Annotated in this window: 63 protein-coding genes, 5 tRNA genes and 2 pseudogenes (2 of these 70 only partly in view); 9 read left to right on the top strand and 61 right to left on the bottom strand. The window is 63.9% G+C overall.

From position 1 onward, the window contains the following. Positions 1-1,116 carry the 3' portion of an amidase gene (locus XCSCFBP4642_RS0107385; protein WP_029219234.1) on the top strand. Its footprint begins 498 nt before the window's first position, so 1,116 of the gene's 1,614 nt are visible here — the last part of the coding sequence; its start codon lies off the left edge, out of view; its stop codon occupies positions 1,114-1,116. Between the two features lie 120 nt (positions 1,117-1,236). Here the strand turns inward: XCSCFBP4642_RS0107385 and XCSCFBP4642_RS0107380 are convergent, their stop codons facing one another. The 57 genes and pseudogenes from XCSCFBP4642_RS0107380 to XCSCFBP4642_RS0107110 form a co-directional block, all read right to left on the bottom strand. Further along, entirely contained in the window at positions 1,237-2,364 is a 1,128-nt protein-coding gene (locus XCSCFBP4642_RS0107380) for a mechanosensitive ion channel family protein (RefSeq protein WP_029219233.1), read from the bottom strand. Between the two features lie 83 nt (positions 2,365-2,447). Continuing rightward, entirely contained in the window at positions 2,448-3,839 is a 1,392-nt protein-coding gene (locus tag XCSCFBP4642_RS0107375; RefSeq protein ID WP_029219232.1) for a class II 3-deoxy-7-phosphoheptulonate synthase, read from the bottom strand. Positions 3,840-3,887: 48 nt separating this feature from the next. Beyond that, positions 3,888-4,406 carry a disulfide bond formation protein B gene (locus tag XCSCFBP4642_RS0107370; RefSeq protein WP_029219231.1) on the bottom strand — a complete coding sequence of 173 codons (519 nt, stop codon included), beginning with the start codon at positions 4,404-4,406 and terminating at the stop codon, positions 3,888-3,890. A gap of 324 nt (positions 4,407-4,730) precedes the next feature. Beyond that, complete coding sequence (gene rplQ, locus XCSCFBP4642_RS0107365; protein WP_003486665.1) at positions 4,731-5,114, bottom strand: 50S ribosomal protein L17; 384 nt, start codon at positions 5,112-5,114, stop codon at positions 4,731-4,733. A 179-nt stretch (positions 5,115-5,293) separates the two neighbouring features. Then, complete coding sequence (locus tag XCSCFBP4642_RS0107360; protein ID WP_002811635.1) at positions 5,294-6,292, bottom strand: DNA-directed RNA polymerase subunit alpha; 999 nt, start codon at positions 6,290-6,292, stop codon at positions 5,294-5,296. Positions 6,293-6,345: 53 nt separating this feature from the next. Next, on the bottom strand, positions 6,346-6,972 hold the full coding sequence (gene rpsD, locus XCSCFBP4642_RS0107355) for a 30S ribosomal protein S4 (protein ID WP_002811641.1): 627 nt from the start codon (positions 6,970-6,972) through the stop codon (positions 6,346-6,348). Between the two features lie 15 nt (positions 6,973-6,987). After that, positions 6,988-7,380: a 30S ribosomal protein S11 gene (gene rpsK / locus XCSCFBP4642_RS0107350; protein WP_003486671.1), complete on the bottom strand. Its 393-nt coding sequence runs from the start codon at positions 7,378-7,380 to the stop codon at positions 6,988-6,990. A gap of 10 nt (positions 7,381-7,390) precedes the next feature. Further along, positions 7,391-7,747, bottom strand: a complete 357-nt coding sequence (rpsM, locus tag XCSCFBP4642_RS0107345; protein WP_029219230.1) for a 30S ribosomal protein S13 — start codon at positions 7,745-7,747, stop codon at positions 7,391-7,393. Between the two features lie 332 nt (positions 7,748-8,079). After that, complete coding sequence (gene secY / locus XCSCFBP4642_RS0107340) at positions 8,080-9,444, bottom strand: preprotein translocase subunit SecY (RefSeq protein WP_029219229.1); 1,365 nt, start codon at positions 9,442-9,444, stop codon at positions 8,080-8,082. 7 nt (positions 9,445-9,451) lie between these two features. Beyond that, complete coding sequence (gene rplO / locus XCSCFBP4642_RS0107335; RefSeq protein WP_003486676.1) at positions 9,452-9,895, bottom strand: 50S ribosomal protein L15; 444 nt, start codon at positions 9,893-9,895, stop codon at positions 9,452-9,454. Positions 9,896-9,899: 4 nt separating this feature from the next. Continuing rightward, positions 9,900-10,091, bottom strand: a complete 192-nt coding sequence (gene rpmD, locus XCSCFBP4642_RS0107330; RefSeq protein ID WP_024711764.1) for a 50S ribosomal protein L30 — start codon at positions 10,089-10,091, stop codon at positions 9,900-9,902. Then, a complete protein-coding gene (gene rpsE / locus XCSCFBP4642_RS0107325; RefSeq protein ID WP_003486682.1) occupies positions 10,084-10,626 on the bottom strand; it encodes a 30S ribosomal protein S5 in 543 nt (180 codons plus the stop codon). The genes rpmD and rpsE overlap by 8 nt, the downstream gene beginning before the upstream one ends. A gap of 159 nt (positions 10,627-10,785) precedes the next feature. Then, on the bottom strand, positions 10,786-11,145 hold the full coding sequence (gene rplR, locus XCSCFBP4642_RS0107320) for a 50S ribosomal protein L18 (RefSeq protein WP_005993383.1): 360 nt from the start codon (positions 11,143-11,145) through the stop codon (positions 10,786-10,788). 91 nt (positions 11,146-11,236) lie between these two features. Then, positions 11,237-11,764 carry a 50S ribosomal protein L6 gene (gene rplF / locus XCSCFBP4642_RS0107315; protein ID WP_029219226.1) on the bottom strand — a complete coding sequence of 176 codons (528 nt, stop codon included), beginning with the start codon at positions 11,762-11,764 and terminating at the stop codon, positions 11,237-11,239. Between the two features lie 15 nt (positions 11,765-11,779). Beyond that, on the bottom strand, positions 11,780-12,178 hold the full coding sequence (gene rpsH, locus XCSCFBP4642_RS0107310; RefSeq protein WP_010371096.1) for a 30S ribosomal protein S8: 399 nt from the start codon (positions 12,176-12,178) through the stop codon (positions 11,780-11,782). 205 nt (positions 12,179-12,383) lie between these two features. Beyond that, positions 12,384-12,689: a 30S ribosomal protein S14 gene (gene rpsN, locus XCSCFBP4642_RS0107305; RefSeq protein ID WP_005917137.1), complete on the bottom strand. Its 306-nt coding sequence runs from the start codon at positions 12,687-12,689 to the stop codon at positions 12,384-12,386. 18 nt (positions 12,690-12,707) lie between these two features. Further along, the gene (gene rplE, locus XCSCFBP4642_RS0107300) at positions 12,708-13,250 is read right to left on the bottom strand and encodes a 50S ribosomal protein L5 (protein ID WP_010371090.1); all 543 of its coding nucleotides are present in this window, start codon (positions 13,248-13,250) and stop codon (positions 12,708-12,710) included. A gap of 11 nt (positions 13,251-13,261) precedes the next feature. Then, entirely contained in the window at positions 13,262-13,579 is a 318-nt protein-coding gene (gene rplX / locus XCSCFBP4642_RS0107295; protein WP_003486696.1) for a 50S ribosomal protein L24, read from the bottom strand. 15 nt (positions 13,580-13,594) lie between these two features. Further along, positions 13,595-13,963, bottom strand: coding sequence for a 50S ribosomal protein L14 (gene rplN, locus XCSCFBP4642_RS0107290; protein ID WP_003486699.1), 369 nt, complete (start codon positions 13,961-13,963; stop codon positions 13,595-13,597). Positions 13,964-13,977: 14 nt separating this feature from the next. Beyond that, a complete protein-coding gene (gene rpsQ / locus XCSCFBP4642_RS0107285) occupies positions 13,978-14,247 on the bottom strand; it encodes a 30S ribosomal protein S17 (protein WP_003486701.1) in 270 nt (89 codons plus the stop codon). Between the two features lie 11 nt (positions 14,248-14,258). Continuing rightward, positions 14,259-14,444, bottom strand: a complete 186-nt coding sequence (rpmC, locus tag XCSCFBP4642_RS0107280) for a 50S ribosomal protein L29 (protein ID WP_003486703.1) — start codon at positions 14,442-14,444, stop codon at positions 14,259-14,261. Further along, positions 14,444-14,857 carry a 50S ribosomal protein L16 gene (gene rplP, locus XCSCFBP4642_RS0107275; RefSeq protein WP_003486706.1) on the bottom strand — a complete coding sequence of 138 codons (414 nt, stop codon included), beginning with the start codon at positions 14,855-14,857 and terminating at the stop codon, positions 14,444-14,446. The genes rpmC and rplP overlap by 1 nt, the downstream gene beginning before the upstream one ends. 5 nt (positions 14,858-14,862) lie before the next feature. Next, positions 14,863-15,597, bottom strand: a complete 735-nt coding sequence (rpsC, locus tag XCSCFBP4642_RS0107270; RefSeq protein ID WP_033898118.1) for a 30S ribosomal protein S3 — start codon at positions 15,595-15,597, stop codon at positions 14,863-14,865. Between the two features lie 17 nt (positions 15,598-15,614). After that, positions 15,615-15,950, bottom strand: coding sequence for a 50S ribosomal protein L22 (rplV, locus tag XCSCFBP4642_RS0107265; protein WP_003486710.1), 336 nt, complete (start codon positions 15,948-15,950; stop codon positions 15,615-15,617). A 12-nt stretch (positions 15,951-15,962) separates the two neighbouring features. Beyond that, positions 15,963-16,232, bottom strand: coding sequence for a 30S ribosomal protein S19 (gene rpsS, locus XCSCFBP4642_RS0107260; protein ID WP_005993369.1), 270 nt, complete (start codon positions 16,230-16,232; stop codon positions 15,963-15,965). 6 nt (positions 16,233-16,238) lie between these two features. After that, entirely contained in the window at positions 16,239-17,066 is an 828-nt protein-coding gene (gene rplB, locus XCSCFBP4642_RS0107255; protein WP_029219224.1) for a 50S ribosomal protein L2, read from the bottom strand. A 10-nt stretch (positions 17,067-17,076) separates the two neighbouring features. After that, positions 17,077-17,376: a 50S ribosomal protein L23 gene (gene rplW, locus XCSCFBP4642_RS0107250; protein WP_002811694.1), complete on the bottom strand. Its 300-nt coding sequence runs from the start codon at positions 17,374-17,376 to the stop codon at positions 17,077-17,079. Further along, positions 17,373-17,978, bottom strand: a complete 606-nt coding sequence (rplD, locus tag XCSCFBP4642_RS0107245) for a 50S ribosomal protein L4 (protein WP_010371054.1) — start codon at positions 17,976-17,978, stop codon at positions 17,373-17,375. The genes rplW and rplD overlap by 4 nt, the downstream gene beginning before the upstream one ends. Positions 17,979-17,990: 12 nt before the next feature. Further along, complete coding sequence (gene rplC / locus XCSCFBP4642_RS0107240; protein WP_005993363.1) at positions 17,991-18,641, bottom strand: 50S ribosomal protein L3; 651 nt, start codon at positions 18,639-18,641, stop codon at positions 17,991-17,993. An 11-nt stretch (positions 18,642-18,652) separates the two neighbouring features. Next, positions 18,653-18,964, bottom strand: coding sequence for a 30S ribosomal protein S10 (rpsJ, locus tag XCSCFBP4642_RS0107235; RefSeq protein WP_029219222.1), 312 nt, complete (start codon positions 18,962-18,964; stop codon positions 18,653-18,655). Between the two features lie 455 nt (positions 18,965-19,419). Then, positions 19,420-19,500: an EF-Tu C-terminal domain-related protein gene (locus XCSCFBP4642_RS26605; RefSeq protein ID WP_115004024.1), complete on the bottom strand. Its 81-nt coding sequence runs from the start codon at positions 19,498-19,500 to the stop codon at positions 19,420-19,422. Between the two features lie 14 nt (positions 19,501-19,514). Next, positions 19,515-19,625: pseudogene (locus XCSCFBP4642_RS26600) on the bottom strand (GTP-binding protein); the annotation flags it as partial. A 47-nt stretch (positions 19,626-19,672) separates the two neighbouring features. Next, positions 19,673-21,790 (bottom strand): elongation factor G, encoded by a 2,118-nt coding sequence (gene fusA / locus XCSCFBP4642_RS0107225; RefSeq protein ID WP_029219221.1) that lies wholly within the window; start codon positions 21,788-21,790, stop codon positions 19,673-19,675. A 137-nt stretch (positions 21,791-21,927) separates the two neighbouring features. Continuing rightward, positions 21,928-22,395: a 30S ribosomal protein S7 gene (gene rpsG / locus XCSCFBP4642_RS0107220; RefSeq protein WP_005993356.1), complete on the bottom strand. Its 468-nt coding sequence runs from the start codon at positions 22,393-22,395 to the stop codon at positions 21,928-21,930. A gap of 12 nt (positions 22,396-22,407) precedes the next feature. Then, positions 22,408-22,782, bottom strand: a complete 375-nt coding sequence (gene rpsL, locus XCSCFBP4642_RS0107215; RefSeq protein ID WP_003469157.1) for a 30S ribosomal protein S12 — start codon at positions 22,780-22,782, stop codon at positions 22,408-22,410. Between the two features lie 220 nt (positions 22,783-23,002). Further along, positions 23,003-27,220: a DNA-directed RNA polymerase subunit beta' gene (rpoC, locus tag XCSCFBP4642_RS0107210; RefSeq protein WP_029219220.1), complete on the bottom strand. Its 4,218-nt coding sequence runs from the start codon at positions 27,218-27,220 to the stop codon at positions 23,003-23,005. Positions 27,221-27,366: 146 nt separating this feature from the next. Further along, positions 27,367-31,518, bottom strand: a complete 4,152-nt coding sequence (rpoB, locus tag XCSCFBP4642_RS0107205; protein WP_029219219.1) for a DNA-directed RNA polymerase subunit beta — start codon at positions 31,516-31,518, stop codon at positions 27,367-27,369. A 351-nt stretch (positions 31,519-31,869) separates the two neighbouring features. After that, the gene (gene rplL, locus XCSCFBP4642_RS0107200) at positions 31,870-32,235 is read right to left on the bottom strand and encodes a 50S ribosomal protein L7/L12 (RefSeq protein ID WP_029219218.1); all 366 of its coding nucleotides are present in this window, start codon (positions 32,233-32,235) and stop codon (positions 31,870-31,872) included. 54 nt (positions 32,236-32,289) lie between these two features. Further along, entirely contained in the window at positions 32,290-32,823 is a 534-nt protein-coding gene (gene rplJ, locus XCSCFBP4642_RS0107195) for a 50S ribosomal protein L10 (RefSeq protein ID WP_029219217.1), read from the bottom strand. Positions 32,824-33,365: 542 nt separating this feature from the next. Continuing rightward, the gene (gene rplA / locus XCSCFBP4642_RS0107190; RefSeq protein WP_024712228.1) at positions 33,366-34,064 is read right to left on the bottom strand and encodes a 50S ribosomal protein L1; all 699 of its coding nucleotides are present in this window, start codon (positions 34,062-34,064) and stop codon (positions 33,366-33,368) included. 3 nt (positions 34,065-34,067) lie between these two features. Beyond that, positions 34,068-34,496 carry a 50S ribosomal protein L11 gene (gene rplK, locus XCSCFBP4642_RS0107185; protein ID WP_029219216.1) on the bottom strand — a complete coding sequence of 143 codons (429 nt, stop codon included), beginning with the start codon at positions 34,494-34,496 and terminating at the stop codon, positions 34,068-34,070. Between the two features lie 196 nt (positions 34,497-34,692). After that, positions 34,693-35,250: a transcription termination/antitermination protein NusG gene (nusG, locus tag XCSCFBP4642_RS0107180; RefSeq protein WP_029219215.1), complete on the bottom strand. Its 558-nt coding sequence runs from the start codon at positions 35,248-35,250 to the stop codon at positions 34,693-34,695. A gap of 13 nt (positions 35,251-35,263) precedes the next feature. Next, on the bottom strand, positions 35,264-35,674 hold the full coding sequence (gene secE, locus XCSCFBP4642_RS0107175; RefSeq protein WP_029219214.1) for a preprotein translocase subunit SecE: 411 nt from the start codon (positions 35,672-35,674) through the stop codon (positions 35,264-35,266). 49 nt (positions 35,675-35,723) lie between these two features. After that, positions 35,724-35,799: transfer RNA gene (locus XCSCFBP4642_RS0107170), tRNA-Trp, on the bottom strand. A gap of 104 nt (positions 35,800-35,903) precedes the next feature. Further along, positions 35,904-35,984, bottom strand: a complete 81-nt coding sequence (locus tag XCSCFBP4642_RS26595; RefSeq protein WP_115004024.1) for an EF-Tu C-terminal domain-related protein — start codon at positions 35,982-35,984, stop codon at positions 35,904-35,906. 14 nt (positions 35,985-35,998) lie between these two features. Then, a pseudogene (locus tag XCSCFBP4642_RS26590) lies at positions 35,999-36,109 on the bottom strand (GTP-binding protein); the annotation flags it as partial. Between the two features lie 46 nt (positions 36,110-36,155). Continuing rightward, a tRNA-Thr gene (locus XCSCFBP4642_RS0107160) sits at positions 36,156-36,231 on the bottom strand. 33 nt (positions 36,232-36,264) lie between these two features. After that, a tRNA-Gly gene (locus tag XCSCFBP4642_RS0107155) sits at positions 36,265-36,338 on the bottom strand. 29 nt (positions 36,339-36,367) lie between these two features. Continuing rightward, positions 36,368-36,453: transfer RNA gene (locus tag XCSCFBP4642_RS0107150), tRNA-Tyr, on the bottom strand. Between the two features lie 152 nt (positions 36,454-36,605). Continuing rightward, entirely contained in the window at positions 36,606-37,697 is a 1,092-nt protein-coding gene (ychF, locus tag XCSCFBP4642_RS0107145; protein WP_029219213.1) for a redox-regulated ATPase YchF, read from the bottom strand. A gap of 74 nt (positions 37,698-37,771) precedes the next feature. Beyond that, positions 37,772-38,356, bottom strand: coding sequence for an aminoacyl-tRNA hydrolase (gene pth, locus XCSCFBP4642_RS0107140; RefSeq protein WP_029219212.1), 585 nt, complete (start codon positions 38,354-38,356; stop codon positions 37,772-37,774). 51 nt (positions 38,357-38,407) lie between these two features. Next, positions 38,408-39,043 carry a 50S ribosomal protein L25/general stress protein Ctc gene (locus tag XCSCFBP4642_RS0107135; protein ID WP_029219211.1) on the bottom strand — a complete coding sequence of 212 codons (636 nt, stop codon included), beginning with the start codon at positions 39,041-39,043 and terminating at the stop codon, positions 38,408-38,410. Between the two features lie 111 nt (positions 39,044-39,154). Further along, a complete protein-coding gene (locus tag XCSCFBP4642_RS0107130) occupies positions 39,155-40,114 on the bottom strand; it encodes a ribose-phosphate diphosphokinase (protein ID WP_029219210.1) in 960 nt (319 codons plus the stop codon). A 158-nt stretch (positions 40,115-40,272) separates the two neighbouring features. After that, positions 40,273-40,349 (bottom strand) — tRNA-Gln (locus tag XCSCFBP4642_RS0107125). 3 nt (positions 40,350-40,352) lie between these two features. Continuing rightward, positions 40,353-41,237, bottom strand: a complete 885-nt coding sequence (gene ispE, locus XCSCFBP4642_RS0107120) for a 4-(cytidine 5'-diphospho)-2-C-methyl-D-erythritol kinase (protein ID WP_029219209.1) — start codon at positions 41,235-41,237, stop codon at positions 40,353-40,355. Beyond that, positions 41,219-41,854, bottom strand: coding sequence for a lipoprotein insertase outer membrane protein LolB (lolB, locus tag XCSCFBP4642_RS0107115; RefSeq protein WP_425480183.1), 636 nt, complete (start codon positions 41,852-41,854; stop codon positions 41,219-41,221). The genes ispE and lolB overlap by 19 nt, the downstream gene beginning before the upstream one ends. 14 nt (positions 41,855-41,868) lie before the next feature. Beyond that, positions 41,869-43,554, bottom strand: coding sequence for a tetratricopeptide repeat protein (locus XCSCFBP4642_RS0107110; protein ID WP_029219207.1), 1,686 nt, complete (start codon positions 43,552-43,554; stop codon positions 41,869-41,871). A 64-nt stretch (positions 43,555-43,618) separates the two neighbouring features. Between XCSCFBP4642_RS0107110 and hemA the strand changes: the two genes are divergently transcribed. The 5 genes from hemA (at position 43,619) to ppk2 (ending at position 49,491) form a co-directional block, all read left to right on the top strand. After that, positions 43,619-44,917, top strand: a complete 1,299-nt coding sequence (gene hemA, locus XCSCFBP4642_RS0107105; RefSeq protein WP_029219206.1) for a glutamyl-tRNA reductase — start codon at positions 43,619-43,621, stop codon at positions 44,915-44,917. Continuing rightward, positions 44,895-45,980, top strand: coding sequence for a peptide chain release factor 1 (prfA, locus tag XCSCFBP4642_RS0107100; protein ID WP_029219205.1), 1,086 nt, complete (start codon positions 44,895-44,897; stop codon positions 45,978-45,980). Before hemA ends, prfA begins: the two co-directional genes overlap by 23 nt. Then, positions 45,977-47,683: an O-linked N-acetylglucosamine transferase, SPINDLY family protein gene (locus tag XCSCFBP4642_RS0107095; RefSeq protein WP_029219204.1), complete on the top strand. Its 1,707-nt coding sequence runs from the start codon at positions 45,977-45,979 to the stop codon at positions 47,681-47,683. The genes prfA and XCSCFBP4642_RS0107095 overlap by 4 nt, the downstream gene beginning before the upstream one ends. Before the next feature lie 476 nt (positions 47,684-48,159). Further along, entirely contained in the window at positions 48,160-48,678 is a 519-nt protein-coding gene (gene moaB, locus XCSCFBP4642_RS0107090; RefSeq protein WP_029219203.1) for a molybdenum cofactor biosynthesis protein B, read from the top strand. Positions 48,679-48,708: 30 nt separating this feature from the next. Then, positions 48,709-49,491 carry a polyphosphate kinase 2 gene (ppk2, locus tag XCSCFBP4642_RS0107085; protein ID WP_029219202.1) on the top strand — a complete coding sequence of 261 codons (783 nt, stop codon included), beginning with the start codon at positions 48,709-48,711 and terminating at the stop codon, positions 49,489-49,491. Here ppk2 and XCSCFBP4642_RS0107080 read toward each other — a convergent pair. The 4 genes from XCSCFBP4642_RS0107080 to XCSCFBP4642_RS0107065 form a co-directional block, all read right to left on the bottom strand. After that, positions 49,473-50,702, bottom strand: a complete 1,230-nt coding sequence (locus XCSCFBP4642_RS0107080; RefSeq protein ID WP_029219201.1) for a hypothetical protein — start codon at positions 50,700-50,702, stop codon at positions 49,473-49,475. The genes ppk2 and XCSCFBP4642_RS0107080 overlap by 19 nt on opposite strands. 84 nt (positions 50,703-50,786) lie before the next feature. After that, positions 50,787-51,053 (bottom strand): acylphosphatase, encoded by a 267-nt coding sequence (locus XCSCFBP4642_RS0107075; RefSeq protein ID WP_029219200.1) that lies wholly within the window; start codon positions 51,051-51,053, stop codon positions 50,787-50,789. Next, entirely contained in the window at positions 51,053-51,664 is a 612-nt protein-coding gene (locus XCSCFBP4642_RS0107070; protein WP_029219199.1) for a TlpA family protein disulfide reductase, read from the bottom strand. The genes XCSCFBP4642_RS0107075 and XCSCFBP4642_RS0107070 overlap by 1 nt, the downstream gene beginning before the upstream one ends. Next, positions 51,661-52,938, bottom strand: coding sequence for a YihY family inner membrane protein (locus tag XCSCFBP4642_RS0107065; protein ID WP_029219198.1), 1,278 nt, complete (start codon positions 52,936-52,938; stop codon positions 51,661-51,663). The genes XCSCFBP4642_RS0107070 and XCSCFBP4642_RS0107065 overlap by 4 nt, the downstream gene beginning before the upstream one ends. Before the next feature lie 51 nt (positions 52,939-52,989). On the opposite strand from XCSCFBP4642_RS0107065, the gene wrbA reads away from it, so the two are divergent. The 3 genes from wrbA to XCSCFBP4642_RS0107050 form a co-directional block, all read left to right on the top strand. Next, a complete protein-coding gene (wrbA, locus tag XCSCFBP4642_RS0107060) occupies positions 52,990-53,646 on the top strand; it encodes an NAD(P)H:quinone oxidoreductase (RefSeq protein ID WP_029219197.1) in 657 nt (218 codons plus the stop codon). Further along, complete coding sequence (locus XCSCFBP4642_RS0107055; RefSeq protein WP_029219196.1) at positions 53,643-53,987, top strand: DUF2069 domain-containing protein; 345 nt, start codon at positions 53,643-53,645, stop codon at positions 53,985-53,987. Before wrbA ends, XCSCFBP4642_RS0107055 begins: the two co-directional genes overlap by 4 nt. A gap of 186 nt (positions 53,988-54,173) precedes the next feature. Beyond that, a protein-coding gene (locus XCSCFBP4642_RS0107050) for an asparaginase domain-containing protein (protein ID WP_029219195.1) crosses the window boundary here: on the top strand, positions 54,174-54,261 show its beginning. The gene runs 398 nt beyond the window's last position; the window shows 88 of its 486 coding nt (coding positions 1-88); the start codon lies at positions 54,174-54,176; its stop codon lies beyond the right edge, outside the window.

Raw genomic sequence — 54,261 nt, 5'->3', positions numbered from 1 at the left:
CAGTCCAGCTCCGGCTGGAGCGCCCGCGGCGGACTGACCCGCAACCCCTACGCGCTCGACCGCAACCCGTGCGGCTCCAGCGCCGGCACCGGTGCGGCAATCGCCGCCAGCCTGGCCACCGTGGGCATTGGCACCGAGACCGACGGCAGCATCACCTGCCCGGCATCGGTCAACGGCCTGGTCGGGCTCAAGCCGACGGTGGGCCTGGTCAGCCGCGACGGCGTCATCCCGATTTCGGCCAGCCAGGACAGCGCCGGCCCGATGACGCGCAGCGTGGCCGACGCGGCCGCGGTGTTGCAGGCAATCGCCGCGCCCGATGCGCAGGATCCGGCCACGCGCAATGCGCCGTCGTCCCCTCCAGACTATCTCGCCCACCTCAAACCCGATGGCCTGCGCGGCGCGCGCCTGGGCCTGCTGCGCAACCCACTGCGCGAGGATCACGCGATCGCCGCCGTCTTGGATCGCGCCGTGCAGACCTTGCGCGCGGCAGGTGCCACGGTGGTAGAGACTGCCCTGGTCACCGATGGCAAGTGGGATGCTGCTGAGCAGATGGTCTTACTGGTCGAATTCAAGGCCGGCTTGAATGCCTACCTGCGCAGCCACGCCGCGCCGGTCAAGGACCTGGACGCGCTGATTGCCTTCAATCGCGCCGATGCGCAGCGCGAAATGCCTTACTTCGGCCAGGAGTTGTTCGAACAGGCGCAGGCTGCGCCGGGCCTGGAGGACCCGGGCTATCTGAGCGCGCGTGCCAGCGCCAGACGGCTCGCCGGCGAGCAAGGCATCGACGCAGCCCTGAAAGCCGACCGCCTGGACGCGCTGATCGTGCCGACCACCGGCGCGGCCTGGGTCACCACGCTCGGCAAGGGCGACACCTTTCCCGGTGCCGGCTACGGCGCCGCGGCGGTGGCCGGATATCCGAGCCTGAGCGTGCCGATGGGGCAGACCCAAGGCTTGCCGCTCGGACTGCTGTTCATGGGCACCGCCTGGAGCGAACCGCGCCTGATCGAACTGGCTTACGCCTACGAGCAGCGCAGCCACGCGCGGTTCGCGCCCGGCTACGCGCCGAGCGCACCGCCGGCGACACCGGGCGCATCGCAAGCAAAGCCAGTCGACTGACCGCAAGGCAATGCGGGGCGGTACAGGCATCGACGTCATGAGACAGCATCACCCGAGCGATGCGCGAACCGGCTGGCCGCCAGCGCACACAAAAACGGCCAGGCACGTCTGCAGACGAGGCTAGATGGATGCTGCAGGCTCGCCGTCTTCGGCACCCGGCGAACGCACGTTGTCCGGCGAGATCGGTTCTGCTGCGCGCAAGGCCGGCTTTTCCTGCGCCACGATCTCGGCGCGAATCCTGGGCAATGCATAGGGATGCTCGCGGGTCAGGAAATCGATCATGCGTTCGCGCACCAGGCAGCGCAGGTCGAAGGCATCGCCGGAATTGCGCGCACTCACCAACAGGCGCACCTGGATGGTGTTGTCGCTGGTATCGGTGATCTGGGTAACGCACACCCGCCCATCCCACAGCGGCTCGCTCTGGCAGATGCGCTCCAGTTCCGCGCGCACTGCGGCGATCGGCGTGCGGTAATCCAGCCACAGGAATGCGGTACCGAGCAGATCCGCGCTAGCACGCGTCCAGTTCTGGAACGGGTTTTCGATGAACCAGGTGAGCGGCACCACCATGCGTCGCTCATCCCAGATCCGCACCACCACATACGCGCTGCCGATCTCCTCGATGCGGCCCCATTCGCCTTCCACGATCACCACATCGTCCAGCCGGATCGGCTGGGTCAGCGCAATCTGCAGGCCGGCGATCAGATTACCGAACACCGGCTTGGCCGCGATGCCCGCCACCAGACCGATGATGCCGGCCGAGGCCAGCAGCGTCTTGCCGATATGGCGCACCTGCTCGAAGCCGAGCAGCACCACCGAGATGCCAAGCAAAATTACTGCGCCCATCACCACGCGGCTCAGCACCCGGGTCTGGGTCTGGATGCGGCGCGCGGTGAGATTGTCCGACACCTCGATCGGGTTGCTGCGCAGGATCGCCGCTTCGCCGGCCGCCACTGCACGTACCAGCAGCCAGGTCACGCAACCGACGATGCCGACATGCAACAGGTGCTGCACTACCGCCAGCGCCTTGCCGGTCAGCGGCGTGGCCTCGGTGGCAACACCTAGGAACAGCAGCGGCAGGATGAAGGCCGCGGGCAAGGTGATCACGCGAATGATGCGCGCGCGGCGGTAATCGCGTCCCTGCATGCGGCGAAACAGCCACAGCATCAGCGACCAGGTGACGACGCCGGCCAGCAGCGCGGCGCCCAGGGGAATTGCGTATTCGCGAATGACGTTCCAATCGGCAGTCAAACCGTTCCTCCTGTGGGGGGAAAGAGGGATGGCTGCCAGAGCATGCCGCAGGCGGCATGAGCATCACGTCATGCGCACGCCGCTCATGCGCCCAGCGGCTGCGACGCCACCTGTTGTTGCTTGCGCACGATCGCCATCGCAATTTCCAACGACTGTTCGTAGTTCAGGCGCGGATCCACGCTGGAGCGATACGCCCGCTCCAGATCGCGCTCGGTGAGCTCGCGTGCGCCGCCGGTGCATTCGGTGACATCTTCGCCGGTGAGCTCCAGATGTACGCCGCCCAGCCGCGTGCCGGCTGCTGCATGCAGGTCGAACGACAACTCCACTTCGTTACGGATGTTGTCGAAACGCCGCGTTTTATAGCCATTCCCGGTGCTTTCGGTGTTGCCGTGCATCGCATCGCACACCCACAGCACCCGCCGCCCGTCGCGCTTGACCGCATCCAGCAGTGGCGGCAACTTCTCGGCGATCTGCGCCGCGCCCATGCGATGGATGAAGCTCAGGCGCCCGGGTTCGTCGTCGGGATTGAGCACGTCGATCAGACGCAGCAGCTGATCCGGCTGCACCGACGGCCCGACCTTGATCGCGATCGGGTTGCGTACCCCGCGAAGGTATTCCACATGCGCGCCATCCAGCGCTGCGGTGCGCATGCCGATCCACGGGTAGTGCGTGCTGAGGTTGAACCACCCCCACTGCCGCGGCACCTGCCGCGTCAGGCCTTCTTCGTACGGCAGCAGCAAGGCTTCGTGCGAGGTGTAGAAATCGATGCGGTTGAGGTTGTACACCTCTGCCCCGGACAGGGTTTCCATGAAGCGCACGGCATCGCCGATCGAAGCGACCATCTTCTGGTAGTCGGCCGCCAGCGGCGAATAGCCTACCCAGTCCAGGTTCCAGTATTCGGGGTGATGCAGGTCGGCGAAGCCGCCATCGATCAAGGCGCGTACGAAGTTCATCGTCATCGCCGATCGCGAGTGCGCGGTGATCATGCGGCGCGGATCGGGCACGCGCGCGGCCTCGGTGAAGGCTGGCGCATTGATCACATCGCCGCGGTAGCTCGGCAAGGTCACGCCATCGCGGGTTTCGGTATCGGCCGAGCGCGGCTTGGCGTACTGCCCGGCAAAGCGACCCACCCGCACCACCGGCAAATGCAGCCCGTGCACCAGCACCAGGCTCATTTGCAGCAGTACCTTCAACCGGTTGGAAATGGTGCCCGATTCGCAATGGCTGAAATTCTCCGCGCAATCGCCACCCTGCAGCAGGAAGCGCTTGCCCTCCTGGGCTTCGGCCAACTGGCGCTTGAGTGCAAAGATTTCCCACGAGGTCACCAGCGGCGGCAGCTGCCGCAACTCGCCCAGCGTGTGTTCCAGCGCAACGGCGTCCGGGTAGACCGGCATCTGCAACGCCGGACGCTGCCGCCAGCTCTGCGGCGACCACTGGTCTGCCTGGTTGACGGACGAATGAGGGGAAGCGGACATCGTGAACTCCAGAAATCTCGGGCGCCGGCCAGCGCCGGAACGAAACGATCAGAACAGTTTGCGCGGACCACGCTGCTTGAAGCCGGCGTACAGCGCCCACAGCGCCAGGCCCACGAACCACAGCATGCTCCACATCGGCATGCTCAGGCCCAGAAAGCGCCAATCGATATTGCCGCAGTCGCCGGTGCCGGTCAGCACAGTGCGGAACACTTCGAACGGCCCCATCGTCTCGCTCAGGAAGCTCAACGGCGGCCCGCACGAGGACATCATGTCCTTGGGCCGGATCTGCACCCAGACATGCCGCGCCGCGATGCCCATGCCGACGCCGGCAGCGATGAAGCTCAGCACGCCATAGAGCTTGCGCGTGCCCGCGGCGCGCGGCCCATGCAACGCGCCCAGCAGAAACAACAGCGCCAGCGCCGCAAACGCGATCCGCTGGAAGATGCATAGCGGGCAAGGCTCCAGCCCAAGATGCAGCTGCACATAGATCGCGTAGGCAAGCAGTCCTGCGCAGGCAAGAAAGCCCAGCAGAAACTGCGCCCGGAAACCCCAACGAAATGGATTCATCGCTACCGCTTGCCTAGGATCGAATGCCCAATTATCAGCCATCGCTGCCGCGGTGACCACGGATGGCTGCATCGGGCAGGTCGTCTGGCAGCAGGCCCGGTGTAGCCATGCATGTCGCCAGTCATGTGTCGGTCTGCAGACCCTCGACACCGCCCGGAGACGGCCGCCTTTGCGGCGGCGAGCTTGATCCTGGTTGAGCCATGCACATCGCTGCGCTGTTGCCGAAACACCCATACCAAGATCGACCGCCATGGTCCGACACCGGCAATAAAAAAGCCCGGCGCTAGCCGGGCTTTTCGAGAATCTTTGCGAAGGGCGATCCGATTACTCGGCCACTTCCTCAGCCACGACCGGGCGATCGACCAGCTCCACATACGCCATCGGCGCATTGTCGCCAGCACGGAAACCGGCCTTCAGGATGCGCAGGTAGCCGCCGGGACGGGTCGCGTAACGCGGGCCCAGTTCGACGAACAGCTTGCCCACTGCTTCCTTGTCGCGCAGGCGGGCGAAGGCCAGACGGCGGTTGGCAACGCCATCGACCTTGCCGATGGTGATCAGCGGCTCGGCGACGCGACGCAGTTCCTTGGCCTTCGGCAAGGTGGTCTTGATCAGCTCGTGCTTGAACAGCGAAGCGGCCATATTGCGGAACATGGCTTCGCGATGCGCGCTGGTGCGGTTGAACTTACGGCCGGATTTCTGGTGACGCATGAGTATGATTTCCTAGAATGTTGAGACTGCTTGAGAGACGTTGTCGCCATCCTGGCGCTGTTGAATGGACTGCGGTTGGTCCGAACCGGCCGTCCTTCGACCGGATGTCATCGCGGGCTTGGGCCCGTCGATGCAGAAAAACAAACATGGGCGCCCGAAGACGCCCATGCGGTGATGCATTAACCAAGCATGCCGTGCTGGGCGACGCCGGCCGGCGGCCAGTTTTCCAGCTTCATGCCCAGTGCAAGGCCGCGCTGTGCCAGCACTTCCTTGATTTCGGTCAGCGACTTCTTGCCCAGGTTCGGAGTCTTGAGCAGCTCCACTTCGGTTTTCTGGATCAGATCGCCGATGTAGTAGATGCTCTCGGCCTTGAGGCAGTTGGCCGAACGCACGGTCAGCTCGAGGTCGTCGATCGGGCGCAGCAGCACCGGATCCACGCCGCTGGCGGCCGGCTTGGCCGCACCGCGGTCGCGGTGGGTGAAATCGCCGAATACCGACAGCTGATCGCTGAGGATGTCGGCGGCGGTGCGCACGGCTTCCTCGGCATCGATCGTGCCATTGGTCTCGATATCGATCACCAGCTTGTCGAGGTCGGTACGCTGTTCAACACGCGCAGCTTCCACGGCGTAGGCAACGCGGCGCACCGGCGAGAACGACGCATCCAGCATCAGACGACCGATGGTACGGGTCTCTTCGTCCGGACGACGACGCGCAGCTGCCGGCTGGTAACCGAACCCACGCTCGATCTTCAGGCGCATGTTCAGCGCGGTATCTTTGGTCAGGTGGCAGATCACATGGTCGCCGTTGATGATCTCGACGTTGTGATCGGTCCTGATATCGGCCGCAGTGACCGTACCCGGACCCTGCTTGGACAACGACAGCGTGGCGCTATCGCCACTGTGCATACGAATCGCCACGTCTTTCAGGTTCAGCAGGACGTCGAGCACGTCTTCCTGCAGACCTTCGACCGTGGTGTACTCGTGCAGCACGCCGTCGATCTCGACCTCGGTGATCGCAAAACCGGGGATCGACGACAACAACACACGACGCAGGGCATTGCCCAGCGTGTGCCCGTAACCGCGCTCCAAGGGTTCGATCACGACCTTGGCACGGTTGTCGGTAAGACGTTCGATCTGCGGACCACGGGGGCGCAGAACCTGGTTGGCGGTAACCGTCATGTTGCGGGGTCTCCTGCGAACCTCCGGCAGTACCGGAGGTTCTCCAATGTGAATTACTTCGAATACAACTCGACGATCAGCGCTTCGTTGATATCCGAAGGCAGGTCGGCACGATCCGGAACGGCCTTGAACACGCCGCTGAACTTCTTCGAATCGACTTCAACCCACGACGGCGTCATGTCGTGCTGCTCAGCCACGGTCAGGGCTTCCTGCACGCGGAGCTGCTTCTGTGCCTTTTCCGACAGCGTGATCGCATCGCCGGCCTTGATCTGGTACGAGGCCAGATTCACCGACTTGCCATTGACCAGCACGCCACGGTGCGACACCAGCTGGCGCGCAGCCGGACGGGTGACGGCAAAGCCCATGCGATAGCAGACGTTGTCCAGACGGGTTTCCAACAACTGCAGCAGGTTCTCGCCGGTGTTGCCCTTCTTGGTCGAGGCCTTCTTGTAGTAGTTGCGGAACTGACGTTCCAGCAGACCGTAGATACGCTTGACCTTCTGCTTCTCGCGCAGCTGGGTGGCGTAGTCGGAGAGCTTGCCCTTGCGAGCCGCTCCGTGTTGGCCGGGCTTCTGCTCAAGCTTGCACTTGGAGTCCAGCGCACGCGCCGGGCTCTTGAGGGAAAGGTCGGCGCCTTCGCGGCGCGCGAGCTTACAGGTAGGACCGATATAACGAGCCATTTCTTATCGCTCCCTTTAGACGCGACGCTTCTTCGGCGGACGGCACCCGTTGTGCGGGATTGGCGTCACGTCGATGATGTTGGTGATCTTGTAGCCCACGTTGTTCAACGAACGCACGGCCGACTCACGGCCCGGACCCGGACCCTTGATACGCACTTCCAGCGACTTCACGCCGTAGTCGAGCGCAGCGCGACCAGCCTTCTCGGCGGCAACCTGGGCAGCGAACGGGGTCGACTTGCGCGAGCCACGGAACCCGGCGCCGCCGGACGTAGCCCACGACAGCGCATTGCCCTGGCGATCGGTGATGGTGACGATGGTGTTGTTGAACGAAGCGTGGACGTGAGCGACGCCATCGGTGATGACGCGCTTGATCTTCTTCTTCGTTTTCTTTTCTGCTGGCTTTGCCATGATCTATCCCTTACTTCCTGATCGCCTTGCGCGGACCCTTACGGGTGCGGGCGTTGGTACGGGTGCGCTGACCACGCAGTGGAAGACCACGGCGATGACGCAGACCGCGATAGCAGCCCAGGTCCATCAGTCGCTTGATCGCGATACCGATTTCGCGGCGCAGGTCGCCTTCGACGACATACTTGCCGACTTCGGCGCGCAGGCGCTCGATTTCGGGTTCGGACAGATCACGAATCTTCGTGGTCGGGGTAACGCCTGCGGCTTCGCAGAGTTTCTTCGAACGTGTACGGCCGATGCCGTAGATGCTTTGCAACCCGACCCAGACGTGCTTCTGGGCTGGCAGGTTGACTCCTGCAATACGCGCCATGACGCGATTCTCCAACTGAGTGATGGCCCGACGGCGCCCGGGCGCCATCCGGCAGGATGGATCAAAAGTGAACTCGGAATTATAGCAAGGCCTCGGATTGCTTTGAAGTCCGTGGAACCAGAGGTTCCATGGACCCGGCGTGGGGAGTGTGCCCTCGCTCCGGCGCCGGACGGTGTTGATCCAGAAAACTGCTCCGAATCGCCTGTGCTACTCCCGCACAGGACCACCCCGTCACACCCGCGCGCGAGACGTCGCGCGAGCCGCCCTTCTGATCGGAAGATCGTGGCCCGGGAACCAGGCCGTCTTCACGCAATGAAGATCTAGTGTACCACTTAACCGCGCGCAAGACCGCCGCGTGACCCACCCTTCAGGTTGGCCTTCTTCAGCAAGCTCTCATATTGGTGCGACATCAGATGCGCCTGGATCTGCGCAATGAAGTCCATTACCACCACCACCGCGATCAACAGCGAAGTGCCGCCGAAGTGGAACGAGGTGCCGAGCTGCGTGCGCATGATTTCGGGCAGCAGGCAGACGATCACCAGGTACAGCGAACCGGCCGCGGTCAGGCGCGTCAACACGCCATCCACGTAGTCGGCGGTCGCCTTGCCCGGACGGATCCCCGGAATCAGCGCACCAGACTTCTTGAGGTTGTCGGCGGTTTCCTGCGAGTTGAACACCAGCGCCGTGTAGAAGAATGCAAAACCGATAATCAGCGCAGCGAAGACCAGCATGTGCACCGGCTCGCCCGGCCCAAGCGCGTTGGCGATCTTCTGCAGCCACGACCCCACCCCACCCGACGCCGCCTGGCCCGACCACATCGACAGCGTCGCCGGGAATGCCAGGATGCTCGATGCGAAAATCGGCGGAATCACGCCAGCCATGTTGAGCTTGAGCGGCAGGAACGAGGTCTGGTTCATGTACGCATTGCGACCGCCCTGGCGGCGTGCGTAGTTGACCGTGATGCGTCGCTGCCCACGCTCGACGAACACCACGAACAGCGTAAACGCCAGGATGGTGATGACGATCAACAACAGCGAAATGAAGCTCAGGTTGTCTTCGCGGAAAGCTTCAACGGTCTGGATCGCTGCCGACGGAAGGCCTGCAACGATGCCGGCGAAGATGATCAACGACACCCCGTTGCCGATGCCACGCTCGGTGACCTGCTCGCCCACCCACATCAGAAAGATGGTGCCGGCAGTCAGCGCAATCACTGCGGTGAGAACAAAGCCCATGCCCGGCGCGTACACCACCGGAGCGCCACCAGGCGCGGTCTGGTTCTGCAGTGCCAGCGCGATACTGCCGCCCTGCACCACCGCCAGCAACACCGCACCGATGCGCGAATACTGGGTGATCTTACGCCGGCCGGATTCGCCTTCCTTCTGCATCGCCTTGAGGGCGGGAAAGATGTGCGTGGCCAACTGGATAACGATGGATGCCGAGATGTACGGCATCACGTTCAACGCGAAAATACTGAAACGGTGCAGGGCGCCGCCCGAGAACATGTTGAACATGTCCACGATGCCGCCGCCCTGCGCCTGCATCAACGAAAGCATGGCATCGGGATTGACGCCCGGCACCGGCACATAGCAGCCGATGCGATAGACGATCAATGCCCCGAGGACGAACAGCAGCCGCTGGCGAAGTTCCGTGAACTTGCCGAGCCCGCCACCGAGGTTACCAATGCCAGCCTGCGCCATCTGCCGATTACTCCTCTACGCTGCCGCCGGCAGCTTCGATTGCTGCCTTGGCGCCTGCGGTCGCCGCAACGCCCTTCAGCACGAACTTCTTGCTCAACTCGCCTTTCAGCACGATCTTCGCCTTCTTGGCGCGGCTCGGGACCAGATTGGCCGCACGCAGCGCTGCGAAATCGACATCACCGGCGTCCAGCTTGTCCAGCTGGTAGGACAACACTTCAGCGGTATCGCGCGCCATCTTGGAGCGGAAACCGATCTTCGGCAGACGGCGCTGCATCGGGGTCTGGCCGCCTTCGAAGCCGGCCTTGATCTTGCCGCCACCCTTACGGGCGAACGAACCCTTGTGACCGCGACCAGCGGTCTTGCCGAGACCCGAACCGATACCACGACCGACGCGGGTGCGCTCGGTACGGGCGCCGTCGGCCGGCTTGAGGTCATTAAGACGCAGAGTCATGGGATTACTCCTCAACCTTGACGAGGTAGTGAACCGTATTGATCAAGCCACGCACCTGCGGGCTGTCCTTCAATTCACGCACATCGTTGAGCTTATTCAGGCCCAACGCACGCACCGACAGGCGGTGACGCGACTGGGTTCCACGCAGGCCACGCACCAGGCGCACCTTCACGGTCTTGCTGGTGTCCTTAGCCATGGTTGAGCTCCTCCACCTTCTTGCCCCGCTTGGCCGCGACACGGGCCGGCGACTGCACTTCCGATAGACCCTTCAGGGTGGCGCGGACCAGGTTGATCGGATTACGCGAACCGACCGCCTTGGCCAGCACGTTCTTCACGCCAACCGCTTCGAGCACGGCGCGCATCGCACCGCCGGCAATGACGCCGGTACCTTCGGAAGCCGGCTGCATGTACACGCGTGCGGCGCCATGGCCCGACTTGACGGCATGCCACAAGGTACCGTTGTTCAGATCCACGGTGGCCAGGTTCTTGCGCGCCTGCTCCATCGACTTCTGGATGGCGACCGGCACTTCGCGCGCCTTGCCATAACCGAAACCGACCTTGCCCAGACCATCGCCGACCACGGTCAGCGCGGTGAAGGTGAACTGGCGACCGCCCTTGACCGTCTTGCTGACGCGATTGACCGCGACCAGCTTCTCGATCATGCCATCGTCGACTTTCTCTTCGCGGTTACGGTCGCGATCACGACCCCGCGGTGCACGTTCTTCTGCCATCTTGATTCCTTGATTGATTGAGTATGTACGGCTCGGGGCCGCTTATGGTTGTGAAGTCACGCTGTGTTCCCGGCACCGTTGCAAAAGAACGGGACGGTCCGGCATCTCTCCTGCCAGCGGTGGCGCGAATGTGGCCGATGGCCACATCCGCAGCAGTGCTTAGAACTGCAGGCCGCCTTCGCGAGCCGCATCGGCCAGGGCCTTGATACGGCCGTGGTAGCGGTAACCAGAGCGGTCGAATGCGACCTTCTCGATGCCCGCGGCCTTGGCGCGCTCGGCGATCAGCTTGCCGACCTTGACGGCCGCATCGCTGTTCTTGCCATTCTTCAGGCCGTCCTTGACATCGGCCTGCAGGGTGTTCGCCGCAGCGATCACCTTGGAACCGTCGGCAGTGAAGACCTGGGCATACAGGTGCTGCCCGGTGCGCAGCACCGACAGACGCGCGACGCCCAGCTCGCGGATGTGTGCACGGGTCGACTTGGCGCGACGCAGGCGGGCGATGTTCTTGTTGATGCTCATGATATTTATCCTACGAAAGCTGAAGGAAAACAGGCTTGTACATTGAAAAGTCCGGCCATGGATGGCCGGGCTCCTCGCAGAGGGACCTGCCTTACGCCTTCTTGGCTTCCTTGCGAATGATGACTTCACCGGCGTACTTCACACCCTTGCCCTTATAGGGCTCCGGCGGGCGGAAACCGCGAATCTTGGCGGCAACTTCGCCGACGCGCTGCTTGTCGGCGCCCTGGACCACGATTTCGGTTTGGCTCGGGGTCGACAGTGTGATGCCTTCCGGCGCCACGAACACCAGCGGATGCGAGAAACCGAGCGACAGGCTCAGGTCCTTGCCCTGCATGGCGGCACGATAGCCGACGCCAACCAGCTCGAGCTTGCGCTCGAAGCCCTCGGACACACCCTTGACCATATTGGCCAGGATGGCACGCACGGTGCCGGTGATGGCGATCTGCGACGGATCATTGGCCGACAGGGTGGCAACGTCGCCGTCGACGGCGATTTCGACGCCAACCGGCTTCGGCAGGGTCAGGGTGCCCTTCGGGCCCTTGACGCTGACCAGCTCGGGCTGGACCTTGAGTTCAACACCCTTCGGAAGGGAGACAGGCTTCTTGGCTACACGGGACATGATCGATTCCTTCCCTTAGGCCACGAAGCACAGAACTTCACCACCAACGCCGGCTTCGCGAGCCTGCGCATCGGTCATGATGCCCTTCGAGGTGGAAATGATGGCGATACCCAGGCCACCCAGGACCTTGGGCAACTCGGTCTTGCCGCGGTACTGGCGCAGACCCGAGCGCGAGAAGCGCTTCAGGGTCTCAATGACCGGACGGCCTTCGAAATACTTCAGCACGATTTCCAGCTCCGACTTGTTGTTTTCGGTGGCCGTAACGCGCAGGTCGGTGATGTAACCCTCGTCCTTCAGGACTTGGGCGATCGCAACCTTGATCTTGGACGACGGCAATTTCACCGTCTGCTTACCAACCGCTGCCGCATTCTTGATGCGAACCAGCAGATCGGCGATGGGATCAGTCATGCTCATATGAGTACCTTTGAGTGCACCGATATCCGCTTTCGCGAAAATCTTGTGTTTTCCTGGGGACGGGCCAGGGCCCTTGACGTCATGCCAGGCCCGTACGGGCAAGACAGAAGCGGAAGTATACGACAAAAGAGCCCGACTTGCGTCGGACTCCCGTGTTGAACAGAACCATCCTGTTCAAGCCGGCCGCGAACGGCCGGCAATGCTGTTACCAGCTTGCCTTGCGCAGGCCCGGAACGTCGCCGTTCATCGTGGCCTTGCGCAGCATGTTGCGACCCAGACCGAACTTGCGGTAGACACCGCGCGGACGACCGGACAGCTCGCAACGGTTGCGGTGGCGGCTTGGCGACGAATCGCGCGGCAGCTTCTGCAACTTGGTCGACGCATCGATCTTCTCTTCGTAGGACGCATCCTGGCTGGAGAGGATCTTCTTCAGCGCATCACGCTTGCCGGCGAATTTCTTCGCCAGCTTTGCACGCTTGATGTCGCGGTGGATCATGGAGGTCTTTGCCATTTCGGATGTCCTCGATGGTCAGTTACGGAACGGAAACTTGAACGCTGCCAGCAACGCCTTCGCTTCCGCATCTGTCTTGGCGGTGGTGGTGATGGCGATATCCATACCGCGGATCGCGTCGACGGCGTCGAAGTCGATTTCCGGGAAGATGATCTGTTCCTTCACACCCATATTGAAGTTGCCACGACCGTCGAAGGAGCGACCGGACACACCACGGAAGTCGCGCACGCGCGGCAACGAGATGTTGATCAGGCGATCTAGGAACTCGTACATCTTGGCGCGACGCAAGGTGGTCTTGCAGCCGATCGGCCAACCGTCACGAATCTTGAACGATGCGACGGAAACGCGCGACTTGGTGACCACCGGCTTCTGGCCGGAGATCTTGGACATGTCGGCGACCGCATTTTCCAGAATCTTCTTGTTGGTAGCGGCTTCGCCCACGCCCATGTTGAGCGTGACCTTGACCAGCTTCGGCACTTCCATCGGATTGGTGTAGCCGAATTCCTTCATCAGGGCCGGCACCACATTTTCCTTGTAAAACTTTTCGAGACGAGTATTCATGATCGCATTCCTCAGGCGTCGAGCGCCTCACCGCTGGAGCGGAACACACGCAATTTGCGTCCATCCTCCAGCACCTTGAAGCCAACGCGCTCGCCCTTGCCCGTTGCCGGGTTGACGATATTGACGTTGGAGATATGGATCGACGCTTCACGCTCGACCACGCCGCCGGCGACACCCGCCTGCGGGTTCGGCTTGGTATGGCGCTTGATGACGTTGGCGTTGGAGACGATCACGCGATCGCCGTCCACACGCACCACTTCACCCTGCTTACCCTTGTCCTTGCCGGTGTTGATGACGACCTGGTCGCCCTTCTTGATACGGTTAGCCATGTGTATGTCCTCCGCTCACAGCACTTCGGGAGCGAGCGAGACGATCTTCATGAACTTCTCGGAACGCAGCTCGCGCGTCACAGGCCCGAAGATGCGGGTACCGATCGGCTCCTGCTTGTTGTTCAACAGCACAGCGGCATTGCCGTCGAAGCGGATCAGCGAACCGTCGGGACGGCGCACACCCTTGCGGGTACGCACCACGACGGCGTCGTAGACTTCGCCTTTCTTGACCTTGCCACGCGGAATGGCGTCCTTGACGGTCACCTTGATGATGTCGCCAATGTGTGCGTAACGGCGCTTCGAGCCGCCCAGCACCTTGATGCACATCACTTCCTTGGCACCCGAATTGTCGGCGACATCGAGGTAGCTCTGCATCTGGATCATGATTCAGATCTCCCTTATTCGGCCGAACGGGTGACGATTTCGACCACCCGCCAGTTCTTGGTCTTGGACATCGGAGCAATCTCGGTCACGCGCACGACGTCGCCTTCGTTGCAGGCATTGTCGGCGTCGTGTGCGTGCAGCTTGGTCGAGCGCTTGATGTACTTGCCGTACAGAGCATGCTTGACCTGGCGCTCCACCAACACGGTGACCGTCTTGTCCATCTTGTTGCTGACGACACGGCCTTCGACCGTGCGCAGCGTTTGCTTTTCGTTGTTGTCGCTCATCGCGGCCGTCCTTACTTGGTGCTGCCGAGCAGGTGCTTGACGCGAGCAATCTCGCGACGCACCCGGCGGGTTTCGTGGGTCTTCGGCAGCTGGCCGGTGACCTGCTGCATGCGGAGCGAGAATTGCTCCTTACGCAGATCGGTCAGGTGGGCCTTCAGTTCGTCAGCCGACTTCTCGCGGAGTTGTTTGATATCCATCAGCGCACCGTCCGGGTCACGAAAGTGGTGGTCACCGAGAGCTTGGCGGCGGCAAGGCGGAACGCCTCACGTGCGGTCTCCTCGGGGATCCCCTCGATTTCATAGATCATGCGGCCCGGCTGAATCTGCGCGACCCAGTACTCCACGTTGCCCTTACCGGAGCCCATGCGGACTTCGATCGGCTTCTTGGTGATCGGCTTGTCGGGGAACACACGGATCCACATCTTGCCGCCCTTCTTGACGTGGCGGCTGATCGTGCGGCGTGCTGCTTCAATCTGACGCGCGGTCAGCTGGCCGTGCGCCGTGGCCTTGAGGCCGTATTCGCCGAAGCTGACGGCGTTTCCGCTCCATGCCAGGCCGTCGTTACGGCCCTTGTGCATCTTGCGATATTTGGTTCGCTTGGGTTGCAACATTGCCGTTACCTCGCTTCACGAGCCGGGCGCGACGGGCGGTCACCACGGTCGCCGCGATCGTTACGATCGTTGCGCGGGCTGTCGTCCTGCTTTTCCTGGCCAACCTGAGAGAAGTCGAAGACTTCGCCCTTATAGATCCAGACCTTGATACCGATGATGCCGTACGTCGTGGACGCTTCGGCAAAACCGTAATCAATGTCGGCACGTAGCGTGTGCAGCGGCACCCGGCCTTCGCGGTACCACTCCGAACGGGCGATTTCTGCACCGTTGAGGCGGCCAGCGACGTTGACCTTGATGCCCAGGGCACCCAGGCGCATCGCGTTACCGACCGAGCGCTTCATTGCACGGCGGAACATGATGCGACGCTCCAGCTGCTGCGCGATCGACTCGGCGACCAGCTGCGCGTCCAGCTCCGGCTTGCGTACTTCGGTAACGTTGATGTGCGCCGGAACGCCCATCAGCTCGCTCACTTCCTTACGCAGCTTTTCGATGTCCTCGCCACGCTTGCCGATCACCACGCCCGGACGGGCGGTGTGAATGGTCACGCGGGCGGTTTTGGCAGGGCGCTCGATCAAGATCTTGCTGATACCTGCCTGCGCGAGCTTCTTGCGCAGCATTTCACGCACTTTCAGGTCGGCAGCCAGATAACCGGCGAACTCGGCCTTGTTTGCGTACCACTTGGAATTCCAGTCCTTGGCGATGCCGAGGCGGATTCCAGTCGGATGAACTTTATGACCCATGGTCTTTTCCTTTCCGCTTACTTGGCGGCGCCCACAACCACAGTGATGTGGCTGGTGCGCTTGAGGATGCGGGTACCGCGGCCTTTCGCCCGCGCCATGAAACGCTTCAGGGAGGGACCTTCATCAACCATGATGGTCTTGACCTTCAGCTCGTCGACATCCGCGCCCTGATTGTTCTCGGCATTGGCGATCGCCGACTCCACCACCTTTTTGATCAGGTGTGCAGCCTTCTTGTCCGAGAACTTCAGCAGATTGACCGCACGCTCGGCGGACAAACCACGCACCTGGTCTGCGACCAGGCGGGCCTTCTGCGGGGAGATGCGCGCGGTGCGCAGGATTGCTTTCGCTTCCATCGTCATCTCTCCTTACCTGCTCGACTTCTTGTCGCCACCGTGACCTTTGAAGGTCCGGGTGACGGCAAATTCGCCAAGCTTGTGGCCGACCATATTCTCGTTGACGAGCACCGGAATGTGGTTCTTGCCGTTATGCACGGCGATGGTGATGCCTACCATTTCGGGCAGGATCATCGAACGGCGCGACCAGGTCTTGATCGGCTTCTTGCTACCCGCAGCGGACTCCACCTTCTTTGCAAGGTGGTGATCGACGAACGGGCCCTTCTTGAGTGAACGTGCCATGGTCGATTAGCCCCTACGATCGCGGACGATGAACTGCTGGGTGCGCTTGTTCTTGCGCGTCTTGTAACCCTTGGTCGGGACACCCCACGGGGTGACCGGATGCGGATTACCCTGACCAGCCTTCGCTTCACCACCACCGTGCGGGTGATCGACCGGGTTCATGGCCGCACCGCGAACGGTCGGACGAACACCGCGCCAACGCTTGGCGCCGGCCTTGCCCAACTTCTCGAGGTTGTGCTCGTCGTTGCCGACTTCGCCGATGGTGGCGCGGCACTCGACCGGCACCTTGCGCATTTCGCCCGAGCGCAGGCGCAGCGTGGCATAGATGCCTTCGCGAGCGACCAGCTGGACGGCCGCACCGGCAGCACGTGCGATCTGAGCGCCCTTACCCGGCTTCAGTTCGATACCGTGAACCGTCGTACCGACCGGGATGTTGCGCAGCGGCAACGTGTTGCCGGTCTTGATCGGTGCATTGGCACCGGCAATGACCTGGTCGCCAGCCTTCAGGCCCTTGGGGGCGATGATGTAGCGGCGCTCGCCGTCGACGTAGCACAGCAGGGCGATATGGGCGGTACGGTTCGGATCGTATTCGATCCGTTCCACACGCGCCGGAATGCCTTCCTTGTTGCGCTTGAAGTCGATGATGCGGTAGTGCTGCTTGTGGCCACCACCGACGTGACGCACGGTGATGCGGCCATGGTGGTTACGACCACCGGACTTGCTCTGCGAGTCGAGCAGCGCCGCGTGCGGTGCGCCCTTGTGCAGATCGGAAGTAACCACGCGCACGGCGGAACGACGGCCGGGAGAGGTGGGTTTGAACTTCATCAATGGCATGGGATGGACCTCAGGCCTTGGCCGTTACGTCGATGGACTGACCATCGACCAAGCGGACGTACGCCTTGCGCCAATTGCCACGGCTGCCAGCACGGTTACGGAAGGACTTGCTCTTGCCCTTGACGTTGACCACGTTGACTGCCTTGACCTTGACGTCGAACAGCTGCTCAACCGCGGCCTTTACATCGGCCTTGGTGGCTTCGTTCGAAACTTCGAAGACATACTGGTTGGAGATTTCCTGCAGGCGCGCGGTCTTTTCGGAGACTCGCGGAGCACGCAGCACGCTGAAGATTTTTTCGTTGCTGCTCATGCCAGCCACTCCTCGACCTTCTTGACCGCATCGGCGGTGATCACGACCGTATCGGCCCCGACCAGAGCGACCGGATCCAGACCCTGCACATCACGCACCTGCACATACGGCAGATTGCGGGCGGACAGATAAAGGTGCTCGGAGGCTTCTTCGGTGACGATCAGCGGGCGCTTGCCCACATCCAGCCCCTTCAGCTTCTCGATCAGACCCTTGGTCTTGGTCGCTTCGAGGTCGAACGCGTCGACGATCATCAGACGACCCTGACGATTCAACTCGGAGAAGATCGCGCAGATGGCCGCGCGGTACATCTTGCGGTTGACCTTCTGCTCGAAGCTGCGCGGCTTGGCCGCGAAGGTCACGCCGCCGCCGACGAAGATCGGAGCCGTCAGCGCGCCATGACGCGCACCGCCGCCCTTCTGCTTCTTCGACTTCTTGGTCGTGCCTGCAACTTCCGAACGCGTCTTCTGTGCCTTGGTACCGGCGCGACCGGCGTTGCGATAAGCGACGACGACCTGGTGGACCAGATCTTCGCTGAATTCGCGACCGAACACGGCATCGGAGACCGAGACCTTGTTGTTGCTACCCGTGATAACGAGTTCCATCGTCATCTCTCCTTATGCCTTGCTCGCCGGACGGACGATCACGTCGCCACCAGCTGCGCCAGGCACGGCGCCGCGGATAGCAATCAGACCACGCTCGACGTCGACCTTGACCACTTCCAGGTTCTGCGTGCTTTGCTGCACGGCGCCCATGTGGCCCGACATCTTCTTACCCGGGAAAACGCGACCCGGCGTCTGGCGCTGACCCAGCGAACCCGGCGCGCGATGCGACAGCGAGTTACCGTGGGTTGCGTCGCCCATACGGAAGTTGTAGCGCTTGATGGTGCCCTGGAAACCCTTACCCTTGGTAACGCCCTGGACGTCGACCTTCTGGCCGACCTCAAAGATGTCCGCCTTGATTTCGCCGCCGACGGCGAAATCGCCGAGCTGCGCATCTTCAACGCGGAATTCCCACAAGCCGCGACCCGCTTCCACCTTCGCCTTGGCGAAGTGGCCTGCAGCCGGCTTGTTGACCAGTGCGGCGCGACGGGCGCCAACGGTAATCTGCACGGCGCTGTAGCCGTCGGTTTCGACGGTCTTGATCTGCGCGATGCGGTTCGGAGTTGCTTCGATCAGCGTAACCGGCACCGAGCGGCCGTCTTCAGTGAAGACGCGGCTCATGCCAGCCTTTCGGCCCACGAAGCCCAACGAATATTTCTTCGTCATGGTCGTAGTCCTCAGGTCAACTTGATCTGTACGTCGACGCCAGCCGCGAGTTCGAGCTTCATCAGCGCGTCCACGGTCTTGTCGTTCGGGTCGACGATATCGAGCACGCGCTTGTGCGTGCGGGTCTCGTACTGGTCACGCGCATCCTTGTCGGCATGCGGGGATACGAGGATGGTGTAACGTTCGATCTTGGTCGGCAGCGGGATCGGGCCACGCACTTGCGCGCCGGTCCGCTTGGCCGTTTCGACGATCTCGCTGGCCGAACGGTCGATCAAACGACAATCGAACGCCTTCAACCGAATCCGGATCTTTTGTTCCGACATGACGGAAGCTTCCTTCGTTAAAAGAGCGACGGGCAAGGCCTCTGGGATACCTGCCCCGATATTCCTGCGTAGATGAGCGCCACGCATCCTGCTGGCGAGGGCATTCCTCCGCCCAAAAACTGAGGCAGCCCGGTAAACCGGCCTGCCCAGACGGAAAAGTATAATGCACAACAAGAGCACGGTCAACAACGCGTGAGTTGTTGAGTGCTCCATGCAACGCGACCTTCCCGGTCTGGCGAACACGAGCGGCATCCTGCCGTTCTTTTCGCTGTAACTCAGCGCCCTACCCAGGGACACCGAGCCGCGCATTATAGCGGACGTGGTTTCGGCGTGCAAGCACCAAAGCCCGCAGACCTCTCACCCCTCCCTGCCGGCTTCCTGGCGCAGCAAAAAAGGCCGGCTTGCGCCGGCCTTTTTTGCTGAATCGACAACCGAGGCCGTCGAGCCCAGACCGCTTACTTGACGATCTTGGCAACCACGCCGGCGCCGACGGTACGGCCACCTTCGCGGATGGCGAAACGCAGACCTTCGTCCATCGCAACCGGGTTNCTGCACCGATCTTGGTCAGCGCGGCGGTCAACGTGGTCTTGCCATGGTCGACGTGACCGATGGTGCCGACGTTCACGTGCGGCTTGGTGCGCTCGAATTTAGCTTTTGCCATGACTTGCTACCTCTAATTGGAAAATTTTTTGAAGCGGCTGAGCGAACTCAGCCCTTCTTGGTGACGGCGTCGGCGATGTTGGCCGGCGCCTCTTCGTAATGGTCGAATTCCATCGAGAACGTGGCGCGACCCTGGCTCATCGAGCGCAGCGAGGTTGCATAGCCGAACATTTCACCCAGCGGAATCATCGCATTAATGATCTTGCCCGACGGGCTGTCGTCCTGACCCTGCAGCACGCCACGACGGCGGCTCACGTCGCCCATCACGTCACCCAGGTAATCCTCCGGGCTGACGATTTCGACCTTCATGATCGGCTCCAGCAACACCGGGCTGGCTTTCGCAAAGCCCTGCTTGAACGCCATCGAGGCGGCCAGCTTGAACGCCATTTCCGAGGAGTCGACGTCGTGGTACGAGCCGAACACCAGCTTGACCTTCACGCCCACCACCGGGAAGCCGGCGATCGGACCACTGGTGATCGTCTCGCGCAGACCCTTTTCGACCGAGGGGATGAATTCCTTCGGAATGATGCCGCCGGTGATGTCGTTGATGAAGAGGAAATCGTCCTTGACGTTGTCGCTCTTGCGATCGTCCTCGGTCATCGGCGACAGCTCGATCACCACGTGACCGTACTGACCCTTACCACCGGACTGCTTGGCATGCTTGTAGTCGGACTTGACGTCGGACTTGCGGATCGTTTCGCGGTAGGCCACCTGCGGCTTGCCGACGTTGGCCTCGACATTGAACTCGCGACGCATGCGGTCGACGATGATGTCCAGGTGCAACTCGCCCATGCCGGAGATGATGGTCTGGCCGGATTCTTCGTCGGTCTTGACGCGGAACGAGGGATCTTCCTGCGCCAGGCGGCCCAGAGCCATACCCATCTTTTCCTGGTCCGACTTGGTCTTGGGCTCCACCGCCATCGAGATCACCGGCTCCGGGAACACCATGCGCTCCAGGGTGATGATCTTGTCCTGCGCACACAGCGTATCGCCGGTGGTGACGTCCTTCAGACCCACGGCAGCGGCGATGTCGCCAGCACGCACTTCCTTGATCTCTTCGCGATTGTTGGAGTGCATCTGCAGGATGCGGCCGACGCGCTCTTTCTTCGACTTGACCGGGTTATAGACCTGGTCGCCGGAGTTCAGCGTGCCCGAGTAGACACGGAAGAACGTCAGCGAGCCCACGAACGGGTCGGTCATGATCTTGAACGCCAGCGCCGAGAACGGCGCGGTGTCGGTGGCCGCACGCGTGTCTTCCTTCTCGTCCTCGTCGATACCCTGGACCGGCGGACGGTCGGCCGGCGACGGCAACAGGTGCACGACACCGTCAAGCATGGCCTGCACGCCCTTGTTCTTGAACGCCGAACCGCAGAACACCGGCACGATCTCGACCTTGAGGGTGCGCTCGCGCAGACCCACCAGGATCTCTTCTTCGGTCAGGTCGCCTTCGTTGAGGTACTTGTCCATCAGATCTTCGCTGGCTTCTGCGGCCGCCTCGACCATGAACGAACGCGCCTCGGTCGCGATCTCGACCAGATCGGCCGGGATGTCGCGGTATTCGAAGGTGGTGCCCTGCGAGGCGGTATCCCAATGGATCGCCTTCATCTTCAGCAGGTCGACCACGCCCTCGAAACCGTCTTCGGCGCCGATCGGCACCTGCATCGGCACGGCGTAGGCACCCAGACGGGCCTTCAGCTGCTCGACGACCTTGTCGAAGTTGGCACCGGTACGGTCCATCTTGTTGACGAAGGCCATGCGCGGCACCGAGTACTTGTTGGCCTGGCGCCACACGGTCTCGGACTGCGGCTGCACGCCACCGACGGCGCACAGCACGAACACCGCACCGTCGAGCACGCGCAAGGAGCGCTCCACTTCGATGGTGAAGTCGACGTGCCCGGGGGTGTCGATGATGTTGAAGCGGTGCTGCGGCATGGACTTGTCCATACCCGACCAGAATGCGGTGGTCGCAGCGGAGGTGATGGTGATACCACGCTCCTGCTCCTGCTCCATCCAGTCCATCACTGCAGCGCCGTCATGGACTTCGCCGATCTTGTGACTCACACCGGTGTAGAACAGGATGCGCTCGGAAGTGGTGGTCTTGCCGGCATCGATGTGAGCCATGATGCCGAAGTTGCGGTAACGCTCGATAGGGGTGGTGCGGGCCACGGGGAGCCTCTCAATTTCTTGGATTTCGGATGGCCGAACGCCGCCTTTCGGCGGCCTTCGGATTGGATGCGACGCCAAAGGCGTCGCAAACAGCACTCATATGGTGCTGAAGGGCCCCGTTACCAAGGCCCCCGAGGTCACCAGCGGTAGTGTGCGAACGCTTTGTTCGCTTCCGCCATACGGTGCGTCTCTTCGCGCTTCTTGATCGCGCCGCCACGGCTTTCCGAGGCGTCCAGCAGTTCTGCAGCCAGCTTGCGCGGCATGGTGTTCTCGCCACGCTTGCGCGCGGAATCGATCAACCAGCGCATTGCCAGCGCCATGCGACGGGAGGAGCGCACTTCGACGGGCACCTGATAGGTCGCACCACCGACGCGACGCGATTTAACTTCGACAGCCGGGGCCACGTTGTCCAGTGCTTTCTGCACCAGCTCGACGGCATTCGGATTCTTTTCGCCAATGACGTCCATTGCGCCATAGACAATTTTCTCAGCAACCGACTTCTTGCCACTTTGCATCACCATATTGATGAAGCGGGCAATGGTTTCGCTGCCATGCTTGGGATCAGGCAGGACGGTGCGCTGCGGAGTAGAACCTTTACGGGACATTAGAGTGTTTCCTTAGCTCTTCGGGCGCTTGGCGCCGTACTTGGAACGACCTTGACGGCGCTTTGCGACGCCGGCGGCGTCCAGCGAACCACGGACGGTGTGATAACGCACACCGGGAAGATCCTTGACGCGACCACCACGAATCAGGACCACGGAGTGCTCCTGCAGGTTGTGGCCTTCACCACCGATGTAGCTGATGACCTCTTCCTGGTTCGTCAGGCGCACTTTGGCAACCTTACGCAGGGCCGAGTTCGGCTTCTTCGGGGTAGTGGTATAGACGCGTGTGCAGACGCCACGGCGCTGCGGACACTTGTCCAGTGCCGGAGAGGCACTCTTGTAGGTGGTCGCTTGCCGGGGCTTGCGGACCAGCTGATTGATCGTTGCCATCAGTCGATTCTTCTGATTGGAGGCCGAAACGGCCTTGCATGAAAACGAAGGCAGGCCGCGAAACGGCCCACCGAGACAAAGAAGTATAGCTGGCAGGGCGAAACTCCGTCAACTTCACGGAAACCTAACCCTGCTGGTCCGTCCGGGACCGGAAAACGGAGGGCCTCCTGCCCTCCTTTTCGCCTGACTTACGGCAGCCTTGCGCCTGCCGTCGGAGCGCTTACTCCTCGTCCGCGCCAGCGTCGGCCACGGTTGCGACCGGTTCGGCCACTGCGGGCTTGCCCGACAGCGTTTCCATTTCCGAGTCGGTCAGACCCGCAGACTTGCGCCGGCCGGCGTGATACGCCAGACCGGTACCGGCCGGGATCAGACGGCCCACGATCACGTTTTCCTTCAGACCGCGCAGGTTGTCGCGGGTGCCGCGCACGGCCGCCTCGGTCAACACGCGGGTGGTCTCCTGGAACGACGCCGCCGAGATGAACGACTCGGTGGCCAGCGAGGCCTTGGTGATGCCCAGCAACACCGGGTCGTATCTGGCCGGCAGTTCGTTGCGGGTGGTCAGACGTGCATTTTCCTCGATGACGCGCTGGCGCTCGACCTGCTCGCCATTGAGGAACTTGCTGTTGCCCTGGTCGACGATCTCGACCTTGCGCAACATCTGACGCGTGATCACTTCGATGTGCTTGTCGTTGATCTTCACGCCCTGCAGGCGATACACGTCCTGGATTTCCTTGACCAGATACGCAGCCAGCGGCTCGACACCCAGCAGACGCAGGATGTCCTGCGGGCTCGGCTCGCCGTCCACCACGGTCTCGCCCTTGGTCACGTGCTCGCCCTCGAACACGATGATCTGGCGGTACTTCGGGATCAGCTCTTCGTGTTCGGAACCATCGGTGTCCTTGATGATCAGGCGTTGCTTGCCCTTGGTGTCCTTACCGAAGCTGATGATGCCCGAACGCTCGGCCAGGATCGCCGGATCCTTCGGCTTGCGGGCTTCGAACAAGTCGGCGACGCGCGGCAGACCACCGGTGATGTCGCGGGTCTTGGACGCTTCCTGCGGGATCTTCGCCACCACGTCGCCCACACCAACGGCTGCGCCGTCCTGCAGGTTGACGATGGAGCGCGGCGGCAGCAGGTACTGCGCCGGCAGATCGGTGTTCGGAATGGTCAGGTCGTTGCCCTTGCCATCGACGATGCGCACGATCGGTCGCAGTTCCTTGGCCTGTGCACCGCGACGCTTCGGGTCGGTGATTTCACGCGACGCCAGACCGGTCAGTTCGTCGGTCTTCTCGATGACGGTGACGCCGTCGACGAAGTCGATGAAGCGGATGAAACCGGCCACTTCCGACACGATCGGGTGGTTATGGGGATCCCAGTTGGCAACGCCCTGCCCGGCCTTGACCGCATCACCGTCCTTGGCGGTGATGGTGGCGCCGTACGGCAGCTTGTAACGCTCGCGCTCGCGACCATGGCCGTCGAGCACCGACAACTCGCCCGAACGCGACACCGCGACCAGCGAACCGTTGGCATGCTCGACCGACTTCAGATTGTTGAACTTGATCGAACCGGTGGTCTTGACCGTGATGTTGTCCACTGCCGCCGCACGCGACGCCGCACCACCGATGTGGAACGTACGCATGGTCAGCTGGGTACCCGGCTCACCGATGGACTGCGCAGCGATAACGCCGACCGCCTCGCCGATGTTGACCTGGTGACCGCGTGCAAGATCGCGACCGTAGCACCGTGCGCACACGCCGAACGACGATTCGCAGCTGATGGTCGAACGCACCTTCACCGACTGCACGCTGGCGTCTTCGAGCTTGGCGACCCAGGCTTCGTCCAGCAGCGTGTTGCGGGTGACGATCGGCTCTTCGTCGTTGCCCGGCAGGTACACGTCCTCGGCCACGACACGGCCCAGCACGCGCTCCTTCAACGGCTCCACCACGTCGCCGCCTTCCACGATCGGGGTCATGATCAACCCTTCGGTGGTGCCGCAATCGACTTCGGTGATCACCACGTCCTGCGCGACGTCGACCAGACGACGGGTCAGGTAACCCGAGTTGGCGGTCTTCAACGCGGTATCGGCCAGACCCTTACGCGCGCCGTGGGTGGAGTTGAAGTACTCCTGCACGTTCAGGCCTTCGCGGAAGTTCGCCTTGATGGGCGTCTCGATGATCGAGCCGTCCGGACGCGCCATCAGGCCGCGCATACCGGCCAGCTGACGGATCTGCGCCTGGCTACCACGCGCACCGGAGTCGGCCATGATGTACAGCGAGTTCATCGACTTCTGGTCGATGGTTTCGCCCTTGGCGTTCTCGACCTTCTCGGTACCGATGGTGTCCATCATCGCCTTGGCGATGCGCTCATTGGTGCGCGACCAGATGTCCACGACCTTGTTGTAGCGCTCGCCGGCGGTGACCAGACCGGACTGGTACTGTTCCTGGATTTCCAGCACTTCGGCTTCGGCCTCGGTGAGGATGCCCTTCTTCTCGTCCGGGATCAGCATGTCGTCGATGCCGATCGACACGCCGGCGCGGGTAGCGTAGGCATAGCCGGTGTACATCAGCTTGTCGGCGAACACGACCGTGTCCTTCAAGCCCAGCAGACGGTAGCTGGAGTTGATCAGACGCGAGATGTTCTTCTTGGTCATCTCGGTGTTGGCCAGCTGGAACGGCAGGCCTTCGGGCAGGATTTCGCTCAGCAGCGCACGGCCGACCGTGGTATCCACGATCGAGGTGCCGCTGGTGCGCTTGCCGTCGGCAGCGTCGATGTCCACCTGGGTGATGCGGACCTTGACCTTGGCGTGCAGTTCCACCACGCGATTGTCGTAGGCGCGCTTCACTTCGCTGGTGTTGGCGAACACCATGCCCTCGCCCTTCTTGTTCTCCAGGGCGCGGCTCATGTAGTACAGGCCCAACACCACGTCCTGCGACGGCACGATGATCGGCTCGCCGTTGGCCGGCGACAGGATGTTGTTGGTGGACATCATCAGCGCACGCGCTTCCAGCTGGGCTTCCAGCGAGAGCGGCACGTGGACGGCCATCTGGTCACCGTCGAAGTCGGCGTTGAAGGCGGTACACACCAGCGGATGCAGCTGGATGGCCTTGCCTTCGATCAACACCGGCTCGAACGCCTGGATGCCCAGACGGTGCAGGGTCGGCGCGCGGTTCAACAGCACCGGATGCTCGCGGATGACTTCTTCGAGGATGTCCCACACCTCGGCCTCTTCGCGCTCGACGAGCTTCTTGGCGGCCTTGATGGTGGTGGCCAGGCCACGACGCTGCAGCTTGGCGAACACGAACGGCTTGAACAGCTCCAGCGCCATCTTCTTCGGCAGGCCGCACTGGTGCAGCTTGAGGTACGGACCGACAGTGATGACCGAACGGCCGGAGTAGTCCACGCGCTTGCCGAGCAGGTTCTGACGGAACCGGCCCTGCTTGCCCTTGATCATGTCGGCCAGCGACTTCAGCGGGCGCTTGTTGGTGCCGGTGATGGCACGGCCGCGACGGCCGTTGTCCAGCAGCGCATCGACCGATTCCTGCAGCATGCGCTTCTCGTTGCGCACGATGATGTCCGGCGCATTGAGCTCGAGCAGACGACGCAGACGGTTGTTGCGGTTGATCACGCGGCGGTACAGATCGTTCAGATCCGAGGTCGCGAAGCGGCCACCATCCAGCGGCACCAGCGGACGCAGATCCGGCGGCAGCACCGGCAACACGGTCATGACCATCCACTCCGGACGGTTACCCGATTCCAGGAAGGCTTCGATCAGCTTGATGCGCTTGGTCAAACGCTTGAGCTTGGTTTCCGAACCGGTGCTGGCGATTTCTTCGCGCAGACGGGTCATTTCCGACTGCAGGTCGATCGTGCGCAGCAGCTCGTACACGGCCTCGGCGCCCATGGCGGCGTCGAAGTCGTCGTTGTACTCCTGGCGCGCGGTCAGGTACTGCTCTTCGGTCAGCAGCTGGCGGCGCTCGAGCGGGGTCAGGCCCGGCTCGGTGACCACGTAGGCTTCGAAGTACAGCACGCGCTCGATGTCACGCAGGGTCATGTCCAGCATCAAACCGATACGCGAGGGCAGCGACTTGAGGAACCAGATGTGCGCGACCGGCGAGGCCAGATCGATGTGACCCATGCGCTCGCGGCGCACCTTGGCCAGGGTAACTTCGGTGCCGCACTTTTCGCAGACCACACCACGGTGCTTCATGCGCTTGTACTTGCCGCACAGGCATTCGTAGTCCTTGATCGGTCCGAAGATGGCGGCGCAGAACAGCCCGTCACGCTCGGGCTTGAAGGTCCGGTAGTTGATGGTTTCGGGCTTCTTCACTTCGCCGTAGGACCACGAACGGATCAGGTCCGGCGACGCCAGCGCGATCTTGATCGCGTCGAAATCCAGCGTCTGGCGCTGCTGATTGAAGAGGTTGAGCAGGTCTTTCATTTGATATCTCCGGGTCGGAGGAATTCGTATCTGAGATGGGCGGGAAGCGAGTGATCTCGAGACCGGGGATCCGGGGCCAGAGACGCGGAAAAGCGCAAAGCACAAGGCTCCCGCTCTTCCGGGTCCCGGATCCCGGGTCCCGGCGCTTACTCTTCCAGTTCCATGTTGATCGCCAGCGAGCGGATTTCCTTCACCAACACGTTGAAGGATTCCGGCATGCCCGCGACCATCTCGTGCTCACCATCGACGATGTTCTTGTACATCTGGTTGCGGCCCTGCACGTCGTCGGATTTCACCGTCAGCATTTCCTGCAGGGTGTAGGCCGCGCCGTAGGCTTCCAGCGCCCAGACTTCCATTTCGCCGAAGCGCTGACCACCGAACTGCGCCTTGCCGCCCAGCGGCTGCTGGGTGACGAGCGAGTACGGGCCAGTCGAGCGCGCATGCATCTTGTCGTCGACCAAGTGGTTCAACTTCAGGTAGTGCATGTAACCGACCGTGGTCTTGCGATCGAACGCCTCGCCGGTGCGACCGTCGTACAGCTGGGTCTGACCGCTCTGCGGCAGGTCGGCCAGTTCCAGCATGCGCTTGATCTCCGCCTCGCTGGCGCCGTCGAACACCGGGGTGGCCATCGGCACGCCGTCGATCAGGTTCTTGCCCAGGTTGAGCAATTCCTCATCGCTGAACTGCGACAGGTCCACGCGTTCGGCATTGATCGCACCATCGTGGTTGTAGATGTCGTTGAGGAACTTGCGCAGCTCGCTGACGGCAGCCTGGGCTTCCAGCATGCGCTGGATCTTGCGACCCAGGCCCTTGGCGGCCCAGCCCAGATGCACTTCCAGAATCTGGCCGATGTTCATACGCGATGGCACGCCCAGCGGGTTCAGCACGATGTCGACCGGCTCACCGGTGGCCATGTACGGCATGTCCTCGACCGGCACGACATTGGAGACCACACCCTTGTTGCCGTGGCGGCCTGCCATCTTGTCGCCCGGCTGGATGCGGCGCTTCACGGCCAGAAACACCTTGACCATCTTCAGCACGCCCGGTGCGAGGTCGTCGCCCTGGGTGATCTTGCCGCGCTTGTCGGCGAAGCGTGCCTCGAATTCCTTCTCGTGCGCCTGGATCTGCTTCTGCGCGCGTTCGATGGCGTCGGCAGCGTCTTCGTCCTTCATGCGCAGCTGGAACCAGTCGGACTTCTTCAGCCCGTCCAGGTACGCGTCGGTGACGTTGTCGCCCTTCTTCAGGTTCGGACCGCCGTTGGCGACCTTGCCCACGATCTGGGACCTCAACCGTGCGTAGATGGCCGCTTCCAGGATGCGGAACTGATCGTCGAAGTCCTTCTTGACGCGCTTGATCTCGGATTCTTCGATGTGACGCGCACGCTTGTCCTTCTCGATGCCGTCGCGGGTGAAGACCTGCACGTCGATGACGGTGCCGTCCATACCCGGGGGCACGCGCAGCGAGCTGTCCTTCACGTCGGACGCCTTCTCACCGAAGATCGCACGCAGCAGCTTTTCTTCCGGGGTCAGCTGGCTTTCGCCCTTCGGCGTGACCTTGCCGACCATGATGTCGCCGGCGCGCACTTCCGCACCGATGTACACCACGCCGCTCTCGTCCAGACGGTTCAGGGCCTGCTCGGACACGTTCGGGATGTCGGCGGAAATTTCCTCCGGCCCCAGCTTGGTGTCGCGCGCAACGCAGGTCAGTTCTTCGATGTGGATCGTGGTGTAGCGATCTTCTTCCACCACGCGCTCGGAGAGCAGGATGGAGTCTTCGAAGTTGTAGCCGTTCCACGGCATGAAGGCGATCAGCATGTTCTGACCCAGCGCCAGCTCACCGATGTCGGTGGACGGGCCGTCGGCCAGCACGTCGCCGCGCGCGATCACGTCGCCCACGTTCACCAACGGACGCTGGTTGATGCAGGTGTTCTGGTTGGAGCGGGTGTACTTGATCAGGTTGTAGATATCCACGCCGGCATCGGTGCCGCCGCCGATTTCTGCCTCATTGACCTTGACCACGATGCGGGCCGCGTCGATCTGCTCGATCACGCCACCACGCAGCGCGTTGACAGTCACGCCGGAGTCGCGTGCCACTGCACGTTCGATGCCGGTACCGACCAGCGGCTTCTGCGAACGCAGCGTCGGCACGGCCTGGCGCTGCATGTTGGCGCCCATCAATGCGCGGTTGGCGTCATCGTGTTCCAGGAACGGCACCAGCGCCGCGGCGACCGACACCGTCTGCATCGGCGAGACGTCCATGAAGTGCACTTCCGCCGGCGGCTTCAGCAGCGACTCGCCCTGGAACCGGCACGGCACGAACTGCTCGGTGAGCATGTTCTTGGCATCGGTCAGCGCGTTCGCCTGGGCGATCACGTACTCGTTTTCTTCGATCGCCGACAGGTACTCGACGTCGTCGGACACCTTGCCGTCCAGCACCTTGCGGTACGGCGTCTCGAGGAAGCCGTACTGGTTGGTGCGGGCGAACACGGCCAGCGAGTTGATCAGGCCGATGTTCGGGCCTTCCGGCGTTTCGATGGTGCAGACGCGGCCGTAATGGGTCGGATGCACGTCGCGCACCTCGAAGCCGGCGCGTTCGCGGGTCAGACCGCCCGGGCCCAGTGCGGAGACGCGACGCTTATGCGTCACTTCCGACAGCGGGTTGTTCTGGTCCATGAACTGCGACAGCTGCGAGGAGCCGAAGAACTCCTTGATCGCCGCGGCCACCGGCTTGGCGTTGATCAGTTCCTGCGGGGTCAGGCCTTCCGACTCCGCCATCGACAGACGCTCCTTGACCGCGCGCTCGACGCGGACCAGGCCCACGCGGAACACGTTCTCGGCCATTTCGCCGACCGAGCGCACGCGACGGTTGCCCAGGTGATCGATGTCGTCGACCACACCACGGCCGTTGCGGATCTCGGTCAGCACCTTGATCACTTCCAGGATGTCGGAGGTATCGGCGTGCTCGGCGACCAGACGCTTGGATTCTTCGTCGTTACGCTCGGCGAAGTACTTCTTGTCGTACAGCACCGACTCGCCGAGCACGTCCTTGCGGCCGACGCGACGGTTGAACTTCATGCGACCGACCGTGGACAGGTCGTAGCGCTCAAAGGTGAAGAACAGGTTGTGGAACAGGTTCTGCGCGGCTTCCTTGGTCGGCGGCTCGCCCGGACGCATCATGCGGTAGATCTCGACCAGCGCTTCCAGCTGCGTCTTGGTCGGATCGATGCGCAGAGTGTTGGACAGGTACGGGCCACGATCCAGATCGTTCACCCACAGGGTGCCGACCGCATCGACGCCCGCCTTGCGGAATGCAGACAACTGATCTTCGCTGACCTCGTCGTTGGCGTTGGCCAGCAGTTCGCCGGTCGAGCCATCGACCACGTCGTGCGACAGGATGCGGCCGACCAGGTAGTCGTCCGGCACGGCCAGCGCGGCGACGCCGGCAGCTTCCAGCTGCTTGACGTGACGGGCGGTGATGCGCTTGCCCGCTTCCACGATGACCTTGTCGCCATCGGCCAGGTCGAAGTTCAGCGTTTCACCACGCAGACGCTCCGGCACCAGCTCCAGCTGCACGCCTTCGTCCGGGTTGATGTGGAACGTGTTGATCTCGAAGAACTCGGCCAGCATTTCTTCGTTGCTGTAGCCAAGCGCACGCAGCAGGATCGACACCGGCAGCTTGCGGCGGCGGTCGATACGGGTGAACAGCGCGTCCTTCGGGTCGAACTCGAAGTCCAGCCAGGAACCGCGGTACGGAATGATGCGGGCGCTGTACAGCAGCTTGCCCGAGCTGTGGGTCTTGCCACGGTCGTGGTCGAAGAACACGCCCGGCGAGCGGTGCAGCTGCGACACGATCACGCGCTCGGTGCCGTTGACAATGAAGGTACCGTTGCCGGTCATCAGCGGAATTTCGCCGAGGTAGACCTCCTGCTCCTTCACGTACTTGATGGCCTTAGTCGACGACTCGCGGTCGTAGATCACCAGGCGCACGGTCACGCGCAGCGGCGCGCCATAGCTCATGCCGCGCTGACGGCATTCACGCTCGTCAAACACCGGCTGACCCAACTTGTAACCCACGTACTCGAGCGCAGCGTTGCCGCTGTAGCTGGAGATCGGGAACACCGACTTCAGAGCAGCATGCAGACCAAGGTCCTTACGCTTGGTCGGCTCCACGTCTTCCTGCAGGAATTCGCGATAGGAATCCACCTGGATGGCAAGCAGGAACGGCACTTCGAGAATCGAGCGCTGCTTACCGAAGTCCTTGCGGATACGCTTTTTTTCGGTGAACGAATAAGACGTCATGAGGTCTTCACCCTAGGCTGCGGGGGCCGCGTCGCGGCGGCCCCGAAATAACAAAACTGAACCCGCGCACATGGATGTGCGCTGCTCTTGTGAGGGACTCACATTCAAGTTGTCAGTTGGAAGTCGCTGGTATTGCCGGCACCAGCACGCCTTCTCCCGCTACTTCCAACTACCAACTCGGTGAGGCCGGGAATCGGGAGTGGGGATTCGGGAATCGGAAGAGCGCACACCTTGCGGTTGCGACTTTCCGACCCTCGTTCCGACTCACGTCCGAAACGGCCAAAGGCCGGGGGCTTCACGCCCCCAGCCTTCAGTGCATCACCATGCAACGCTGGCGATGCAAGATGCTGCTTACTTGATTTCGACCGTCGCGCCAGCTTCGGTGAGTTCCTTCTTGATCTTCTCGGCTTCGTCCTTGGTGGCGCCTTCCTTCAGCATGCCACCGGCTTCGGTCAGATCCTTGGCTTCCTTCAGACCCAGGCCGGTCACGGCGCGGACGGCCTTGATGACGCCGACCTTGTTGGCGCCGCAGTTGGTCAGCACCACGTTGAACTCGGTCTGCTCTTCGACCACGGCAGCCGGGCCAGCTGCAGCAGCAGCGACCGGGGCAGCGGCGGAGACGCCGAACTTCTCTTCGATGGCCTTGACCAGCTCCATCACTTCCATCAGGGACTTCTCGGCGATGGCGTCGACGATCTGTTCGTTGGTAAGGGACATTGTGATTACCTTTAAATGATTTTCTGGATTGGGGTTCTAGCGAACGCTAGGACATCAAGCTTCGGCAGTCTCGGCAGCCGGCGCGGCGGCTTCGTCGCCACCGCCCTGCTTGTCGCCAACGGCCTTGACGGCACGGGCGAACATGGCAGCCGGTTCGGACAGCACGCGAGCCAACATGGCCAGGGCCTGGTCACGGGTCGGCAGCGAGGCCAACACGTCAACGTGGCTGGCCGGGAACAATTCCCCACCAATTGCCACGACCTTGGCCTGCAACTTCTCGTTGCTCTTGGCGAATTCCTTGATCAGGCGACCGGCAGCGCCGGGTTCCTCCATCGAAAACGCATATACCAAAGGACCAACCAGCTTGTCGGACGCGACAGCAAATTCGGTACCTTCGACGGCACGCACAGCCAGGGTGTTCTTGACAACTTTCAAGAACACACCGGTTTCGCGGGCCTGCTTGCGCATCGCGGTCATCTGGGAGACCGTGGTGCCAGCGTATTCGGCGGCGATCAGGGAGTGGGCCTTGGCGGCGATGTCTGCCAGCTCGGCGACTACGTCTTGCTTCTGGGACAGATTGAGAGCCATTGCACTCCTCCGTTAAAGCCGGGATTCGGGATTGGTGGTTCGGGATTCGTCACAGCCATGAAGCCTGCAAATCCCCAATGCCGAATCTCGAATCCTCGCTTCAAACTACTCCGCTCGCGGCTCCTGCCGGTTGCGGTCCAGGGCGACCTCCTTCCTGGAAGCCGGGAACATCGACCGATGTTCCGTTGGTGGCCGTTCTAGACCTGGAGTGGACTCGATCCGGGATGTCCCAGACGCGCGTAAACCAGAAAGCTCCAGAAGGGCGACACCATCTACGCCGGCCAGTTCGAAAACGAACCGATTAAGCGATCCCGCTGCATCGACGGCGACTCCGTGCCAGTGCGAGCATCCCTGCCCGTCGTCGATCTGCGCTGACCGCGCCTGCGGTCTTTGACGGCTACCGCCGGACATGCCGGCGGTCGCCTTCAAAATGTCCGTTACCCCAAAGGAGGGAACGGACTCCCAGCACACGGTTGCCCGGGCCAGAAAAACAATGCAGTACTACAGGAATACGTCAGGCGCATGACGCCCGACGTATTCGATTACTTCAGCGACAGGCTCGACTGGTCGACCGTCACGCCCGGGCCCATGGTCGAGCTGACCGACACCTTCTGCAGGTAGGTACCCTTGGAGGTGGCCGGCTTGGCCTTGACCAGATCCAGCAACAGCGCCTGCAGGTTCGACTTCAGCGCTTCGTCATCGAAGCTGGCCTTGCCGATGGTGCAGTGGATGATGCCGGCCTTGTCGGTGCGGTAGCGCACCTGGCCCGACTTGGCGTTCTTGACCGCTTCGCCCGGATTGGCCGACACGGTGCCGACCTTCGGGTTCGGCATCAGGCCGCGCGGACCCAGCAGGGTGCCGAGCTTACCGACGACGCGCATCGCATCCGGCGTGGCAATGACCACGTCGTAGTTCAGGTCGCCGGCCTGCATCTTTTCGGCCAGGTCGTCCATACCCACGGCTTCGGCGCCGGCGGCCAGGGCTTCGTCAGCCTTGGCGCCTGCCGGTGCGAACACTGCAACGCGCACGCTCTTGCCGGTTCCGGCCGGCAGCACGGTCGAACCGCGCACCTGCTGATCGGACTTCTTGGCGTCCACGCCCAGGCGCACAGCCACGTCGATGGACTCGACGAACTTGGCCTTGGTGGCGGTCTTCAGGATCTTGATTGCGTCTTCGAAGGCATAGGTCTTGCCCGGAACGACAGCGGCCGCAATGGCCTTAACGCGCTTGCTCTGTGCCATGTCTTAGCCCTCCACCGTCAAACCCATGCTGCGGGCGGTACCCGCAATCGTACGAACCGCCGCTTCCAGCTCGGCTGCCGTCAGATCGGCTTCCTTGGTCTTGGCGATCTCTTCCAGCTGCTTGCGCGTCACCTTGCCGACCTTATCGGTGTTGGGGCGCTTGGAACCGGAGGACACACCTGCGACCTTCTTGAGCAACACGCTGGCCGGCGTGCTCTTGGTGATGAAGGTGAAGGTACGGTCGGAGTACGCGGTGATGATCACCGGCGTCGGCAGACCCGGCTCCAACTTGGAGGTCGCTGCATTGAATGCCTTGCAGAACTCCATGATGTTCAGACCGCGCTGACCCAGCGCAGGGCCGACCGGTGGCGCAGGATTGGCCTGACCGGCCTTGACCTGCAGCTTGATGTAACCAGTTACTTTCTTACCCATTTCGATACTCTCCGGGTGCTAGCGCCTGTACTGCAGGCTCCCCATCGGACCGGGATTCACGTGTCCCGGCTTCACGTTTTTGACCACACGCAGATGGCCGCCATGCGGCAGCCATCGTTTCCCGGCGGTCGCCAGGTCGGCGAGCCGCGCACTATAGCAGGATTTACCACCGGCGCCTAGCAGGCGCCAGTGGTGGTCAGCCCTTCTCGACCTGACCGAACTCGAGCTCGACCGGCGTGGAGCGACCGAAGATGAGCACGGCCACACGCAGCCGGCTCTTCTCGTAATTGACTTCTTCGACCACGCCGTTGAAGTCGTTGAACGGACCGTCGGTGACGCGCACCATCTGACCCGGTTCGAACAGCACCTTCGGACGCGGCTTCTCGACCCCGTCCTGCACGCGCTGCAGGATTGCATCGGCTTCCTCGTCGCGAATCGGCAACGGACGGTCGGCGGTACCGCCGATGAAGCCCATGACCTTGGAAGTTTCCTTCACCAGGTGCCAGCTTTCGTTGTCGATACGCGGAATACCGGCCTCTTCGTGGGTTTCGATCTGCACCAGCACGTAGCCGGGGAAGAACTTGCGCTCGGACCGACGCTTCTGGCCGGCACGCATTTCGATGACCTCTTCGGTCGGCACCAGCACTTCGCCGAAACGATCTTCCATCTCGGTGCGCACGATACGGTCGCGCAATGCCTGCGCAACGGATTTTTCGAAGCCTGAATAGGCGTGAACGACATACCAACGCTTCACTGCTTGATTCTCCTCAACGAGCCAGGAACCACTGCGTGAGCTTCTGGATGACGAAGTCGAAGCCGCCCAACAGCAAACTCAGAATGATCACAACAACAATGACGACCCAGGTGGTGCGGATGGCCTCCTGGCGCGTCGGCCAGACCACCTTGCGCAGCTCGAACCTGGATTCGGACAGGAACTCACGGGTTTCGCGGCCCTTTCCGGTCCCCAGAAACACGAATGCGCCCGCCACCAACCCCACGATGACCGCCAGCGCGCGCAATTGCGGCGTCCAGGCACCCAGCTGGGTGGCGCGCTCGGGCGCAGAAAACCAGAACCACACAAACAACCCTGCAATCACCAGGATCGCAGAGATCACGCATTTCACGATATCCGCACTGGCAGCAGATGCGCTTTTGGAAGGCTCGATTTTGCTATTCATCCGGCTCTAGTTACCGATCTGACCCGAATCGCTGGGCCGGAAAAAGGAGTGGCACGCCAGGAGGGACTCGAACCCCCAACCTGCGGTTTTGGAGACCGCTGCTCTGCCAATTGAGCTACTGGCGTATGTACTCGTTTACCGCACACCCTAAGACAACGAAGGCGGACCGCGGTTCAGCCGGCCCGCCTTTGCGCGAGTCCGGCGGCCGAGGCCACCGGATCACAGGTTCTTACTTGACGATCTTGGCAACCACGCCGGCGCCGACGGTACGGCCACCTTCGCGGATGGCGAAACGCAGACCTTCGTCCATCGCAACCGGGTTNCTGCACCGATCTTGGTCAGCGCGGCGGTCAACGTGGTCTTGCCATGGTCGACGTGACCGATGGTGCCGACGTTCACGTGCGGCTTGGTGCGCTCGAATTTAGCTTTTGCCATGGGTGCAGGTTCTCGGTAATCGTTTGGAGTTAAGACGATTGAGTAATGGTGCTCACGAAAGGAATCGAACCTTCGACCTCCTCCTTACCAAGGAGGTGCTCTACCGACTGAGCTACGTGAGCGAGTTTTGCATTATGCCATGCATTTGCGTTCAATGGAGCGGGAGACGGGAATCGAACCCGCACCATCAGCTTGGAAGGCTGAGGTTCTACCGTTGAACTACTCCCGCGCCGGGAACTGCATGCCACACCGTGAAACTGGTGGAGGGAGGTGGATTCGAACCACCGAAGGCGTAAGCCAGCAGATTTACAGTCTGCCCCCGTTGGCCGCTTGGGTATCCCTCCAGCTTTTACTACCGGACTGCTGCGCCAGGGGGCGAAGCGGTTCGGGGTGAAGCAGCCCGTTATTGTGTTGTGGACGACGCCCGGTGTCAACAAAAATTTCGAGAAATCGTCACGACTGAATGTGCACGCCGCGCGAGGCCGCGCGCAGCCGATCAGACATTGAAACGGAAGTGCAGCACATCGCCTTCCTGGACGCGGTATTCCTTGCCTTCCAGACGCAGACGACCGGCATCGCGCGCGCCAGCTTCGCCGCGGTACCTGATGAAGTCGTCGAAGCCGATCGTTTCGGCGCGGATGAAGCCCTTCTCGAAATCGGTATGGATCACCGCCGCGGCCTGCGGCGCAGTGGAGCCCGCCCTGACCGTCCAGGCCCGCACTTCCTTGACGCCTGCCGTGAAGTAGGTCTGCAGGCCCAACAGCGTGTAGGCCGCGCGAATGACACGATTCAGGCCAGGCTCGTCCAGGCCGAGGTCGGCCAGGAAGGTGTCGCGGTCTTCGTCGTCCAGCTGCGACAGCTCTTCTTCAATGGCCGCCGACACCGGCACCACTTCGGCCCCTTCGGCAGCGGCGTGCGCGCGCACCGCATCCAGGTGCGGATTGTTCTCGAAGCCGTCTTCCAGCACGTTGGCGATGTACATCACCGGCTTGAGCGTCAACAGGAACAGATCGCGCACCAGTGCCTTCTCTTCCTCGTCCAGACCGGCGGCGCGCCCCGACTTGCCGTCGGCCAGCGCGGCCTGCAGCTTGACCAGGACCGGCTTGCGTGCCGCCGCATCCTTGTCGCCGCCCTTGGCACTACGTTCAGCGCGATTCAGGGCCTTTTCCACGCTGTCCAGGTCCGCCAGCGCCAGCTCGGTATCGATGGTTTCGATATCGGCGATCGGGTCGACCCTGTTGTTGACGTGGATGACGTCATCGTTCTCGAAGCAGCGCACCACATGGGTGATCGCATCGACTTCGCGGATGTGGGCGAGGAATTTGTTGCCCAGGCCCTCGCCACTGGCCGCACCGGCCACCAGGCCGGCGATGTCGACGAACTCGACCGCGGTGGGGATCAGCTTCTGCGGCTTGACGATCTCGGCAAGCTGGTTGAGACGCGGATCCGGCACCGGCACGATGCCGACGTTCGGCTCGATGGTGCAGAACGGAAAGTTGGCCGCAGCGATGCCCGCTTTGGTCAGCGCGTTGAACAGGGTCGACTTGCCGACATTGGGCAGGCCGACGATGCCGCATTTGATACCCATGGGTCACATCCGGGATTTGGGATTCGGGATTGGAGATTCGCCATGCCGCACGGCTGCAAATCCCCAATCCCCAATCACGCATCCCTGCTGGTATGCAGGCGCTTCATCGCCTCGTTGAAATTACCTTGCAGTGCCAGCGGCAGGATATCGATGGCCGCGTCCACCGCAGCGCCGATTGCCGCGTCGTCGTCGCGCCCTGCCCGTCCCAGCACCCAAGGCACCACGCGGTCCTTGTGGCCGGGATGGCCGATGCCGATCCGCAAGCGATGGAATTTACCGTGCCCCAGCAGGCGAATGGTGTCGCGCAGGCCATTCTGGCCGCCGTGACCGCCATCGAACTTGAGCCGCGCGATGCCCGGCGCAAGATCCAGTTCGTCGTGTGCAACGAGCAGTTGCTCCGGCTCGATCTTCCAGAACCGCAACGCGGCGGCGATCGATTTGCCGCTGAGATTCATGAAGGTGGCCGGCTTGAGCAGCCAGACCGATTGCCCGGCGATCTCGACCTTTGCGGTCTCGCCGAACAACTTGGCGTCCAGCCCCCAGCGCACGCCATGGCGTTCGACGAGGGCATCGACGAAACGAAACCCGGCGTTATGCCGGGTTTGCGCGTGTTCGGGACCGGGATTGCCCAGCCCGACGATCAGACGAAGTGCAGACATGCCAGTGACCGCAGCCGACTCCCCGCATGCTGCCAGGAATGGGCCAACGGATTACTTGGTCTCTGCGCCTTCGCTGCCTTCTTCGCCGGCAGCGTCTTCTTCCTCGACGCGCACGTGCTTGGCAGCAACCACGGCAACGTCGTGTTCCTTGCCCAGCTTCAGTTCCGGGATTTCGACACCGGCCGGCAGCTTGATCTCGGACAGGTGGATCACGTTGCCCACTTCCAGGGCACCGAGGTCAATCTCGATGAACTCCGGCAGATCCTTCGGCAGGCAGACCACCTGGACTTCGTTGAGTTCGTGGGTGACGACCACTTCGCTCGACTTGCCGGCCGGCGAGTTGGCTTCGTTGATGAAGTGCAGCGGCACGGCGGCACTGAGCTTCTCGTTGGCGCTGACGCGCTGGAAGTCGATGTGCATGATCAACTGCTTGAACGGATGGCGCTGCATGTCACGCAGCAGCACCTGCTGCACGTCGCCATTGAGGCTCAGGTCCAGGATCGACGAGTAGAACCACTCGTTCTGCTGGGCGAGCCAGATCTGCTCATGATTGAGCTGGATGCTGACCGGCTCCAGATCGCCACCGTAGACGATGGCCGGGATGACGCCAGCGTGACGCAGGCGGCGGCTCGCACCCTTCCCCTCGTCTGCGCGGCGCTCGACCTTGATTTCGTGAGTCTTTGCCATGTTGTTTCACTACCTAGATTGGAATACCGCCTCGCGGCGATGAAGCGTCTCACCCGCGACCAGGAGAGACGTGGTACCGGCACCCGCCAGAAGCGGGCGCCGAATGCGGGATCAGTCGACGTAGAGCGAGCTGACCGATTCGCCGAAGGCGATGCGGCGGATGGTCTCGGCCAGCAGTTCGGCCACGCTTAGCTGGCGGATCTTCGCGCACGTGCGAGCGGCGGCGCTCAGCGGGATCGTGTCGGTGACCACCAGTTCGTCGAGCTGTGAATTGTTGATGTTGTCCACCGCCGGACCGGACAGCACCGGGTGGGTGATGTAGGCCACCACCTTGAGTGCGCCGCGCTGCTTGAGCGCTGCGGCGGCGGCGCACAGGGTGCCGGCAGTATCGACCAGGTCGTCGACCAGCACGCAGGTCTTGCCCTGCACGTCGCCGATGATGTTCATCACCGTGGCGACATTGGCGCGCGGCCGGCGCTTGTCGATGATGGCCAGGTCGGCATCGTCCAGACGCTTGGCGACCGCGCGCGCGCGCACCACGCCACCCACGTCCGGCGAGACCACGATCAGGTTGTCGGTGCCGTAGGCGCGCCAGATGTCGGCCAGCAGCAGCGGCGAGGCGTAGACGTTGTCGACCGGCACATCGAAGAAGCCCTGGATCTGGTCGGCATGCAGGTCGACCGTCAGCACCCGGTCGGCTTCCATCGCACAGATCATCTTGGCGGCGACCTTGGCGGTGATCGGCACACGCGAGGAGCGCATGCGGCGATCCTGACGCGAGTAACCGAAATACGGGATCACTGCGGTGACGGACTGGGCACTGGCGCGCTTGAGCGCGTCGATCAGCACCAGCAGCTCCATCAGGTTTTCGGCGCTCGGTGCGCAGGTCGACTGGATGACGAACACTTCCTGCCTGCGCACACTTTCTTCGATCTCGACCTGCACTTCGCCATCGGAAAAGCGCGTGACCAGCGCCTTGCCCATGCGTACACCCAGCTCCTTGCAGATGCTCTGGGCAAGCGGCTTGTTGGCATTGCCGGAGAATACCAGCAGGTTACGTTGGTCTTGCATGGGATCTCTCGGGCGGCGGCGAAGAGCGTGCGATGGTGGATCTGGACAAAGCCGACCCAATGCCGGGCTTTTTGTTCAATCCCCGCACATGGATGTGCGGGCTTTTGCAGAGGGACCTGCATCAACTGCAGAGGGATCTGCATCACTGCATCAATAACTGGCAGGGGCGGTAGGATTCGAACCTACGAATGCCAGGATCAAAACCTGGTGCCTTGGGCCTCTTGGCGACGCCCCTGCATCAAACCTGTAACGCGTCCAGTGCGTCGCGCAATGGCGAGTGCGCTGCACCCTCCACCACCCACGCCTGCAGGCTGCCCGGCAACTGCACCAGCGCCTGCTCTGCAGCAATGCGTGTGGCGAATTCGACGAAACAGCCGCTTCCCGACCCGGTCAAACGCGGCGTTCCGATCCTGGACAGTGCCTGGAACGCGGCCTCGACGGCGGGTTCCCGGCGCCGCAGGACCGGCTCGAACGCATTGTCGAGCAGAGAACCGGAAGCGAAGTCCGCTATTTTCGCGGGCGCAGCATCCCGCGTCAATTCCTCTGATTGAAATAAGGCGGGCGTTGGCACGTGAACGCCAGGATCCACCAGCACATAGGCCGCGTCTGCCAGCGTCATCGGGGTCAGCTGCTCGCCCACTCCCTCGGCCCAGGCGTTGTGCCCGCGCACGAACACCGGCACGTCCGCACCCAGCTGCAAGCCCAGCCCGGCCAGTGCATCCACCGGCAAACCCAGGCCCCACACGGCGTTGAGCGCGACCAGCACGGTCGCTGCATCCGACGAGCCGCCGCCGAACCCGCCACCGGCGGGGATGCGCTTGTCGACGCGGATCTCGGCGCCGGCCTGGGTGCCGGCGGCAAACTGCAGCAGACGCGCTGCCTGGACCACCAGATCGTCATCCTCGGCGACGCCGGGCAAACTGTCGCCGACACGCCGGATCCGGCCGTCATTGCGCAAACGAAGATGAATGGTGTCCCCCCAGGCCAGCAGCCGGAACACGGTCTGCAGCAGGTGGTAGCCATCGGCGCGTCGCCCCGTGATCTGCAGAAACAGATTCAGCTTGGCCGGCGCGGGCCACGCCGACCACCCTTCTTGCGCAGACATCAGGGCGAGACCGTCCATTGATCCACCAGCAGGCGGACCTTGGCGCTACCGTTATAGGCTTCGATGCGCTGCGGCAGCTCCGGCTGGCCATCGCCGGCGGGCGCCCAGGCCAGGAAATCGATGGTCCAGCCATCCTGTTGCACGGTGCGCGGGCGCCCGGCGGCGTCCAAGTCGACCCGCTGCGCGCCGGCCTCGGCGATCCGCAGCGCGCGCACCCAGTCCGCCATCTGGTTGACCGGAATGGTCCATCCTGTGGCTTCGCGCAGCACCTGCTCGGCATCCGGCCCGCTGCGCGGCCCGCCGTCCAGACCTTCGATGCGACCGGCACCGGTGTCACTGTCGCCGGTGAGCACCCAGCTCTGCCGGGTCACCGGTGCGCTGAGCTGGACGCGGTAGTGCGCGCCGTTCTGTTGCCAGTCGATGCGACCGCTGCCGCCGTCGCGGCCCTTGCTGATCGCCACCCGCCCCTGGAAGGACCACTGCGGATGCGCCTGCAGCCAGGCCTGACGCGCCGCTTCTGCGGTGCGCGCCGCATCGGAGACGCGCTCGACCACGGCCGCCCCGCCCCCCTGCCCGTGCGGCACGCTGACACAGCCGGATAGACCCAGCAGCACCATCCCGCTCAGGGCCAGCATGCGCAGCGAAACGCTCACAGGCCGAACTTTTCGATTGCGCGCTGCAGGGCACGGTTGTCCGGATCCAGCCGGCGGGCCTCATCGAAGTAGCGCCGCGCCTCGTCCTGCTTGCCGCTGACCCACAGCACTTCGCCCACATGCGCGGCGATCTCCGGGTCCTTGACCAGCGCCCAGGCGCGGCGCAGCTGCACCAGCGCTTCCTTGGTACGGCCCATGCGATACAGCACCCAGCCGTAGCTGTCGACGATGGCCGGGTTGTCCGGATCGGCGGTCCGGGCGCGGTCGATCAGCGCCAGTGCCTCCTTGTAGCGGGTGGTGCGGTCGGCCAGGGTATAGCCCAGCGCGTTCAGCGCTGCGAGGTTTTCGGGTTCGGCCACCAGGATCTTGCGCAGGTCGGCCTCGGCACGCGGCACGTCGTCGCGCCGCTCCCAGGCCAGCCCACGGGCGTACAGCAGCGCACCGTCGTCCGGGTACGCGGCCAGGCCACGCTCGAAAGCATCCAGTTCGCCGGCGGCATCGTTGGCACGCTGATGCAGCTCGGCTTCCAGCACATAGGCATCGCGGCGGGCGTCGTCGTCGGCGCTGGCATCGCCCTGCAGCGCGCGCACCTCGGCTAGCGCCTCGGGTTTGCGGCCGAGTTCATACAGTGCACTGGCGGCGCGCAGGCGCGCCTCGCTCAGCTGCGGGCCGCCCGGTACGCCGCGGTACCACTCCACCGCCTCGTCGTAGCGCTTGAGGAATTCGGCGATCTTGCCCAGCAACAGGCGACGGTCCGGGTCCGGCTTAGTCGCGTTGCTCTTGAGCTCGCCGTACAACGCTTCCAGCGCGCTGCGGTCTTTTTCCTTGGCCAGCATGGAAGCGCGCAGGCCGTAGGTCTGGGTGTCCTGCGGCCCGGTAGACAGCACCCGCGCAGCGGCTTCGGTCTGGCCCATGGCGTCATAGGCAAAAGCCAGCGCGCCGCGCAGTTCGGAGTCCTTGACGGCCTGCGGCTCGACATTCTTCAGCAGCGTCAGGGCCTCATCGTTCTTGCCCACCTGCTGCAGCTGGGTGGCGTGCAGCAAGGCCACGCGCGGCTCTTCGGGGAAGCGGCGCACCACTTCGTCGACAATGCGCTTGGCCAGCGCCGGGCGCTCCATGCGCAATGCGAGCCGGCCGAACTCCTGCCAGGCCTCGATCTGGTTGGGGATGGCGCCGGCCTTGACCAGGTCTTCGAGCACGTCGGCCGAGGCCTCCGGCTCGCGCCCGCCATTGGCCAGGGCGATCAGCGCGAAGCGCCAGCCGCGCGGGTCGGGCTCCTTGAGCAAGCCGAGCAGGTCGCGGCGCGCGGTGCGCAGATCATTGCGGCGCAAGGCCAGCGAGGCCTCGGTGCTGCGCATGGACATCGACGAGGGCGCGCGGGCGCGCCACAGCGCCAGCGCTTCGATGGCGCGCGGGTCGTCATTGGCCAGCATGGCGATGCGGGCGGCACGTTCGGCCAGGCCGGCATCGCCGGCTTCGGCCTTGGCGGCGTCCAGATAGGCGCGGGCGGCCTCGTCCAGCTGGCCGGCCTGCAAGGCGAATTCGCCTGCCAGCACGGGCTCCAGCGAGGAGGTGCCGGCGTTGCCGGCGGCGGCCGGCGCTGCTTTTTTCGGTGCTGCAGTGGCACTGGCGGAGACTGCGACCAGCAAAAGAACACACAGGATGCGAATCGGTACAGGCATCGGGGGCAACCGGGCCGTAAAATGGGGCCCTGAATGGCCGCCAGCTTATCGCAAGCAACTGAACATGACGTTGTGGGTGCTCGGACTGAATCACCAGACCGCACCTGTGGACCTGCGCGAACGCGCGGCGTTCGCAGGTGAGGCGCTGCCGCGCGCGCTCGAATCCCTGCGCGCGTTGCCGCAGGTGCGCGAGGCCGCATTGCTGTCCACCTGCAACCGCACCGAGCTGTATGCGATGGCCGACGATGCGCAGACACTGGCCGGCTGGCTGGATGCACAGGCGCCGGGATTGGGCGGCCATCTGTACCAGCACCAGGACGCCGCTGCGGTACGCCATCTGTTCCGAGTGGCGACCGGGCTGGACTCGATGGTGCTGGGCGAGCCGCAGATCCTGGGCCAGGTGAAGGACGCCTGGGCCGTGGCGCGCGCGCACGGCGCGCTGGGCAGCGGGCTGGATCGCCTGTTCCAGCAGACGTTCTCGGTCGCCAAGCGCGCGCGCACCGATACCCGCGTTGGCGCCAATCCGGTGTCGGTGGCGTCCACCGCAGTGCGCCTGGCACAGGAGTCGTTTGCCCGGCTCAACGAATCGACGGTGCTGCTGGTCGGCGCCGGCGAGACCATCGAACTGGCCGCCAAGCATCTGAGCGAAGGCCGGGTGCGGCGCCTGCTGATCGCCAACCGCACCCTCGCCCATGCGCAGACCCTGGCCAGCCAGCATGGTGGATACGCGCTGCCACTGACCGATCTGGAACGCCACCTGGCCGAGGCCGACGTGGTGTTTTCGGCCACCGCTGCGCGTGAGCCGGTGGTGACGCGGGCGCAGGTGGAACAGGCGCTGCGCGCGCGCAAACGCAAGCCGATGCTGCTGTTTGACCTGGCAGTACCGCGCGATATCGAAGCGTCGGTGGCCGAGCTGGGCGACGCCTACCTGTACACGGTGGACGACCTGGAGCGCGCGGTCGAAGACAACCGCCGCAGCCGCCGCGAGGCGGCCGACCAAGCCGAAGCCATCATCGACCTGCAGGTGGCGCGCTACGTCGAGACCGTGCAGGCCAACGCACGCCAGGCCCCGCTGAAGCGCTTGCGCGCCTTCGGCGACAGCACCCGCGACGAACTGCTGGCCAAGGCGCGCCAGCAATTGCACAACGGCAAACCGGCCGACGAAGTACTGGAACAATTGGCGCATGCGCTGACCAACCGCCTGCTGCACCCACCCACCGCCGCGTTGCGCGATGCCGCGCTCAACAACGACCTGGAACTGACCAGCGCAGCCGACCGGCTGTTCCCGGAAAAGCCCGGTTACCAACATCCCCCTGTAGCTACCCCGATCGTGAGGACCGATGACGCCGACCCTGCGCCGTAAGCTCGAAGCGCTGGCCGAGCGCCGCGAAGAACTGCAGCACCTGTTGTCCGACCCCGACGTGGTGGGCAACAACGACAGGTTCCGTACCCTCTCGCGCGAACTGTCGCAGCTGGAGCCGGTGGCGGTGGCACTGGAAGACGAAGCGCGCGCCAAGGCCGACCTGAGCGCGGCCGAAGCCATGCGCAACGATCCGGAAATGCGCGAGCTGGCCGAGGAAGAAATCGCCGCCGCGCAGGCGCGCCTGGAAGACCTGGACGCGCAACTGGCGCTGCTGCTGGTACCGCGCGACCCGCGCGACGACGGCAACCTGTTCCTGGAAGTCCGCGCCGGCACCGGCGGGGACGAAGCGGCGATCTTCGCCGGCGATCTGTTCCGCATGTACGCCCGCTATGCCGAACGTCAGGGCTGGAAGGTGGAGATCGAATCGGACAGCCCCGGCGAGCATGGCGGCTACAAGGAAGTGGTGGCGCGCGTGGTCGGACGCGGTGCGTACTCGCGGCTGAAGTTCGAATCCGGCACCCACCGCGTGCAACGCGTGCCTGCGACCGAGTCGCAGGGCCGTATCCATACCTCGGCGGCGACGGTGGCGATCATCCCCGAAGCCGACGACGTGGAAGAGATCGTGATCAATCCGGCCGATCTTAAAGTGGACACCTTCCGCTCCTCCGGCGCCGGCGGCCAGCACGTCAACAAGACCGAGTCGGCGATCCGCATCACCCACGTACCCAGCGGCGTGGTAGTGGAATGCCAGACCGAACGCAGCCAGCACGCCAACCGCGACAAGGCGATGAAGCGCCTGAAGGCGCAATTGGTGGAAGCCGAACGCAGCAAGGCGGCAGCGGCCGAAGCGCAGACGCGCAAGTTGCAGGTGGGTAGCGGCGACCGCAGCCAGCGCATCCGTACCTACAGTTTTCCGCAGGGCCGCATCACCGACCACCGGGTGGAAGGGCTCACCCTGTACGACCTGACCAACGTCATCGAAGGCGATCTGGATGCCTTGATCGGCCGGCTGACCCACGAGCATCAAGCCGATGAACTGGCGCGGTTGAGCGACAGCCCGTGAGTGCGCAGGTCCCGCGCGAGCTGCTGCAGCTGCGCGAGGCGGTACGACGCCAGCCGGGCGACTTCATCGCCTGGCTGATGCTGGCCGATGCCGAGCTCGGCATGGGCGCAATCGCTGCAGGCGAGGCCGCGGTACAACGCGCGCTTGCACTGCAGCCGGGCCATCCGGAAGCGGTGGCGCGGCTTGGCCGGGTGCGCTGGACACAGCAACGGCATGCCGACGCGGCAGCGTTGTTGCAGCAGGCATCGGACCTGGTGCCGCAGCATCCGGGCATCGCGCTGTGGCTGGGCCATGCGCTGGAAGACGCCGGCCAGCCGGAACAGGCCGCCGCGGCCTATGCGCGCGCGTACCGGCTGCTTCCCGACGAGCCATACATCGCCGCGCAACTGCTCACCTGGCGGCGTCGCCTGTGCGATTGGCGCGATATGGAGGCCCTGTCCACGCAAGTGCGTGCGGCAGTGACGCAAGGGGCTGCGGCGGTAGAGCCGTTCGCGTTCCTCAGCGAAGACGCCAGCGCGGCCGAACAGCTGGCCTGCGCACGGACCCGCGCGCAGGCCGTCGTGGCGATGTTGCAGCCCCTGCCGCCGGTGGCGCTGCGCCGCCAGGGCGCGTTGCGGATCGGTTTCGTCTCCAACGGCTTCGGTGCGCATCCCACCGGGTTGCTGACAGTGGCGCTGTTCGAAGCCTTGCTGCAGCGTCAGCCGGGGCTGCAGGTGCATCTGTTCGCCACCAGCCACGATGACGGAAGCGAGATCCGTGCGCGTCTTGCGCGTGCCACCACGCTGCACGACGTGGCCACGCTGGGGCATATGGAAGCGGCCTGGCACATCCGCGCGCACGGCATCGATGTGGTGTTCGATCTGCGCGGCTGGGGCGGTGGCGGACGGCCGGAAACGTTCGCCTTGCGCCCGGCACCGGTGCAGATCAACTGGCTGGCCTACCCGGGTACCTCCGGTGCGCCCTGGATGGATTACGTGCTGGGCGATGCGTTCGCGCTACCGCCGTCATTGGCGCCGTGCTACAGCGAGCAGATACTGCGTTTGCCTCGCGTGTTTCAACCGTCGGACACCTCGCGCACGGTTGCCGTGCCGCCCTCGCGTGCGGACTGCGGCCTGCCCGAGCATGGCGTGGTGCTGTGCTGCTTCAACAACAGCTACAAGCTCAATCCCCGCAGCATGGCCCGCATGCTGGCGGTGCTGCGCGCGGTACCGGGCAGCGTGCTGTGGCTGCTTTCCGGCCCAGGCCAGGCCGATGCGCGGTTGCGTGCGGTGGCACAGGCACAGGGCGTGGACACGCAGCGCCTGGTGTTCATGCCGAAACTGCCGCACCCGCACTATCTGGCACGCTACCGGCACGCGGATCTGTTCCTGGACACGCATCCGTACAACGCCCACACCACCGCCTCCGATGCGCTATGGGCAGGCTGCCCGGTGCTGACCACCCCGGGCGAGACCTTTGCCTCGCGCGTGGCCGGCAGCCTCAATCATCACCTGGGACTGGAGCAGATGAACGCGACCGATGACGCGGCATTCGTGGCCAACGCCATCGAGCTGGCGAACCATCCGGACCTGCTGGCTGATGTCCGCGCGCGTCTTGCCGAGCAACGACAGCGCAGCGGCGTTTTCGATATGGATGGATTTGCGGACGATCTCGCGGCCCTGCTGCAGGTGGTGGCGCGGGAGCGTGGTTGGTTGGGGGTTTAGAGCAGCCAACAGCGCTCCCTGTGCAGCTGACATGCAGTTGCCAGGCGCGCGGCGGATGATCGGCATTCTCATGTACCACTCGCACTCGGAGTCTGAAAGCGCTAGGCGCGCTGCTGGCAACTGCTCGCTACGGTGTGTCAGCTGCGCCCAATTGGTGCTTGGTAGCTGGTGAGAAACTGCGCTGAAGCGGTGTTGTGGGTCGCCATGGCCCTAGGCGTCGCAATTGACTACATGCAACGTCTGCGACGGTTGCGCGACCAGTTCGTCCAGGAACATTCTCCATGCGGCTTCGCCCGTACCCTCACCCCAACCCCTCTCCCGCAGGAGAGGGGCGTTGGTCCGCGTGCTGCCGCCTGGCCAGGCGAGGGGCGTTGGTCACCGCACTGCTGTCTGGCAGGAGGATGCGTTAGTCACGGTGCTCTCGACTTCACACCGCGGCGCTGTACCCGGCCCGCCAGGCTCGCTAGGCTTGGCGCATGCCATCGACTCCCGACTTCATACCCTTGCGCCTGTGCGTGCTGACCGTGTCGGACAGCCGCACCCTGGCCGACGATCGCTCCGGCAACTACCTGGCCGATGCCCTCACCCAGGAAGGCCATGTGCTGCACGAACGTGCGCTGTGTCCGGACGACCGTTACCGCATGCGTGCGATCGTGTCGGCCTGGATCGCCGATACGCAGATCGACGGTATCCTGGTCACCGGCGGCACCGGGTTCACCGGCCGTGACAGTACGCCGGAGGCGATCACTCCACTGCTGGACAAGCTGATGCCCGGCTTCGGCGAAATGTTTCGTGCGGTCAGCGTGGACGAAATCGGTACCTCCTCGCTGCAATCGCGCGCGTTTGCGGGGCTGGCCAATCACAGTTTCGTGTTCTGCCTGCCCGGCTCCACCTCGGCCTGCCGCACGGCCTGGGAAAAGATCGTGCGTGCGCAGCTGGATGCGCGGACCAAGCCCTGCAATCTGGCGACACTGCGTCCACGTCTGGGCGAATAGCCTGCGCGCTCCATCGCTGTTGGAACGCGCATGTCGCACCTGAAACGCAAGGCCTACAAGAAGTTGCTGGCACCGCTGCAGCTGGAGCTGGTCAACATGGCGCGCTGGCTGCGGCATACCAACCAGCGCGCGCTGGTACTGGTGGAAGGCCGCGACACCGCCGGCAAGGGTGGTGTGATCCAGGCCATCGCCAGCCATCTGAACCCGCGCCAGTGCCGGGTGGTGGCGTTGCCGACACCCAACGATCGCGAAAGCACGCAATGGTATTTCCAGCGCTATGTGGCGCACCTGCCAGCGGCCGGCGAGTTGGTGCTGATGGATCGCAGCTGGTACAACCGCGCCGGCGTGGAACGGGTGATGGGCTATTGCACCGACGCGCAGTACGACGCGTTTCTGGAGCAGGCGCCGCGCTTCGAACAACTGCTGGTCGACGACGGCATCCTGCTGTTCAAGTACTGGCTGTGCGTGGATCAGGCCGAGCAGGAACAGCGCTTTGCCGAACGCCAGGAAGATCCGCTCAAGGGCTGGAAGCTGTCGCCGGTGGACCTGCAGTCACGCAGCAAGTACGAGGACTACACCGCCGCGCGCGAGCACATGCTCGAGGTGACGCATACGCCGGACGCGCCGTGGACGCTGGTGGATTTCAACGACCAGAAGCGCGGCCGGTTGAGCCTGATCCGCAATCTGCTGGATCGGCTCCCGGACACCGCGGTGCCCGATGACACGCTGCAGCTGCCGCCCTTGGACGGCAAGCCGCACAAGGAACGCTACGGCGTGCTGGAACCGATCGACGATTACGCCGGCCAGTCCTGAGAGATCTCGTCGCTGGCCGCGGTGGCGCGCGGCAACGGATACAGGCCGGCCTGACGTTCGGCCTGCTCGGCCTGCAGCACCAGCTGGCTCAGGCGCTGATTGAACAGCTGCATGAAGCCGCGGTGCAGCGGGCGCATCGCTTCCATGTAGTCCACATCGTCGGCCTGCGGGCCGAGTGGGCTACACGAAGACAGCAACACTTCGTCAAGGCGCAGAGCACTGTCGGGCAGGCGCACCAGGGCGGCGCGGCGCAACCAGTCGCGCATGCCTTCGCGGTATTCGGCAGCCAGGATGTAGGCCACTTCGACCTGATCCAGGTCCACGTCCGGGTTCCAGGCCAGCACCTGGATCACCTGCGAGCGCTCATCCAGCATGCGGCTCTCGGCGACCAGGGCATGCAGCTGTTGCAACAGGCGCCACTGGATGCCGGCTGCATCGCGCTGCGTGGCCGGCATCGCCTCGATGGCCAGGGCCAGACGGCGCGCGAACAAGGCCGGTACGTCGGCCAGCACCGTCGGGCCGGCATCGGCGCCGAGCAGGAAACGTTCGGTGCGCAGCGCGGCCGTGTCGGGCAGATAGCCATCCTGCAGCGGACGCATCACGCCGTGATCGAGCAGCGACAGCACCACGTCCAGCCAGTAGCGGCGCTCCTGTTGCAACGCGCGATTGGCCGAGGCGTTCTGCCAGGCACCACGCACCTCATCCAGCCGGGCGATGCAGGCCTGGGCATCCATGCCGTCCCACGGCATGCGGGTGGCGTCGTTGGGGTCGAAACTTTCCGCACTGAGCATGCCGGCGCCGAAACGGTGCCAGGCCGCGCCGCGCTGGGCGCTGGTCGGGTCGAGCCTGGCCGCGCTCAGGGGGGCCGCAGCCGCCGGGCGCAGCAATGTTGCATAGGCATCGGCCCAGGACTCGGGCAGCCGCGCCGACAGCGGATAGCTGGCGCTGGGCGCACCCAGGCCACGTCGCGCCAGCCGCAGGCTCCACACCACCGCACCGATCACGATGCCACCGAAGGTCCAGGCCAGCAGCCAGCCGGCGGCCGCCTGCCCGGGACGCAGCACGCGCGTTTGCGGCTGCTGGAACAACAACCAGCCGATCCCCAGCAACGCGGCGAGATAGAGCCACGGCCCCCACTGCGCCAGGACACGCGAGGCGCCGTGGGCAGGCAGGTCGTGCCCGAGAGTGTGATCTTGAGATGGAGCAGCCATTGCATTCCCCTGAACGCCTGATCGCGTTGACAGGGTTATCGGCGAGGCAACCCAACTCTGTTGCCCCGCTGCGCTGGCGTGCGCTCAGCCAGTTACAAAGTCTTCAGACGGCTGCAGCGCACACGGCGTGCGCACTACCGCGGCGACGCTGGCCGCCGGTGGGCCCTGCCACAGCCAGCATTCCAGCGCGTCCAGCGCCGCCTCGTTGCCGGCCGCGACGACCTCCACGCTGCCATCGGCCTGGTTGCGCGCATGCCCGCGCAGCCCCAGCGCCAGCGCCTGCTCGCGGGTGGAGGCGCGATACCACACGCCCTGCACCACACCGCTGACCACGAAACGCGCGGCCTGCATCAGCCGGCCTTGCCGGTGATGCCTACCGCCGTTTCGATATCGCGCGCCGTGACCGGGCCCAGGAACTGCTTGGCCACCTTGCCGTCCGGGCCGATCAGGTAGGTCATCGGCAGGCCACGCGGCGTGGCGAAATCCTGCGGCGGCTGGTAGGGGTCGAGGATCGCCACCGGGTAGGACACCGGGTGGTCCTTCAGGAACGCCTGCATGTCTGCGGCGGTGATGTCTTCGTAGGCCAGGCCCACCACTTCGACGGTATCGCGCATGGTGTGCAGGGCCGACAACTCTGGCATCTCCTTCAGGCAGGGCGCGCACCAGGTGGCCCAGAAGTTGACCACCACCCACTTGCCGCGATGCGCGGCCAGGTCGTAGGTCTCGCCCGAGACGGTGGGCAGCGACAGCTTGGGCATCTGCGCGGTCTGCTGCACGACCGAGGTACCGGTGGCACCGGCAGGCCCCGTGGCGGCCGGTGTCCCGGCTGGCTGGGCAGGCGCTGCCGGCGCAGTGGCCCCAGGATCGGCAGCGGGCGTGCCCTCGCCGGTGGGCTTGCAGGCGGTCAGCAACAACAGCGGCAACAGCAGCGCACAGGCGCCGCGCACAAGGCGCACGGTCATGGAGGATCTCCGGGGAGGTGGGTGTAGAGGTCGCCGACCGGTTGCGCCAGCACGCTGCGCAACGGTTGGCGCAGCTGTTCCAGCGCGGCGGCGGCGGCCTGGCCGTAGGCGTCGTCGCGGCAGGGCAGCGGGCGGTCCTCGATCGGCACGCGCAACTGGCAGTTTTCGTAGAGCTCGGCCAGCGGCACCACGTCCAGGTCGCGTGCCAGCAGCCACTGGCCGCGTTCGTCGCGGCGCAGCAGGCGGATGCGCTTGAGCTCGCACAGCAGCTCCTGCATCAGCGTGTCGGTAAGCATGGGTTCCAGTGCCAGGATGCGGTCTTCGTCCAGGCCGTTGCCATGGCTGCGCGCCTGGCGGAACCGGCCCAGCAGGCGCAGCAGGCCGTAGATCTCAAAGCCGGGCGGCAGCCGCATGGCTTCGGGCTGGTAGCGGAAGGCCGACATCGACGAGGCCAGCGAGGCGCCCAGCAGCACCGATACCCAGCTCAGGTAGATCCACAACAACAGGATCGGCAACGCCGACAGCGCGCCGTAGATGCGCTGATAGGTCTGGAAATTGCCCAGATAGAAGCCAAAGCCCCACTTCACGATCTCCATCAGGATCACCGCCAGCAATGCGCCCGGCAGCGCATGCCGCAGGCGCACCGCATGCTGCGGCACCACCCGGTAGATCAACACGATGCAGACGAACTCCACCGCCATCGGCGCCAGCCGCCAGGCAAATTCGGCCAGCCATTGGCCTTCGGTGGTGCGGAACAGCGGCAGCGCGAACACGTAGGCGGCCATTGCCATCGAGGCGGCGGCCAGCATCGTGCCCAGCGTCAGCACCGTCCAATAGATCAGGAAGCGCGTCACCTTGGGGCGCGCAGCGGCCACCCGCCAGATGCTGTTGAAGGTCTGCTCGATGCTGTGCAGGGTGATCAGCAACGAGGCCACCAGCGCGACCATACCGGCCACGGTGAACTTGCCCAGGTCTTCCAGCGAGCGGTTGAGATAGTTCTGCACCGAACGCGCCGCGCCGGGCACGAAGTTGTTGAAGATGAAGTCGGTGAGCGCGTCCTTCCACTCGTTGAACGCGGGAAAGGCGGACAGTACGCCGAACACCACGATCGCCAGCGGCACCAGCGCAAATACCGTGGTGTAGGCCAGCGATGCGGCGGCCTGGAACAGGCGGTCATCCAGGAAACGGCGCCACAGGAAGCGCCCGAAGCTCACCGTCCGCGCGCGATCGTGCAGACGTTCTTTCCATTGGTGGAGTTTGTTCACACGCGCCATCGCGCAAGGGTACCCGATGCGCCGTCGTCGCGGCCTCACCGCAGCGGCGGCGTGCAGTGGGGCAGCGGCTTGGCCGATACTGCGGCAACTCACACAGGCGGTGGATGCGCGATGGCGGAGATTTTGGTGCTGTATTACAGCCGGGGCGGTTCGGTGGCGCGGCTGGCGCGGCAGATCGCGCGCGGTATCGGCGAAGTGCACGGCATGAGCGCGCGGCTGCGTACAGTGCCGCCGGTCGCCGCGGTCACCCAGACCAGCGCCCCCCCGGTGCCGGACGAAGGCGCACCCTACGTGGACCGCGCCGATCTGGCCGAATGCAGCGGCCTGTTGCTGGGCAGCCCCACCCGCTTCGGCAACATGGCTGCGCCAATGAAACACTTCCTCGACAGCCTGGGCGCCGAATGGGCCAGCGGCACATTGGCGGGCAAGCCGGCAGCGGTGTTCACCTCTACCGCCTCGATGCACGGCGGGCAGGAATCGACCCTGCTGTCGATGCACCTGCCGCTGCTGCACCACGGCTGCCTGATCGTGGGCATCCCGTTCACCGAAGCCGCGCTCAGCCATACCACCAGCGGCGGCACGCCGTACGGCGCCAGCCATGTGTCCGGCGCCAGCGGCGACCCGCAACCCAGCGAGGACGAAGCCCTGCTGGCACGCGCGCTGGGCCGCCGGGTGGCCGATGTCGCGCGGCGGCTGGCAACTCCGTGAGCGTGCGCGCCATGCATTGGCTGCTGAGCGCCGCGCTGCTGGCACTGGCAGCGTTATTCGCGGCCTGGTTTCACGACGACCCGCGGCCGCTCGCCGCGTTCTTCGTGTTCGTGCTGCCGGCCGCGCTGACCGGTGTGCTGGCGGTACGCAGCGCGCGTGCGCGTTTCTGGGCGGGCGTGTTTGCGTTGGGCTGGTTCAGCCACGGCGTGATGGCTGCCTGGAGCCAGCCGCAGGCACGTGCAATGGCATGGCTGGAACTGCTGCTTGCGCTGGCGGTCGTGGGCCTGGTGGGTGGCCCCGGCATGGCAGCGCGCTTCGGAGGCAAGCGCAAGGCGCGCTGACCGGCCGCCGTCCAGCCGCAGGCCATCTGCGCCGCGGCACGCTCCGCCGATAGCCACGCGTGAGCGCACGTTTTCGACACCCCTGCTGCTTGCCGCAGCGTCTGCGCTGCCAGCATCTTGGGCGGGCGGTATCATGGCGGCCCCGCGCGCGGCCTGCACCGCGTTGGCCCTACAGGATTGGCAGCAATGGAAGACCTTCTGATCGTCACCACCGGTGGCACGATCGACAAGATCTACTTCGACGACAAATCCGATTACCAGATCGGCGACCCGC

Origin of the sequence: Xanthomonas cassavae CFBP 4642 (assembly GCF_000454545.1) — a bacterium.
Lineage (GTDB): Bacteria > Pseudomonadota > Gammaproteobacteria > Xanthomonadales > Xanthomonadaceae > Xanthomonas > Xanthomonas cassavae.
This window is presented reverse-complemented; position numbering and strand designations above follow the sequence as displayed.

Excerpts from the sequence above, each read along its gene's own strand:
- moaB (WP_029219203.1), top strand. The coding sequence starts at position 48,160 with ATGCCATCGACTCCCGACTTCATACCCTTGCGCCTGTGCGTGCTGACC.
- rplE (WP_010371090.1), bottom strand. The coding sequence starts at position 13,250 with ATGAATACTCGTCTCGAAAAGTTTTACAAGGAAAATGTGGTGCCGGCC.
- ychF (WP_029219213.1), bottom strand. The coding sequence starts at position 37,697 with ATGGGTATCAAATGCGGCATCGTCGGCCTGCCCAATGTCGGCAAGTCG.
- rpmD (WP_024711764.1), bottom strand. The coding sequence starts at position 10,091 with ATGGCTAAGGACACCAGCAAGACCGTGAAGGTGCGCCTGGTGCGTGGC.
- rplN (WP_003486699.1), bottom strand. The coding sequence starts at position 13,963 with ATGATCCAGATGCAGAGCTACCTCGATGTCGCCGACAATTCGGGTGCC.
- pth (WP_029219212.1), bottom strand. The coding sequence starts at position 38,356 with ATGTCTGCACTTCGTCTGATCGTCGGGCTGGGCAATCCCGGTCCCGAA.
- XCSCFBP4642_RS0107375 (WP_029219232.1), bottom strand. The coding sequence starts at position 3,839 with ATGTCCGCTTCCCCTCATTCGTCCGTCAACCAGGCAGACCAGTGGTCG.
- XCSCFBP4642_RS0107075 (WP_029219200.1), bottom strand. The coding sequence starts at position 51,053 with ATGCAGGCCGCGCGTTTCGTGGTCAGCGGTGTGGTGCAGGGCGTGTGG.
- rpsD (WP_002811641.1), bottom strand. The coding sequence starts at position 6,972 with ATGGCTCGTTATATCGGTCCTACCTGTAAGCTCGCGCGCCGCGAAGGC.
- XCSCFBP4642_RS0107370 (WP_029219231.1), bottom strand. The coding sequence starts at position 4,406 with ATGAATCCATTTCGTTGGGGTTTCCGGGCGCAGTTTCTGCTGGGCTTT.
- rpoC (WP_029219220.1), bottom strand. The coding sequence starts at position 27,220 with ATGAAAGACCTGCTCAACCTCTTCAATCAGCAGCGCCAGACGCTGGAT.
- XCSCFBP4642_RS0107080 (WP_029219201.1), bottom strand. The coding sequence starts at position 50,702 with ATGGCTGCTCCATCTCAAGATCACACTCTCGGGCACGACCTGCCTGCC.
- rplR (WP_005993383.1), bottom strand. The coding sequence starts at position 11,145 with ATGAGCATCAACAAGAACATCGCCCGCCTGCGTCGCGCCAAGTCGACC.
- rplW (WP_002811694.1), bottom strand. The coding sequence starts at position 17,376 with ATGAGCAGCAACGAAAAAATCTTCAGCGTGCTGCGTGCTCCGCGAGTC.
- rpsE (WP_003486682.1), bottom strand. The coding sequence starts at position 10,626 with ATGGCAGAAGAACGTGCACCGCGGGGTCGTGATCGCGACCGTAACCGC.
- rpsK (WP_003486671.1), bottom strand. The coding sequence starts at position 7,380 with ATGGCAAAGCCAGCAGAAAAGAAAACGAAGAAGAAGATCAAGCGCGTC.
- rplL (WP_029219218.1), bottom strand. The coding sequence starts at position 32,235 with ATGTCCCTTACCAACGAACAGATCGTCGACGCCATCGCCGAGAAGTCC.
- rpsC (WP_033898118.1), bottom strand. The coding sequence starts at position 15,597 with ATGGGTCATAAAGTTCATCCGACTGGAATCCGCCTCGGCATCGCCAAG.
- rpsL (WP_003469157.1), bottom strand. The coding sequence starts at position 22,782 with ATGGCAACGATCAATCAGCTGGTCCGCAAGCCCCGGCAAGCGACCACC.
- rplP (WP_003486706.1), bottom strand. The coding sequence starts at position 14,857 with ATGTTGCAACCCAAGCGAACCAAATATCGCAAGATGCACAAGGGCCGT.
- secE (WP_029219214.1), bottom strand. The coding sequence starts at position 35,674 with ATGAATAGCAAAATCGAGCCTTCCAAAAGCGCATCTGCTGCCAGTGCG.
- rpmC (WP_003486703.1), bottom strand. The coding sequence starts at position 14,444 with ATGGATATCAAACAACTCCGCGAGAAGTCGGCTGACGAACTGAAGGCC.
- ppk2 (WP_029219202.1), top strand. The coding sequence starts at position 48,709 with ATGTCGCACCTGAAACGCAAGGCCTACAAGAAGTTGCTGGCACCGCTG.
- rpsM (WP_029219230.1), bottom strand. The coding sequence starts at position 7,747 with ATGGCGCGTATTGCAGGAGTCAACCTGCCAGCCCAGAAGCACGTCTGG.
- rpsH (WP_010371096.1), bottom strand. The coding sequence starts at position 12,178 with ATGAGCATGACTGATCCCATCGCCGATCTGCTGGTTCGCATCAAGAAT.
- rpsQ (WP_003486701.1), bottom strand. The coding sequence starts at position 14,247 with ATGAGCGACAACAACGAAAAGCAAACGCTGCGCACGGTCGAAGGCCGT.
- secY (WP_029219229.1), bottom strand. The coding sequence starts at position 9,444 with ATGGCGCAGGCTGGCATTGGTAACCTCGGTGGCGGGCTCGGCAAGTTC.
- rplB (WP_029219224.1), bottom strand. The coding sequence starts at position 17,066 with ATGCCATTGATGAAGTTCAAACCCACCTCTCCCGGCCGTCGTTCCGCC.
- rplD (WP_010371054.1), bottom strand. The coding sequence starts at position 17,978 with ATGGAACTCGTTATCACGGGTAGCAACAACAAGGTCTCGGTCTCCGAT.
- lolB (WP_425480183.1), bottom strand. The coding sequence starts at position 41,854 with ATGCTGGCCCTGAGCGGGATGGTGCTGCTGGGTCTATCCGGCTGTGTC.
- XCSCFBP4642_RS0107070 (WP_029219199.1), bottom strand. The coding sequence starts at position 51,664 with ATGACCGTGCGCCTTGTGCGCGGCGCCTGTGCGCTGCTGTTGCCGCTG.
- XCSCFBP4642_RS26595 (WP_115004024.1), bottom strand. The coding sequence starts at position 35,984 with ATGGACGAAGGTCTGCGTTTCGCCATCCGCGAAGGTGGCCGTACCGTC.
- rplF (WP_029219226.1), bottom strand. The coding sequence starts at position 11,764 with ATGTCCCGTGTAGCCAAGAAGCCTGTCTCCCTTCCGAAGGGTGTTGAA.
- rplK (WP_029219216.1), bottom strand. The coding sequence starts at position 34,496 with ATGGGTAAGAAAGTAACTGGTTACATCAAGCTGCAGGTCAAGGCCGGT.
- rpsN (WP_005917137.1), bottom strand. The coding sequence starts at position 12,689 with ATGGCAAAGACCTCCATGATCCACCGCGACATCAAGCGTGCAAAGCTG.
- XCSCFBP4642_RS0107065 (WP_029219198.1), bottom strand. The coding sequence starts at position 52,938 with ATGGCGCGTGTGAACAAACTCCACCAATGGAAAGAACGTCTGCACGAT.
- rplJ (WP_029219217.1), bottom strand. The coding sequence starts at position 32,823 with ATGGCTCTCAATCTGTCCCAGAAGCAAGACGTAGTCGCCGAGCTGGCA.
- prfA (WP_029219205.1), top strand. The coding sequence starts at position 44,895 with ATGACGCCGACCCTGCGCCGTAAGCTCGAAGCGCTGGCCGAGCGCCGC.
- rpsJ (WP_029219222.1), bottom strand. The coding sequence starts at position 18,964 with ATGTCGGAACAAAAGATCCGGATTCGGTTGAAGGCGTTCGATTGTCGT.
- XCSCFBP4642_RS26605 (WP_115004024.1), bottom strand. The coding sequence starts at position 19,500 with ATGGACGAAGGTCTGCGTTTCGCCATCCGCGAAGGTGGCCGTACCGTC.
- rplC (WP_005993363.1), bottom strand. The coding sequence starts at position 18,641 with ATGACGAAGAAATATTCGTTGGGCTTCGTGGGCCGAAAGGCTGGCATG.
- rpsS (WP_005993369.1), bottom strand. The coding sequence starts at position 16,232 with ATGGCACGTTCACTCAAGAAGGGCCCGTTCGTCGATCACCACCTTGCA.
- XCSCFBP4642_RS0107130 (WP_029219210.1), bottom strand. The coding sequence starts at position 40,114 with ATGCAAGACCAACGTAACCTGCTGGTATTCTCCGGCAATGCCAACAAG.
- rplO (WP_003486676.1), bottom strand. The coding sequence starts at position 9,895 with ATGACTCTGCGTCTTAATGACCTCAAGCCGGCCGACGGCGCCCGTACC.
- rplA (WP_024712228.1), bottom strand. The coding sequence starts at position 34,064 with ATGGCACAGAGCAAGCGCGTTAAGGCCATTGCGGCCGCTGTCGTTCCG.
- rplX (WP_003486696.1), bottom strand. The coding sequence starts at position 13,579 with ATGGCTAACCGTATCAAGAAGGGCGACCAGGTCGTCATCAACACCGGC.
- hemA (WP_029219206.1), top strand. The coding sequence starts at position 43,619 with ATGACGTTGTGGGTGCTCGGACTGAATCACCAGACCGCACCTGTGGAC.
- rpoB (WP_029219219.1), bottom strand. The coding sequence starts at position 31,518 with ATGACGTCTTATTCGTTCACCGAAAAAAAGCGTATCCGCAAGGACTTC.
- XCSCFBP4642_RS0107135 (WP_029219211.1), bottom strand. The coding sequence starts at position 39,043 with ATGGCAAAGACTCACGAAATCAAGGTCGAGCGCCGCGCAGACGAGGGG.
- XCSCFBP4642_RS0107110 (WP_029219207.1), bottom strand. The coding sequence starts at position 43,554 with ATGCCTGTACCGATTCGCATCCTGTGTGTTCTTTTGCTGGTCGCAGTC.
- XCSCFBP4642_RS0107360 (WP_002811635.1), bottom strand. The coding sequence starts at position 6,292 with ATGACGGTTACCGCCAACCAGGTTCTGCGCCCCCGTGGTCCGCAGATC.
- ispE (WP_029219209.1), bottom strand. The coding sequence starts at position 41,237 with ATGGACGGTCTCGCCCTGATGTCTGCGCAAGAAGGGTGGTCGGCGTGG.
- rplV (WP_003486710.1), bottom strand. The coding sequence starts at position 15,950 with ATGGAAGCGAAAGCAATCCTGCGCACCGCGCGCATCTCCCCGCAGAAG.
- rplQ (WP_003486665.1), bottom strand. The coding sequence starts at position 5,114 with ATGCGTCACCAGAAATCCGGCCGTAAGTTCAACCGCACCAGCGCGCAT.
- rpsG (WP_005993356.1), bottom strand. The coding sequence starts at position 22,395 with ATGTCCCGTAAAGGTTCTACTCCGCAGCGCACCGTCCTGCCTGATCCC.